This is a genomic window from Oscillospiraceae bacterium (genome assembly GCA_015068525.1).
Lineage (GTDB): Bacteria > Bacillota > Clostridia > UMGS1840 > HGM11507 > SIG450.
Window position 1 is genome coordinate 1 of sequence record SVKJ01000011.1, and the last position, 52,588, is coordinate 52,588.

48 protein-coding genes are annotated in these 52,588 nt (G+C 33.0%); 37 read left to right on the forward strand and 11 right to left on the reverse strand.

Annotation, left to right across the window (positions count from 1 at the left end):
• Together E7419_05090 and E7419_05095 are read right to left on the reverse strand one after the other, a co-directional pair.
• A partial coding sequence (locus E7419_05090; protein MBE7014562.1) for a hypothetical protein occupies positions 1-818 on the reverse strand: 818 nt, incomplete at its 3' end.
• A gap of 15 nt (positions 819-833) precedes the next feature.
• Entirely contained in the window at positions 834-2,471 is a 1,638-nt protein-coding gene (locus E7419_05095; protein ID MBE7014563.1) for an extracellular solute-binding protein, read from the reverse strand.
• Between the two features lie 548 nt (positions 2,472-3,019).
• On the opposite strand from E7419_05095, the gene E7419_05100 reads away from it, so the two are divergent.
• From E7419_05100 to E7419_05115, 4 genes are read left to right on the forward strand one after another with little or no spacing between them, the layout of a single operon-like run.
• A complete protein-coding gene (locus tag E7419_05100; GenBank protein ID MBE7014564.1) occupies positions 3,020-3,988 on the forward strand; it encodes a sugar ABC transporter permease in 969 nt (322 codons plus the stop codon).
• A 55-nt stretch (positions 3,989-4,043) separates the two neighbouring features.
• On the forward strand, positions 4,044-4,925 hold the full coding sequence (locus E7419_05105; GenBank protein ID MBE7014565.1) for a carbohydrate ABC transporter permease: 882 nt from the start codon (positions 4,044-4,046) through the stop codon (positions 4,923-4,925).
• A 14-nt stretch (positions 4,926-4,939) separates the two neighbouring features.
• A complete protein-coding gene (locus tag E7419_05110; GenBank protein ID MBE7014566.1) occupies positions 4,940-7,654 on the forward strand; it encodes a hypothetical protein in 2,715 nt (904 codons plus the stop codon).
• Positions 7,655-7,663: 9 nt separating this feature from the next.
• The gene (locus E7419_05115) at positions 7,664-8,416 is read left to right on the forward strand and encodes a DUF624 domain-containing protein (protein MBE7014567.1); all 753 of its coding nucleotides are present in this window, start codon (positions 7,664-7,666) and stop codon (positions 8,414-8,416) included.
• 186 nt (positions 8,417-8,602) lie between these two features.
• Here the strand turns inward: E7419_05115 and E7419_05120 are convergent, their stop codons facing one another.
• The 3 genes from E7419_05120 to E7419_05130 are packed head-to-tail and all read right to left on the reverse strand — an operon-like array spanning position 8,603 to position 9,378.
• Positions 8,603-8,851: a hypothetical protein gene (locus E7419_05120; GenBank protein ID MBE7014568.1), complete on the reverse strand. Its 249-nt coding sequence runs from the start codon at positions 8,849-8,851 to the stop codon at positions 8,603-8,605.
• Positions 8,835-9,170 (reverse strand): hypothetical protein, encoded by a 336-nt coding sequence (locus E7419_05125; GenBank protein MBE7014569.1) that lies wholly within the window; start codon positions 9,168-9,170, stop codon positions 8,835-8,837. Before E7419_05125 ends, E7419_05120 begins: the two co-directional genes overlap by 17 nt.
• A 4-nt stretch (positions 9,171-9,174) precedes the next feature.
• Entirely contained in the window at positions 9,175-9,378 is a 204-nt protein-coding gene (locus E7419_05130; protein ID MBE7014570.1) for a hypothetical protein, read from the reverse strand.
• Positions 9,379-9,523: 145 nt separating this feature from the next.
• On the opposite strand from E7419_05130, the gene E7419_05135 reads away from it, so the two are divergent.
• The 10 genes from E7419_05135 to E7419_05180 all read left to right on the forward strand — a co-directional run bounded on the left by E7419_05135 (position 9,524) and on the right by E7419_05180 (position 19,264).
• Positions 9,524-10,609 (forward strand): Ldh family oxidoreductase, encoded by a 1,086-nt coding sequence (locus E7419_05135; protein MBE7014571.1) that lies wholly within the window; start codon positions 9,524-9,526, stop codon positions 10,607-10,609.
• Position 10,610: 1 nt separating this feature from the next.
• A complete protein-coding gene (locus tag E7419_05140) occupies positions 10,611-11,339 on the forward strand; it encodes a type III pantothenate kinase (protein ID MBE7014572.1) in 729 nt (242 codons plus the stop codon).
• A 16-nt stretch (positions 11,340-11,355) separates the two neighbouring features.
• Positions 11,356-12,528, forward strand: a complete 1,173-nt coding sequence (locus tag E7419_05145) for an NAD-dependent malic enzyme (protein ID MBE7014573.1) — start codon at positions 11,356-11,358, stop codon at positions 12,526-12,528.
• Between the two features lie 27 nt (positions 12,529-12,555).
• Positions 12,556-13,212 (forward strand): hypothetical protein, encoded by a 657-nt coding sequence (locus E7419_05150; protein MBE7014574.1) that lies wholly within the window; start codon positions 12,556-12,558, stop codon positions 13,210-13,212.
• 150 nt (positions 13,213-13,362) lie between these two features.
• Positions 13,363-14,469: a DegT/DnrJ/EryC1/StrS family aminotransferase gene (locus E7419_05155; GenBank protein MBE7014575.1), complete on the forward strand. Its 1,107-nt coding sequence runs from the start codon at positions 13,363-13,365 to the stop codon at positions 14,467-14,469.
• Positions 14,470-15,018, forward strand: a complete 549-nt coding sequence (locus tag E7419_05160; GenBank protein ID MBE7014576.1) for a hypothetical protein — start codon at positions 14,470-14,472, stop codon at positions 15,016-15,018.
• A 2-nt stretch (positions 15,019-15,020) separates the two neighbouring features.
• The gene (locus E7419_05165) at positions 15,021-16,652 is read left to right on the forward strand and encodes a DUF4080 domain-containing protein (protein ID MBE7014577.1); all 1,632 of its coding nucleotides are present in this window, start codon (positions 15,021-15,023) and stop codon (positions 16,650-16,652) included.
• Positions 16,653-16,657: 5 nt separating this feature from the next.
• Positions 16,658-17,401: a hypothetical protein gene (locus E7419_05170; protein MBE7014578.1), complete on the forward strand. Its 744-nt coding sequence runs from the start codon at positions 16,658-16,660 to the stop codon at positions 17,399-17,401.
• Positions 17,398-18,186 carry a hypothetical protein gene (locus tag E7419_05175; GenBank protein ID MBE7014579.1) on the forward strand — a complete coding sequence of 263 codons (789 nt, stop codon included), beginning with the start codon at positions 17,398-17,400 and terminating at the stop codon, positions 18,184-18,186. Before E7419_05170 ends, E7419_05175 begins: the two co-directional genes overlap by 4 nt.
• A gap of 100 nt (positions 18,187-18,286) precedes the next feature.
• Complete coding sequence (locus E7419_05180; protein MBE7014580.1) at positions 18,287-19,264, forward strand: Fic family protein; 978 nt, start codon at positions 18,287-18,289, stop codon at positions 19,262-19,264.
• A 73-nt stretch (positions 19,265-19,337) separates the two neighbouring features.
• Here the strand turns inward: E7419_05180 and E7419_05185 are convergent, their stop codons facing one another.
• Genes E7419_05185 through E7419_05205 form a run of 5 tightly spaced genes read right to left on the reverse strand, consistent with a single transcriptional unit; the run spans position 19,338 to position 23,647 of the window.
• Entirely contained in the window at positions 19,338-20,402 is a 1,065-nt protein-coding gene (locus E7419_05185; protein ID MBE7014581.1) for an NAD(P)-dependent alcohol dehydrogenase, read from the reverse strand.
• A gap of 60 nt (positions 20,403-20,462) precedes the next feature.
• Positions 20,463-21,734 (reverse strand): patatin-like phospholipase family protein, encoded by a 1,272-nt coding sequence (locus tag E7419_05190; GenBank protein ID MBE7014582.1) that lies wholly within the window; start codon positions 21,732-21,734, stop codon positions 20,463-20,465.
• Positions 21,727-22,167 (reverse strand): hypothetical protein, encoded by a 441-nt coding sequence (locus E7419_05195; protein MBE7014583.1) that lies wholly within the window; start codon positions 22,165-22,167, stop codon positions 21,727-21,729. The genes E7419_05190 and E7419_05195 overlap by 8 nt, the downstream gene beginning before the upstream one ends.
• A 14-nt stretch (positions 22,168-22,181) precedes the next feature.
• Positions 22,182-22,700: a hypothetical protein gene (locus E7419_05200; protein MBE7014584.1), complete on the reverse strand. Its 519-nt coding sequence runs from the start codon at positions 22,698-22,700 to the stop codon at positions 22,182-22,184.
• A 23-nt stretch (positions 22,701-22,723) separates the two neighbouring features.
• On the reverse strand, positions 22,724-23,647 hold the full coding sequence (locus E7419_05205) for an AEC family transporter (protein MBE7014585.1): 924 nt from the start codon (positions 23,645-23,647) through the stop codon (positions 22,724-22,726).
• Between the two features lie 120 nt (positions 23,648-23,767).
• Here E7419_05205 and trmB point away from each other — a divergent pair, with 120 nt between their 5' ends.
• Genes trmB through hydG form a run of 6 tightly spaced genes read left to right on the forward strand, consistent with a single transcriptional unit; the run spans position 23,768 to position 29,064 of the window.
• Positions 23,768-24,400: a tRNA (guanosine(46)-N7)-methyltransferase TrmB gene (gene trmB, locus E7419_05210; GenBank protein ID MBE7014586.1), complete on the forward strand. Its 633-nt coding sequence runs from the start codon at positions 23,768-23,770 to the stop codon at positions 24,398-24,400.
• A gap of 47 nt (positions 24,401-24,447) precedes the next feature.
• On the forward strand, positions 24,448-25,362 hold the full coding sequence (gene metA, locus E7419_05215) for a homoserine O-succinyltransferase (protein MBE7014587.1): 915 nt from the start codon (positions 24,448-24,450) through the stop codon (positions 25,360-25,362).
• A gap of 12 nt (positions 25,363-25,374) precedes the next feature.
• Positions 25,375-26,196 carry a transketolase gene (locus E7419_05220; GenBank protein ID MBE7014588.1) on the forward strand — a complete coding sequence of 274 codons (822 nt, stop codon included), beginning with the start codon at positions 25,375-25,377 and terminating at the stop codon, positions 26,194-26,196.
• Entirely contained in the window at positions 26,196-27,134 is a 939-nt protein-coding gene (locus tag E7419_05225; protein ID MBE7014589.1) for a transketolase family protein, read from the forward strand. The genes E7419_05220 and E7419_05225 overlap by 1 nt, the downstream gene beginning before the upstream one ends.
• 1 nt (position 27,135) lies before the next feature.
• Positions 27,136-27,633 carry a GNAT family N-acetyltransferase gene (locus E7419_05230; GenBank protein ID MBE7014590.1) on the forward strand — a complete coding sequence of 166 codons (498 nt, stop codon included), beginning with the start codon at positions 27,136-27,138 and terminating at the stop codon, positions 27,631-27,633.
• Positions 27,634-27,642: 9 nt separating this feature from the next.
• Positions 27,643-29,064 carry a [FeFe] hydrogenase H-cluster radical SAM maturase HydG gene (hydG, locus tag E7419_05235; GenBank protein ID MBE7014591.1) on the forward strand — a complete coding sequence of 474 codons (1,422 nt, stop codon included), beginning with the start codon at positions 27,643-27,645 and terminating at the stop codon, positions 29,062-29,064.
• Positions 29,065-29,184: 120 nt separating this feature from the next.
• Here the strand turns inward: hydG and E7419_05240 are convergent, their stop codons facing one another.
• Positions 29,185-29,907, reverse strand: a complete 723-nt coding sequence (locus E7419_05240) for an SDR family oxidoreductase (protein MBE7014592.1) — start codon at positions 29,905-29,907, stop codon at positions 29,185-29,187.
• Positions 29,908-30,052: 145 nt separating this feature from the next.
• On the opposite strand from E7419_05240, the gene E7419_05245 reads away from it, so the two are divergent.
• From E7419_05245 to E7419_05325, 17 genes are all read left to right on the forward strand, one after another.
• Positions 30,053-30,781, forward strand: coding sequence for an isoprenyl transferase (locus tag E7419_05245; protein MBE7014593.1), 729 nt, complete (start codon positions 30,053-30,055; stop codon positions 30,779-30,781).
• Positions 30,782-30,784: 3 nt separating this feature from the next.
• Positions 30,785-31,579 carry a phosphatidate cytidylyltransferase gene (locus E7419_05250; protein ID MBE7014594.1) on the forward strand — a complete coding sequence of 265 codons (795 nt, stop codon included), beginning with the start codon at positions 30,785-30,787 and terminating at the stop codon, positions 31,577-31,579.
• A gap of 27 nt (positions 31,580-31,606) precedes the next feature.
• Positions 31,607-32,758: a 1-deoxy-D-xylulose-5-phosphate reductoisomerase gene (locus tag E7419_05255; GenBank protein ID MBE7014595.1), complete on the forward strand. Its 1,152-nt coding sequence runs from the start codon at positions 31,607-31,609 to the stop codon at positions 32,756-32,758.
• Complete coding sequence (gene rseP / locus E7419_05260; protein MBE7014596.1) at positions 32,737-33,813, forward strand: RIP metalloprotease RseP; 1,077 nt, start codon at positions 32,737-32,739, stop codon at positions 33,811-33,813. The genes E7419_05255 and rseP overlap by 22 nt, the downstream gene beginning before the upstream one ends.
• 324 nt (positions 33,814-34,137) lie before the next feature.
• On the forward strand, positions 34,138-35,169 hold the full coding sequence (gene ispG, locus E7419_05265) for a flavodoxin-dependent (E)-4-hydroxy-3-methylbut-2-enyl-diphosphate synthase (protein ID MBE7014597.1): 1,032 nt from the start codon (positions 34,138-34,140) through the stop codon (positions 35,167-35,169).
• Positions 35,170-35,188: 19 nt separating this feature from the next.
• Positions 35,189-39,445, forward strand: coding sequence for a PolC-type DNA polymerase III (locus tag E7419_05270; GenBank protein ID MBE7014598.1), 4,257 nt, complete (start codon positions 35,189-35,191; stop codon positions 39,443-39,445).
• Between the two features lie 36 nt (positions 39,446-39,481).
• Entirely contained in the window at positions 39,482-40,042 is a 561-nt protein-coding gene (locus tag E7419_05275; protein ID MBE7014599.1) for a methyltransferase domain-containing protein, read from the forward strand.
• 20 nt (positions 40,043-40,062) lie between these two features.
• Positions 40,063-40,548 (forward strand): cytidine deaminase, encoded by a 486-nt coding sequence (locus E7419_05280; GenBank protein ID MBE7014600.1) that lies wholly within the window; start codon positions 40,063-40,065, stop codon positions 40,546-40,548.
• Positions 40,549-40,593: 45 nt separating this feature from the next.
• On the forward strand, positions 40,594-41,544 hold the full coding sequence (locus tag E7419_05285) for an HPr kinase/phosphorylase (GenBank protein MBE7014601.1): 951 nt from the start codon (positions 40,594-40,596) through the stop codon (positions 41,542-41,544).
• Positions 41,537-42,256, forward strand: coding sequence for a phosphatase (locus tag E7419_05290; protein MBE7014602.1), 720 nt, complete (start codon positions 41,537-41,539; stop codon positions 42,254-42,256). Before E7419_05285 ends, E7419_05290 begins: the two co-directional genes overlap by 8 nt.
• A 16-nt stretch (positions 42,257-42,272) precedes the next feature.
• Positions 42,273-43,169, forward strand: a complete 897-nt coding sequence (gene murB / locus E7419_05295; protein MBE7014603.1) for a UDP-N-acetylmuramate dehydrogenase — start codon at positions 42,273-42,275, stop codon at positions 43,167-43,169.
• 10 nt (positions 43,170-43,179) lie between these two features.
• A complete protein-coding gene (gene whiA, locus E7419_05300) occupies positions 43,180-44,085 on the forward strand; it encodes a DNA-binding protein WhiA (protein MBE7014604.1) in 906 nt (301 codons plus the stop codon).
• A 2-nt stretch (positions 44,086-44,087) separates the two neighbouring features.
• Entirely contained in the window at positions 44,088-47,465 is a 3,378-nt protein-coding gene (locus E7419_05305; GenBank protein ID MBE7014605.1) for a DNA polymerase III subunit alpha, read from the forward strand.
• Positions 47,466-47,680: 215 nt separating this feature from the next.
• On the forward strand, positions 47,681-48,034 hold the full coding sequence (locus E7419_05310) for a four helix bundle protein (protein ID MBE7014606.1): 354 nt from the start codon (positions 47,681-47,683) through the stop codon (positions 48,032-48,034).
• A 71-nt stretch (positions 48,035-48,105) separates the two neighbouring features.
• Positions 48,106-49,113, forward strand: a complete 1,008-nt coding sequence (locus E7419_05315) for a DUF2971 domain-containing protein (protein ID MBE7014607.1) — start codon at positions 48,106-48,108, stop codon at positions 49,111-49,113.
• A gap of 149 nt (positions 49,114-49,262) precedes the next feature.
• On the forward strand, positions 49,263-52,025 hold the full coding sequence (locus E7419_05320; protein MBE7014608.1) for a class I SAM-dependent DNA methyltransferase: 2,763 nt from the start codon (positions 49,263-49,265) through the stop codon (positions 52,023-52,025).
• Between the two features lie 82 nt (positions 52,026-52,107).
• Positions 52,108-52,588: hypothetical protein (locus E7419_05325; protein ID MBE7014609.1), on the forward strand; the 481-nt coding region annotated here is incomplete at its 3' end.

A 52,588-nucleotide genomic window follows, 5' to 3' on the forward strand; every position in this document is an offset into this window, starting at 1 on the left:
TTTTGCCCGTTTAGTTTTTTGTTGAATATATTTTTTTCATTAAGAAGTTCACTGTAGGTTATATCTACTTTTCTCAAAATTCCCGAAAGAGTTATAAATTCATTGTTTTTATTTATTATAAATATTTCGGTACCGGGATATTCTTTTACGGTTTTGATTTCTCTTGCAAATCTTGTGCGTGGAATAGTTAAAATCAGATTGTCCCATCCCATATCCTGAAATTTACTTTCAAGAGGAAGAATACACATAATGGAATTGTTGGAAATACCATCAACCGATACCTCTTTATAAGGCTTATATATTCTTTCAGACTTTTCAATCATTGATAAAAATTGAGGGTATTCTATATCAGTATTTGCAAAGTGGGTTTTATATAATCTTTCGGTTGTATACAAGCCGTTTGTACCCATCGCAAGATTGCAGTCGCTTCTTAAAAGGTATATATCCTCCAAAAAATCGCTGTCTGAAACTTTATAACTGTTCAGTTTGGATATAATTTTTAAAAGTTCCACACGTTCATAGGAATTTATATTTTCGGTTGTAAAATTTGTTTTTAAAAGGGTTTCATTTTCGTTTATAAGAGATTTGACATTTTCTACTCTTATAAGCATCTGCTCTGCAGAGGTTTTAAGTTGTTCTGAAATAATAAGATTTTTCTCAGCAGTTTCGCTTTTTACAACATTTATAACATTTATATATGTGGCAATATTTATCAAAAGTGGTACAAGAAACACAATAATGTAAGATATCAATAGATATTTAAATACATTACTCTTTCTTATAACCGTATTTTTATTAAACAAACTGCTGATATTCATATTTTTACACCGTAATTATTCTGAGAATAATTTGCTTATATCTGTATCGTGCGGGATAATGTAATCGGGATACTGTTTGACAAATCTGTCCTGAGCCTGCTGATACACTTTAAGAACTTCTTTTATTTCCATTTTTTCAAGTTGAGCTATATATTTGTCAAAATCGTCAAGAGGATAAGTTCCCATAACAAATTTAACAAAATGTTCGTCAACATAAGTTTTTATCGAATTAAGTTTGGAGGTTGTTGCCTTGATTTCTTCGGTGTTAAGAACTCCGACAAAGTTGTGGCGTGCTTCTTCTGCTTCTTTTGAGAATTTTCCCCAGATATCAACTGCTTCTTTTTGTACAGGCATAGAGAAGAACTGCTCTCCGTATCTTGTATCAAGAACAAACGGACCGCTTCCGAAACTTCTTGCATAAGTTCTTCCCATTGTTGAGAAAGGTTTACCCTCAGGGTTATTGGTTAGAAGTTCGGTAAATGTAGGCACTCCGTTTTTCATTTCGTAACTTTCGCCTTCAACACCGAAATTATATATAAAATGTCCTTCTTTGCCATAAGCATAATCCAGCCATGCAACTGCAAGTTCAGGATTTTTACAGTCTTTTGATATTGCACAGTTTTTACTTCCTACAACGCTTGAAAGTGTTTCGATAGTTTGTTTATCGCCTTTTTGTAAAACAGGGTAGGCAACAGGCTGAAGAGCGAAATTAGCATCTTTTGTAAGTGTCAGATATCTTTGAAGACCGTTTCCTAAAACACCGATATATGCTCCGCCTTCGTTGTTTAAAATAGAAGAATCAACTATTTTACTGCTTAGTGTACTGAATTCTTTATCTAAAAGTCCTTCATTATACCAACTGTTTAACAAAGTAAGATAATCTTTGTATCTTGGGTCAAATGGTCCGTATTTAACTTCCCCGTTATCAACAAAAAAGTCATATTTGATACCATATGCACCAATCATAACATCTTTCTTTAAATCAGAAGTTGTTAAAATAAGAGGTCTTTTTGCATTTTTCTTTGTTTTAAATGCTCTTAAAGTATTTGTCCAGTCGTCAATAGTTTCGGGTACGCTTAGGTTAAGTTCGCTAAGCCAGTCTTTACGGAAAATAGGACCGTTACCCTGACGAAGAACTGCACCACCTCTTAAAAGAGGAAATACAAGATGAGTTCCGTCTTCTTCAAGCACGTAAGGCAGTAAAAACGGATATTCTTCATATATTTTTGAAAGGTTCGGAGCGTGAGATTTTAATAAATCGTTTAATCTTATAACAACTCCATCGTCATATGCTTTTGTAAGTCCGCCGGGATAATAACTCATTCCATCTATTATATCAGGATACGAACCCGAAGCAATCATTATATTAAACTGTTCAGATACGTTACTCTGAACAGGATGTATAAATTCAATTTCTACATTTGTTCTTTTTTGAAGTTCTTTATACATTCCCATTTCATTAAAATTATCAACTACACCTACCGAGCCGGAAAGCGGAACCCAATAAGTAAGTTTTGCTGTTTTGGAAAGAGGGAATTTTATTTCGCCCTCAAAAGCAGAAGAACTTCCTTCATTTTTGCATCCTGAAAATCCGGCAATTACAAGCGCCGAAACAAGAAGTAATAATAAACTTTTTGTAAATACTTTTTTCATAGTAAAAATCCTTTCCTGATTTTGTTTTTATACAATCTTACATTATAATGCTACCACAACGAATTTCTTGTGTAAATCTTCATTTTTTAGACTGAATTATCAAAATTTAAACCTTTTTTTATGATGAATTTTATATCTTACTACATCATCGTTGTAATTCAAGGTTTTAAATATTAATTCTAAAAAATGAAGATTTACACGTTTTTTTCTTGTTGATATAATTAGTTTAAGCAGATGCGTTAATATCCGAACTCGCCAAAACCTTTAAAATCCGGCTTTTTTGTCGTTGTCGCTTCCGATATACCTCGTATTATCGAAATCTTCCGTCTAAAAAAATCTCGAATTTAAAAGGTTTATGGTTCCTTGAATTTATTGTCTGGATTTTTTCAGACAATGCAAGGCAAAAACACAGCGAATATTAACATATTTGCGAGTATTTTAACGATGCAGTGGCGAAAAAATCCGACAAGAAACGAGTTTGGATACTAACGCATCTGCTTAAGATAAAAATGAAAGGGAGGCGGATTCCGTAATATCGGAACTGAGTTATGACACTTGCAAAATCAGAAAAAAATATTAAACAGCAAACCTTGTGCCCACGAAGTGAAAGCACTTGGCAGAAAATAAAAAATGACTATCAGAAGAATTATATTGTAATATGGATGATGACGGTTGTTGTTGCCTACTATGTAATATTCCATTATGCACCAATGTATGGAATAATTATGGCATTTAAAGATTTCAGTGTTGCAAAGGGTATCAGCGGAAGCGACTGGGTAGGGCTTGAGCATTTTAAAAATTTCTTTAATGATATTTATGCATGGAGAATTATAAGAAACACTCTTCTTCTTAGTTTATATCATCTTGTTTTCGGTTTTCCTTTCCCAATTATCCTTGCACTTTTATTAAACGAAGTAAGAAGTAAGTTTTTTAAAAAGACAGTTCAGTCGATTACATATCTTCCGCATTTTATTTCAGTAGTTGTTATTTGCGGTATGGTTGTAGAATTTACATCACATTCCGGACTTATCAATGATATTATTGCAATGTTTGGCGGAGAAAGAACAAGTTTTTTACTTGATCAGAAATATTTCAGAACGATATATACTATTACAGGTATATGGCAGAATTTAGGTTGGGATTCAATTATATATCTTGCGGCACTAACGGCAGTCGATCCCGAACTTTACGAAGCGGCAAGTATTGACGGAGCAGGGAGATTTAAACAGTTTTTACATGTAACTCTTCCTTCAATTTTACCAACGATTATAGTTTTACTTATTCTTAATATGGGTAAGTTTATGTCCCAGGGTTCAGAAAAAGTAATTCTATTATATAATGAAAACACTTATGAAACAGCCGATGTTATATCCTCATTTGTTTACAGAAGAGGTCTTATAAATGCAGACTACAGTTTCAGTACGGCAGTTGGATTGTTTAACTCTCTTGTTAATCTTTTACTTGTGGTTTCAACAAATACATTAAGTAAAAAATTCAGTGAGTCAAGTTTGTGGTAATCAGGGGTTCGACTTCCGAGTGCCAACGCATCTGCTTAAAAGGAGGATAATGAAAATGACAATTAAAAGAGGAATAGGCTCTAAAATTTTTGATACGTTTAATGTGATTATACTTTCGGTACTATCACTTGTGGCTTTATATCCGTTTTTGTATGTTTTGTTTGTTTCTTTCAGTAATGCACAAGAACTTACTGCATATTCAGGAATTGTGTATAAACCGGTAGGGTTCTCTCTTGCCGCGTATAAAGCTGTTTTTGAAAACAGGGATATATATGTAGGATATATGAATACTTTGTTTTATGTCGGAGTGGGTACAATAGTAAATATTATTATGACATGTATTGCTGCTTACGGAATTTCAAGAAAGAATTTTTACTGGAAAAAGGCTCTTACAACGATGATTGTTATAACAATGTTTTTTGGAGGCGGTTTGATACCACATTTTCTTGTTATAAAAAATCTTGGACTTTTAAACAGCAGGTGGGTTCTTATTTTACCTACTGCCATAAGCACATACAATCTTATGATTTTAAAAACGACTTTTCAGAATATGCCCGACAGCATTGAAGAGGCGGCAAAGATAGACGGAGCAAATGATTTTGTTATATTGTTTAAAATTTTGTTCCCTCTTGCACTTCCTACAATTGCAGTTGTAACATTGTACTATGCAGTCGGACACTGGAACTCATGGTTTAATGCTATGATTTACATAACAGACAGGGATAAATTCCCTCTTCAGCTTTTCTTAAGAGAAATTCTTATATCTAATAATACCGACCAGATGATGCAGGATACAGTAACTGCTGATAAGGAGCAAATTTCTGAAACTATTCAGTATGCTACAATTATAGTTTCTACAATTCCGATTTTGTTCCTATATCCTTTCTTGCAAAAATACTTCGTAAAAGGTATAATGGTAGGTGCGGTAAAAGGTTAAAACAGGAGGTTAGTATGAATAAAAATATATTATGCATAGTTACTTCAATATTTATTTTAATACAAAGTTTTACTTTTGTCGATGCTTCGGCATATCAGAATATTGCTGCTCATGCAGAGTTAACTCCGCTTACACTGCGTTCATCAAATGACCATCTTCTCGTAAATGATGGGATTAAGTTTGTTTCAAAACATTCTGAGGCGTGGCAGATAAGAAAAAACACGTGGATGAAATTTGATTTTAAAGAAGCCGTTTCTTTTAATAAACTTGATGTTTATGAGGTCAATACGAGCAAAGTACAAAGATTAAAAGGCTATAAAATAGAAGCGTCAAAAAATGGGGTTGACTGGGAAACCCTTTCGTATAAGGACGATACAAACAATACCTGCCCTGAAATTATTGACGAAAAGCATTTTAAAGGCTCTTATGAATTTGAAAAAGTAACAGCACGATACTTAAGGTTTACTGTTATTGCTGCTGTTGACCCAAGCGGAAATGCAAATAAAAATATTGGATATGTAGAGGAAATAGAAGTTTTTGATACAATGCCCGATATAAAGGGAAGAGTCATTGAAGGGGAAGATATACCTGATGAGATAATAAATATTAAAAGCGAAATTAAATTTGTTGACTATTCAGAAATAATGGAAAATGAATCCAACTGGATAAAAGAGCAACAAATTATTTGCCCGGAAAGTCCGATTGACGGTGCAATAGTAAGAAATAAAAATCATCCTCAGAAGGATACAAAAACTGACAAAACATATTACACCATAGAACCGTATTTTACAACTCTTGGTTTAATAGGACTTTTAGATATACCATCAGAAGAAAATATAACAGTTGTAAAAAGATGGGTGGACTGGTATTTAAGACATATCAACAGAGAACCTGATAAATATGGTCTTACGGGAACAATTTACACAAGAAACGTAAATGCAAATGATTATACTGATTACTGGTCAACAGGTGATTACTCTGCATCTGATTCCAGAGGTACAACATTTATAATGCTTGTTAAAAAACTTTATGATGTTTCGGGTGATGCCAAGTTTATTATTGACAGAAAAGCTGATCTGGAACTTGCTTTTGATTCTGCCGCTGTTGCTACGATGAAAGAGGACGGACTGACTGAAGCCAAAAATCAGGATGGTCACAGAACAAAATACCTTCAGGATAATGTTCAGGTGCTTTCGGCGCTCAAAGATATGGTTTATCTTGAAGAAAATGTTTTTAAAGATAATTTGAAAACGGAATTTTACAAAGAATATCTTAATATGAGTCAGACAGGCTTAGAGAGTATGTATATGCCTGACAGTGAAGAATACATTTATTACATAACGCCAAACAAGGTAAGGCTTACGGAGTGGAACACATTTTACGGTGATGCAGTAAGTCAGGTATTTCCTATAATGTATGATATTATTGATTTTGATTCTCTCCGTGCAATTAAACTTTATAATAAGTTTAATGCAGAACAGCCTAACAGGGTTGCAAGAGTGAAAGAAACTGATTTTCCATGGATGGCAACGGGTATAATTTCTGCAAAAATGGGGGATAGATTAAGGGTTAATGAACAGTTGGCAACTATGGAAGATAAATATATGAATAACGGAAGATTGTGGACATGGTATATTTACGAATCGGGAAATACTATCCGTGCCGCGAAAGAAATGAGAGACAGACTTAATCTTGCACTTACAAAAAATGCATTTGCAGACGGGATTGAAAATAAAGCCCTGACGGATGGTGGAATTCATACTGTCACACAAGGAGTTTCTGAAATAGTTGTAGATTTAGGTAAACCTGTAAATGTAAACAGAGCAATTTTAAAATCAGACCAAACCTATAAAATTTCTTATTCAAATGATAATTTAAGTTATACTGACATAGTTTCATCTTCAGGCGATGTGGTTGATTTTGGCGCTGTAAAGGGCAGATATTTTAAATTTTCACTTTTCTCTCCATCTTCTGTCAAGGAGGCGGAATTATATTATGAACCTGTTAACATAAGTGACGGTAAGCAGGTTTATGCTTCCAGCGGGAATCCTTTCCTTGCAAATGATAATTCAACTGTTACAAAATGGATAAGCAGTATGGAAACTAATTCGTATTATAAAATAGATTTAGGTGACAGGCAGGAATTTGATACTGTTGAAATTTTATGGGATTATAATAATTGCGCGAAAAATTATGGAATTTACGTTTCTGATGACGATAAAACATATTTAAAAGTCGCATCTTCATCAACAATCGGCAGTAATACTGTAACGGAATTTATTCCTAAGAAAGCAAGATATATAAAAATTGTAAATGAAGATAATATAAGAGAATCAACAGGCATATTTGAAGTAAGAGTCTATAATAATGGTTCTTCGGAAGAATATAAGATATATGTAGACAATAGCAAACTTTCATTTGATGTCGCACCTGTTCTTGTAAACGATAGACTTTTAGTTCCTTTCAGAGTAATTTGCGAAGCACTCGGAATGCAGGTTGACTGGCAGGATGACACTCAGACTGTCACTGCATCAAAAGATGGCAAAAAGATTGTTATGGTAATTGGCAACAGTGACATAGAAGTCGATGGTAAAATTATAAAAAGCGATGCTGCTCCTATGCTTTATAATTCAAGAACACTGATACCTCTTAGATTTTTGGCAGAAAATATAGGCGCATCAGTTTACTGGGACGCAGATACAAACACGGTTAGTATTACAACCAGATAGGTAGTAAAAATGTTTAACAGTTATTTAAAACCCGGAAAGGGTGTACCAAAAAACGAAAAGCCACGAAATGCAAGGCAGCAATTTTTCTTTGTTGCAGGAACAAACTTAAAAAAGTTGTTTTTTATTAATATAATTAATCTTCTTGCTTTTGTACCTCTTGCCATATTTCTTTTGTGCATAAAAAATGAACTTAATATCAGTGAAGGATATGGATATATTTATGATATATTATCATTTATAATAATTGTTATTCTCGGAATTCCGCCTTTTTCTGTCGGGATAAATAATGTTATGTCATTATTTGCAAAGAATGAAGCGGTATTTACATCGGATATTTTTGATGCTATGAAGGATAATTTTAAACAGAGTATGATAATTTTTCTTGTAAACATTATTGTAGTCTATGTCTTCACAGTTAATTATAAATTTTATGTTGTGGTACAGGCAGGAAATACGGCTCTAAAAATATTATTGTATATAACGTTTTTCGTGTTTCTTATAATGAATATGTATGTATATCAGCTTATGCTTAACTATAAAATTTCAGTTTTTAAGATTTATGAAAAAGCACTTATGTTTACAATTATTTTATTACCGCAAAATATCCTTTTGATTATTCTGATTGCCTTATCAGGTGCTTTGATATTTTCTTTAAATACCATTTTGGGATATTTTCTGGCAGGTGTTGTGGCTTTTTCTTTTATATCGCTTTTACTAAATGTTTACGTTCACTATACGATAAAAAAATATTCGGTTTCATAAAAAAAGAAGGTGTTCAAATTTTGAACACCCTTTTTAGGAGATAGGAAAAATTCGTTCATATCAAAAAGTATAAATTCTAAAGATTTTTTTAAAAATCTTTACCTTCATTTTGCCTTTTGCATTTACGGGAGGGCACTTAAGGCCCTCCCCCTACAATCGGTCTGGAGTTTTTTAACATCTCCAAATTTAATCCTTAATAAATAAAAGTGCAACAAGTACAATCATAAGCATATTATCTTTGCAGTCTTCGAAATAAAGTATAAGTAGCAGTCCCAATATCAATATATCCTCGTTGTCAAGACTGCCGAAAAGACTGTTATTACTATTTTTTATTTCTTTATGTATCTCTTTTTTGTCACATCCTGAAACTTCTTTCGGAATTAGTTTTTCTTCTCTTTTAGGCTTTATTTCTTCACTTTTATATGTCTGATACATTTTTAACATCCTTTAAATTAAAATCTCTGGCTATATTCATTAATCTTATAATTCTTATTGCCATATCAACATTTCCCGCTCTTTTTTCTTTTAAATACGGTCTAATGGAATAAAGCAGGTCAATTCTGTTGTCGTGTCTGTTGAAACTTTGCATCATTTTACTCATATAAGAAAACATTTCTTCGGAGAAGTTATCTTCCTTTCTCTCTTTGTTGCTGTTGCCGGAAGAGAACATATTGGCAATTCCTTCTAATTTATTCTGTGCATCAGAACTACCCAGCAAACTGTTTAAAGAGGACATAATATCATTGCTATCCATTTTTTCACTCCCCTTTAAAATTCTTTATAAATGCTCTTAAATCAGGGTCTTCCACTTTATCGGGATTTATAGTGTTAAAAATACTTTTAATTGAATTTTTATCCATCTGTGATACTTTCTTTAAAAGTTCTTCCTTTTGCTTCTCAGAAAGCATTGAATTTATTTTCTCTTTTGCTTTCCTTACAATGTCATCATTTAAATTATTCATAAAAAGTCCCCCTTATTTTAGTACATAATATGATAGATTTTTATGTAAAATAACTATTTTTCAAAAAAAACAAAAAGATGTGTTGAAAGTTTAAATTAAAAATGGTATAATATAAAAAAATATGTTTTAAGAAGGGTGAATTTATATGGCATACGTAAATCTTGATGCTAAAATTGTAAGAAAATACTGCGAAGATATATTCGTTAAAAGAGGATTTAGCGAAAAAGAAAGTCAGGATATAGTTGACGTTCTTCTTACTGCTGACCTTTACGGAATAGAATCTCACGGTATTCAAAGACTTATCCGTTATCACAAAGCAATAGAAGAAGGTTCTATTGTTACCGACTGCAAACCTGAATTAATTCACGAAACTCCTATTTCTGCAGTTTTTGATGCACCTAAATCAATGGGTCAGGTTGTTGGTAAAATGGGAATGGAACTTGCTATTAAAAAAGCAAAGGAACACGGTATAGGCGCTGTTGTTGTAAGAGGTTCTAACCACTATGGAATAGCAGGGTATTATACAAAAATGGCTGCAGATAACGATTTACTTGGTATCTGTATGACAAATACTGAAGCGATTGCAATTCCTACTTATGGTAAAAAAGCAATGCTTGGAACAAGTCCGATTGCTGTTTGTATGCCTGCCGATCCTGTTAACTTCTGGTATGATGTTGCTACAACAGTTGTAACAAGAGGTAAACTTGAAGTTTACAATAAAAAAGAAGCACCTCTTCCTCAAGGATGGGCTGCTGACGAAAACGGAGCGGACTGTGACGAAGCATCAAGAGTTTTAAAGAATATAATCGGTAAACTTGGCGGAGGTATTTTCCCTCTTGGCGGATGTACTGAAGAAAGTGGTTCTCACAAAGGTTACGGTTTAGGTATTATTGTTGAAATGTTTACATCTATATTTGCAGGAGGTACAACATCTCCTCACGTTAAAAACAGCGGTAATGCTGATACATCATTCTGTTTCTGGGCAATTGATTACGGTATGTTCGGAGACAAGAAAGAAATTAAAGACCGTATGAGCCTTCTTTTAAAAGAATTAAGAGAAAGTCCAAAAGCAGACGGTCATGACAGAATTTATACTCACGGCGAAAAAGAAATTGAATCTATGCAGGAAAAATTAAAAACAGGTATTCCTGCAAATGAAAAGACTATAGCTGAATTAAAAGAAATAGGTAAAGTTGTAGGACTTAACTACGAAGATTATTTTAAAGCGTAAAATGAACATTTTATTTGATATTGGAAATACATATGTAAAAACAGGATACATAAAGGAAGATAAAATATTTTTTAAGTCTGTAAATAAAGGTAATGCCGTAAAAGAGGTTAAAACTTTTATTAAAAATATAAAGGAAGAAGACTTAAAAGCATATATTGTTTCTGTTAACGAGGATATGTTAAGGAAGATAAAGGAAGTTTTATCTTCCCTTGGCATTTCTTGTAAGGTGTTTTCAAAGAGCGATATAGACTTTGAAACAAGATACGAAGAAGATACTTTAGGGCATGACAGGATTGTTACCGATTACGGAGCATATAAACTGTACGGTGGTAAAATCATTGTTATAGATTTGGGGACTGCTGCCACCTTCGATTTGATTGACGAAAACGGAATTCATTTAGGAGGTGCGATTATGCCGGGTAAAGAAACGTATCAGTTTTCGCTTCTTAAAAAGGCAAAAATTCTTCCGAAATCCGAAATGGTAAAAGGGTTAAATCCTGTTGGTACCACCACTGTTAAAAATCTTAACGCAGGACTTTATTATGGGTTTATCGGTTCAGTAATTCATATGATAAAAACATATAAAACCATGGATAAATATAAAGACTATAAGGTTATTTTAACGGGTGGAGATACTGAACTGTTTACAGGTTATGATTGTATTGACATATTTGATAGGGAATTAACATTAAAGGCATTAAATATAATATACAGCACTTTGCGTGCATAAAAAGGAGTAAAGTAAAATGGATATCAAAGAAAAAGCATTAAAAGCCCACGAAGAATGGGGCGGAAAAATTGAAGTTATTTCAAGAGCAAAAGTAGAAAACAAGGATGATTTATCAATTGCGTACACACCTGGTGTTGCTGAACCTTGTCTTAAGATATCAGAAGATGTGTCTTTATCGTATAAATACACACGCCGTTCAAACATGGTAGCAGTTATCACAGACGGTACTGCGGTTTTAGGTCTTGGAGATATCGGTCCTGAAGCAGGTATGCCTGTTATGGAAGGAAAATGTGTACTTTTTAAAACATTTGCTGATGTTGACGCTTTTCCTCTTTGTGTAAGAACAAAAGATGTTGACGAAATCGTATTTATCGTAGAAAAATTAGCAGGTTCATTCGGTGGTGTTAACTTAGAAGATATTTCTGCACCTCGTTGTTTTGAAATCGAAAAGAAATTAAAGGAAAAATGCGATATTCCGATTTTCCATGATGACCAGCATGGTACAGCAGTTGTTACACTTGCTGCTATGATGAATGCACTTAAATATGTTAAAAAAGATATTTCTGAAATAGAAGTTGTTGTTAACGGATCAGGTGCTGCAGGTATCGCTATCACAAAACTTCTTATGAGCATGGGACTTAAAAAAGTTATCCTTTGTGATACAAAAGGTGCTATCTATAAAGGAAGAGATAATCTTAATCCTATTAAAGAAGAAATGGCAGAAATTTCTAACTTAGAACTTAAAAAAGGTTCACTTAAAGATGTTATTGTTGGCGCAGACGTGTTTATCGGGGTTTCTGCACCAGGTATCTTAACTGCTGATATGGTTAAATCAATGGCTAAAGATCCGATTGTATTTGCTATGGCAAATCCTACACCTGAAATTATGCCTGATATTGCAAAAGAAGCAGGAGTTAAAATTATGGGTACAGGAAGAAGTGACTTCCCTAACCAGATAAATAACGTTCTTGCATTTCCTGGCATATTCCGAGGTGCATTTGATGCGAAAGCAACAGATATTAATGACGAAATGAAAATTGCTGCTGCAAAAGCAATAGCAGGAATTATTAAAGATGAAGAAATCACACCTGAATATGTTATTCCTGCTGCGTTCGACGAAAGAGTTGCTCCTGCAGTTGCAAAAGCAGTTGCCGAAGCAGCAAAAAGAACAGGCGTTTGCAGAGATTAATAAATTCTCAAAATTAGGAGTGTTTATATGCAAAAAGTATTTGCTAACAGCGAAGTTCCAAAAGGTACTTATATTTGTTTGTGTTGTGGTTCGGAGCAGATTATTGAGGAAAAAGGGATTCTGCCTCCATGCCCTGAATGTGACTTTTTAGAATATAAGGCTACAATCATTATGGAACTTACACAGGAAGAATTAAAAAAGAAGTTTTATGAATGTATTAAACTTCTTGCAATAAGTTGCTATTTGTTTGAAAAAAAGAGAGTTAATGAGTTTTTAAATGTAATGGCAATAAATCTTCGTATGCTGTTATGTGACGGGGAAAATTCACTGCTTCCTAAAATAATTGAAAATCCGCTTTTCCATAAAGGCAGATTTTCCTATGAAGACAATGTGATTCATCCCGACTCGCTTTTCTCTTTAGAAGAAAAGATAAGTCTTAATGATTTTCTTTCACAGGTTGCAGTAAGAAGAGAGGGAAGCCGTCCTGTAACGATAAGTAAGATTATAAGAGCACAGGCGAATAAATGCGGAGGTGCTCATATTGATACGGAAATCGGCGAGGATTTTTTCCTTGCATCTTCAGTAAGCAAATACTACTTTATAGTTATAGCAAAGTATATAATAAAATTAGCAGGCTGTGACTATGACGCTATTATAAACGAATTTATAAATTTAATTAAATGATTAAAAGGGGCTATAGCAAAATGAATAAATAACGGTTCGTCGGGGACGCCGAACCCTACAATTGAGTAAACAATATATGTAGGGGGCTGGCTCCCGAACGTCCCGAAAAAATCATTTTGTTACAACCCTTTTTTCAGAGGAAGTATTAAAATGAAAGTAAGTATAGCCAAACCTTTATTTTTCGGAGATGAAACCGATTATATAAATGACGCATTTTTAAAAAATCAGATAGCCTGTAAGGGAGATAATATAGATTTGATGGCAAAGATGCTGTCAGATTATGTAGGAGTACCTTACTGCCTTTTAGTATCTAATGGTACAGCAGGGCTTCATCTTGCCCTAAAAGCACTTGATATAGGTGAGGGGGATATTGTTTTTTGCCCTACACTTACTTACTGTGGAACAATTTACCCTGTGATATATGAAAGGGCAGTTCCCGTTTTTATTGACTGTAAAGAAGACGGAACAATGGACGAAGAGTGCTTAGAGGACGCTTTTATAAAATATAAGGATAATCTTCCAAAATGCGTTATGGCAGTTGATACTTACGGTGCACCTTACGATTATGACAAGATTAGAAAAATAACTGATAAGTACAATGTTCCTTTAATATCCGATTCAGCAGAATCTTTAGGCGGAATGTACAAGGATAAAAAATGCGGATCTTACGGGGATATTGCAGTTATCTCTTTTAGTTATTCTAAAATTGTTACAACCTCTTTAGGCGGAGCAGTTTTAACTTCAAATAAAGAATATTTAGAAAAAATGGCATATCTTGCAAATCAGGCGAAAGCAAAATCTTCGGCATATATTCATAAAGAGGTAGGCTATAATTATCTTATGAGTAATGTAAATGCAGGGATTGGTGTTGCCCAATTAAAACATCTTGATGAACTTATAAAGATAAAAAGAGATATGTTTTTAAGATATAAAGACGGTTTTTCAAAAGTTGACGGCATTAAAGTTATAGGCGACAAAGTTGGTTCGTCTTACTGGCAAAACGGAATAGTTACAGATGGATTAGATGTGGAAAACCTTGTAAATAAACTTATTGATTCAGGGATTGAAGTAAGAAGAGGCTTTAACCCTATGCATACACAGGAAGCATTCAGTTCATTTTCATATATAACAAGAAATAATGTTTCCGAAGAACTTTTTTTAAAAACAATTCTTCTTCCATCAGGAAACGGAACTACAAACGAAGAAATTGATTATGTTATTGATACTGTTATAAAACTATTAAGGGAGGCAAATTAAATGGATACATCAGTTGATACAAGACGCGGTGTGATAGTTACCGCAATTAAAAACCATCTTTTAAGTGCAGTATTATGGTTTTTGCTTAACGGGCTTGTATTTGCCTGGCTTGTTACAGGATGGAAATACGGGTCAATCTTTTTAGGGCTTATCGCAGTTATATTTTATATGTCAGGCATTTATTCTTATGCTTATGAACAACCGAAACTCGATATGATTATTAAAAAAAGATACGATTATCTTATGCCGTTAAAAATTGGCGGAGCGTCAGGCCTTATAATATTTATTTTATCGGGTTCTCATTTTCTTCTTCGCTTAATAAATGAAGAAATATCAATGTATTACGGAATGTTTGTAAGATTTTTAAACTTTCCTTTTGTATATTTCTTTCACGGATATGACGGGCTTTCATATAATTTTGGGGCTGTTATAATAATGAGCCTTATTCCAATACTCGTGGCATACTTTGCATATTTTATGTCTTCTAAAGGGTATTCGCTCACTCAGGTGCATGACAGAATAGTTTATGAAAAAAAGGATAACAAATAATTATGAAAAAATGGTTGCTTGTTGCACTTAATGCCAAATATTCTCATACCTCATTATCGGTAAGGAGTATATGCTCTTATGTTTTAAAAAACGGGTATAACAATATATCCTTTTTTGAGGGTACAATAAATGACGAATATTTCTGCCTATTAAATTCTATATTAGAGAAAAACCCTGATGTAATAGGGTTTTCTTGTTATATATGGAATATAGAACTTGTTAAAAAACTTGTTTCGGATATCAAAGAGATTTCTCCTCATATTACCGTGTTCCTGGGAGGTCCTGAAGTTAGTTATAACAAATCGCTTTTTAAAGAAATTCCTCAGATTGATTTTGTTATAAGAGGGGAAGGGGAAATACCCATATTAAAACTTTTAAAAGGCGAAGACAATATCTTGGGTGTTTGTAAAAGTGACAATGAATATCATTTTGCCGAAATGGAAGATATGGATAATATACCTTTTTGTTATGAAGGGGAACTTGAAAATTTAACTAACAGGGCAGTATATTATGAAACCTCAAGAGGTTGTCCTTTTAAATGTGCATTTTGTATATCTTCTTTAACAAAAGGGGTAAGAACTCTGCCTCTTAAAAGAGTATTTTCTGAAATTGACTTATTTTCTAATTTGAAAATAAAAAGAGTAAAACTTGTTGACAGAACATTTAATTTTGATAAAAAAAGAGCAAAAGAAATTATAACATATATTCTTTCTAAAAAAAGAGAAACCTGCTTCCATTTTGAGATAGGTGCAGACTTACTCGATAAAGAATTAATGGATATAATAAACAAAGCAGATTATAATACCATTCAGTTTGAAGCGGGTATCCAGTCAACCAATTATGAAAGTTTGAAACTTTGCGACCGTACAACCGATATGGTAAAACTTAAAGATAATTTATTATATCTTAAAGACAGTAAAGTAAGAATTCACTTAGATTTAATTGCCGGGCTTCCGAAAGAAGATTTTGAAAGTTTCAAAAAAAGTTTTGATGAGGTATATTCTCTTTCTCCGAAAGTGTTGCAGGTTGGATTTTTAAAACTTCTTCACGGCTCAAAATTAAGAGAAGAAAAGGAAAAGTATAATTATAAATTTAAAAATACTGCACCTTATGAAATTTTATCAAATGATTTTATTTCCTTTTTTGAACTTATTAAAATAAAAAAAGTCGATAAATCGGTAGATGCCTATTTTAACAGTGGTATTTTTAAAAATTCCCTTGAATTTATTTTAAATAAAAATGATATTTCGCCATTTTTATTCTATTTAAAGTTAGGAGAAAAAATGGGAGATGGTAAACTTTCTTTAAAAGATAAATTTGAAATTTTAAAAATTCTTTATGACGAATTATTTGGTAAGAGCGAAGAGTTTTTAGAGTATTTAAAACTTGATTATGTTATAAAAGAAAGAGGCGCTTTGCCCTCATTTTTAAATAATTTTAAAACTAAAGAAAATATAACAAAAATAAACGAATTTTTAAAGGACGAAAATAATAATTTAAAAATCGGCCTGTCTGAAAGTGACAGATATAAAGATTTTATAAAATATATTGATTTTGAAATTTTTAATTTTGGAAACAAAAAGTCACTATATCTTTTTAACAGAAGAACTAATGATATAATTAAAATGGGGTGAGTAAAGTGGAGTATAAATTTGTAGATTGTATGTGTTCGTTTGGAAGAAAGCAGGTTCCTGTTGCAAAAATAGATTATTCAAAAGACGGCGTAAAAAAGATGCTTGAGAGCATTAATGTAAAAAAAGCATTTGTAAGTCACTACGGGGCACTTGCTTCGGGAGATTTTGCGTATAACAGAATCATAAAAGAAGAAATAGCGGATGATAATTTCTTTATTCCGTCATATACTTTTATGATAAATTATGCAGAGGAAAACCCTTGCGAAAAATTTGAAAAAATAATGATTGAAGATAATGTTAAAATGGTTAATATGAATCCGTCAGCGCACAAATTTTCTATGGATATATATTCCGTAAGTGACTATTTTGATGTTATGGATAAATTAAAAACGGTAATAACAATACCTAATACATCTGTTACAACAAATCAACTTTCAGAAATTCTTAAAGTGTATAAAAATATAAATATTATTATAACCAATCTTGGATTTTCTTTAAATGTTGACCATGATAAACTTATGAAAGATTATAAGAATATTGCTATTGATACAAGTTTTACTCCGATAGACGGTATTGAAACAGTTGTTAAAAAATTTGGTTCCGAAAGAATTGTATTCTCTTCGTATGCACCGGAAACTGCACCGGAAGGATATGCAGGAAGAATTATTCTTTCTTCATTAAATCGTTGCGATAAAGATAATATAGCATATAAAAATATTTTGGGAATGACAGGGGAGGAACTTATATGAATTTTAAGGAAATGATGTTAAACGGTCAACTTCCCGAAAATCTTAAAGTGATTGATGCTCACGGACATCTTGGGATTTTTCCAGGTACAGTAGGGGTTGATGGAGGATATAAAAAACTTATTGAAGTTATGGACAAAAGAGGTATTTTAAAAACTGCTGTTTCTTCAACCTATGCTATAACGGGTGATTATGTTTTAGGAAATAACGATATGTTAAAAGCAGTAAGCGAATCGGAGGGCAGAATTTTAGGATATGTAACCATAAACCCAAATTATGATAAAGACACTGTTTCTGAAATTGAAAGATGTAAAAAGGATGGAGTAATAGGTATTAAAATTCATCCAGCACACGCAAAAGTGGGGATTAACGATGAACGCTTTAAACCCTGCCTTGAATATATGAACAAAAAAGGTTCGATAGTTCTTATTCATGCTTTTTCTTTAGGAGAAGTAATAGAAATTGAAAAAACTATTATAAATTATCCAAATGCCAAAATCATCATTGCTCATTCAGGTACTCAAAGTGGATATGAATTAACTGCCGAACTTATAAAAAATCACAAAAATGCATATTGTGATATTTGTATGTCATCTCCAAGAACAAATCTTTTAGAACATCTTGTAAAATACGGAGATGATAATAAAATTCTTTTCGGCTCGGATACACCGCTTACCGATCCTGCAGTTTCTTTGGGAAGAATTATGCTTTCGGATATTCCCGATTCATCAAAAGAAAAAATCTTAGGGCTTAATTTTATAAACCTTATAGAAAAGTATAGTTTGTAAAAATTTTATACTTGCGTTTTTAAAAAACCGATGATACAATGAAAATGATTGATGTATGATTGATGTATGATTGATGCAAACGAAGTAAAGAGGGGATTTAATGACAAGTAAAAAACCACCATTTGATATAAATGAAAAAATAATGTCATTAGTTATAGAAATTGCAGAACTTACAGGAAGAATAGATGAAAAACATCAAATTTCAACAAATCCTAAACTAAGAAGAGAAAATAGAATAAAAACAATTTATTCATCTTTAAAGATAGAACAAAATACTCTTGACATTAAGCAGGTTACAGATGTTATTTGCGGGAAACGGGTTTTAGCTCCCCAAAAAGATATTTTAGAAGTAAGAAATGCGTATAAAGCGTACGAATGTATAGAGAGTTTAGATCCGTATTCAATAGATGATATCTTAAAAGTTCATAAAATTATGACCATAGGGCTTATTGACGATGCGGGAGAGTTTCGACAAAACCAGGTAGGTGTAGTGGACCAAAAAGGTAACATTCTGCATTTTGGTACATTGCCACGATATATTCCCAACCTTATGGAGGAACTTCTAAACTGGATAAAAACAAGCGATGTTCATATGCTTATAAAAAGTTGTGTTTTTCATTATGAGTTTGAACTTATACATCCTTTTTCGGATGGGAATGGCAGAATGGGAAGATTATGGCACACTTTACTGTTATCTCAATGGAATGAGGTGTTTGCATGGCTACCTGTAGAATCACTTATTCATGACAATCAGGAAGAGTATTATAATGTAATAAACAGGTCAAATGCAAATGGTAATTCTACAGTTTTTATTGAGTTTATGCTATCGGTTATAAAACAAGCATTATCAGAAGCAATAAGTGTCAGAACTTATGATATTCCAAAGAGCAGGATGGATTTAAGAACTGAAAAGATACTTAAATACCTTGATAAAAATGAGTATATTAAAAATAGCGATATTCAGAAACTTTTTAAAGTATCTTCGGCAACAGCTACAAGGATATTAACTAAGTTGTTTAATGACAGAGTACTGAAAAAAATCTTTATTGACGGACATTGGGGATATATTAAAAAATAAAAGAAATCTGTTGTCACAATATGAAAAGGGATGTTTTCTTTAACATCCCTTTTTGATATATTGTCCATATAATTTAATATTCTTTAACAACCACTACAGGTTTTATTAAATCCTTTGGCTTATCTTTCATTAAAAGAAGTGCCTCTTCTATTTTGTCAAATCCGTGGAAAACATGGGTAACAAGTTTTTTTGTATCAAGTTTACCGTTTGCAATAAGGCGTGCCATTTTTTCCATTTTCATTCTTCCTCCTGGTGTAAGACCGCCTGTTATTGTTTTATGGCCCATACCAACACCCCACTCAACACGAGGTATATTAACAGTTTCGCCTTCTCCCAAATAGTTAACATTTGAAACTATTCCGCCAGGCTTAACAACTGTTACTGCTTGTGCGAAAGTATCATTATCTCCTCCTGCTATGATAACTCTGTCAACACCTTCGTTGTTTGTAATTTTCATAACATTTTCAACTAAATCTCCGTCTTTGTAACTTAAAATATCGGTTGCGCCGTATTCTCTTGCAACTTTCTGGCAGATTTCTCTTGAGCCAACAGCAATTATTCTTCCTGCTCCACGCAAATTTGCACCTGCTACTGCCATAAGTCCTACAGGGCCTATACCGATAACTAAAACCGTATCTCCAAAATTTATTTTTGCAAGTTCGGCTCCGTGAAAACCTGTAACCACCATATCGGGTAGCATAACTGCACTTATAGGGTCAACATTATCCGGAAGATGGCAAAGGTTGGCATCTGCCTCGTTTACATTAAAATATTCTGCAAAAACTCCATCTTTATAATTTGAGAATTTCCAGCCTGACAGCATACCTTGTGAGTGCATAGGATATCCTTCCTGACTTGTTACTGTTCCCCAGTCAGGAGTAATTGCAGGAACTATTACTTTATCTCCCGCTTTAAAATCTTTGACAAGTTCGCCTACCTTATGAACTTCTCCCACACATTCGTGACCGAGCACCATATTATGTCTTTCGCCGATTGCACCTTTAAAAGCAGTGTGTATGTCCGAAGTACAAGGGGCAATACAAATAGGCTTTACAATAGCGTCTAAAGGGCCCATTTTTGGCTCTTCTTTTTCTATCCAGCCTATTTTTCCTATTTCTATCATTGCAAAAGCTTTCATAAAAACATCCTTTCATAATAATCTTAGTTTATTATGAAAGGATTAATAAAAAAATATACGTTAAAGAAATTTTAAATATACTGCACATAAAAATTCTTTGGGTGCGCAAATTCCTAAAAAAGTTAAAAGTTTTGGATTTTTTTCTAAAAGAAAATCAATATTTTCTGATAAGAATTTTATAAATTTTACTTTATCAAAACTGTCTGTTGCCTGTTTTAATTTTTTTAAAATATCCATTATATTTCCCGAAAGATTAAAGTTTACAAGAAGTTCTTTTAAACTTGAAAGATCGGAAATATCATATTCTTTTAATTCTTTATTTATAAGAAAATGTGCTTTTTTTAATTTGTAAGTTTGAAAGTACGGCAGTTTTAAACTTTCCATCAAACATTCTAAATTAAAAGTTGCCATATCCTTTGTGCAGGGCTTGCCTTCTCTTTTTGTTTCGGTATAGTAAAGAAGATTTATTCCTTTTATAAATACTTTTTTCAAGTGTTTGTTGTTTGCAAACATTTTTTTGGATAATTCTTCTATTTTCGGTGCAATTTTTTTTGAATGTTTTAAAATGTCGCCTTTTTCAAAAGTAAATTTAAATCCGTCAAGTTTACCAAAGGTTTTTAAGGTATCATTATATCCTAATTTCATATTTTTTTTAGCCTGATCTTTATTGAAATCAAGAATTTTTCCCAAATCGTAATAACTTGAAATTTTAGTTATTTTAACATCTTTTGCTTTAGGCTTTTTTATCATTCCTACTGCTTTTAAATCAATCGCAATAATTTTGTCTGCACCTTTTTCGATTGCCATATTTATAGGAAGATTATCAGAAAAGCCCCCGTCAATATACATATTTTCCCCGATTTTATGAGGCTTCATTGCAGGGAAAAAAGCAGAACTTCCGAGTATATAGTCAACAATTTTCCCAATTTCCATATCCTCTTTAAAAATATAAAGAGGCGTCATTTCAGGATATTTAACTGTAACCAAACCATAATCTACAGGCGATTTTCTTAATTTATCTTCATCAATATATTTTATAAGTAAATTTTTTAAGTTGGTATAGTCGTAACCGCTGTTTTCAAAAGCACCTTTTACATTTATACCTGTTTCATTTTCTTTTAAATCTAAAATTTTATCGGTGGATAAAGTTTTCCATAACTTCATAGCAAGGTCGAAATCGCCTTGCGCCACAATAGCACCATTGATGCTGCCAACTGAACAACCGGTTATAATATCATATTTTATTTTAAGTTTGTTAAGTGCTTTTACGGCACCTATCTGGTATGCCCCTTTTGCACCTCCGCCACCGAATACAAGGGCAGTTTTACTCATATATTCTTACCTCTAATTCTTTGCGCAAATTCTCTGTATAATGAATTTTAACCTTTTTTTCTTCGCCCTTTATTTTATAGGTAAGTACCATATAGTCTTTTGAGAAAGGACTCACTGTAAGATTTTTCGCTTTAATATTTTCCTTTTTTAAAGATATTATGTCTTTAAAGGGAATATTTAAAATTTCTGTTTTCTTATAGTCTTTGCCTTTTTCTATTTTAAAAGTTTCTTCGCCTAATATATATTTATATTCCGAAAGAGAGTATTTTATTAAATAAAAACAACAGAATATCGCATATATAAACGGAAGAATTGCAGGAATAATCGGCAGTTTAATATAAGGAGTTATAAAGCATATAACAAATAATAAAAACACCAGTATGAAAGTTGTTTTAAGCCTTTTTTCGACAGGCTCTTTAATCGTGATTTCCAAGTTGTAAACACATCCTAAAAAATATAGTAAGGAATAAGGAATAAAATTCCTATAACAATTCCCGAAATAATAACTAAAAAGTTTTTAAAATATTGTATATTAATAGTTCTTAAGTAAAGGCTTTTCATTCTTTTAGTGCCACTGTGTGCATTAAGAAGAATATCAAAAAAACTCATAAGAATAAGTATCAACTGCAAAAGTATAATATAAATATTTGAAAAAGAAAATCCAAAATTGCAAATATACTTTAAAAGTATTCCCAAAAAGAACACAAGAAATAATGAAGATACGAAATAGAGATATCTTAATTTTGAAAACTCATAATTTCGTATATTTTTGTACTTATACGGAATAATCGCTAACATAAGAAGCATAGTTACCCCTATAATCATATAAATGGTAAAAAGAACTTTGCTATAAAAAAGCGAATAGATAAGGGGGACTAAAACCAAAAAGATATTTAAAATGCCAAAATACGCGCCGGTAATTGCTGATTTGTAAAGACCTTTAGACTGCGAAGAAAAATTTCTCACATTTCCCGCCTCCGTTCATTAAATTATAATATACTGTAAACAATCGGTAAAGTAATTACCGAAAGAATACTTGAAATAAGAACATAATTTGCGCATTCTTCGGGGTATGAATTAAAGTTTTCCCCGAATATAACAAGATTTACTGCAATAGGGTTTGCAAGTATAATAGCAGGTACATATACCATATATCCCGAAAATCCCAATGCCCAAAGTACATATACTACACCAACAGGAATAATTAAAAGTCTGAAAAGACTTACTATATAAATTTTTATGTTTTTAATATCAATTTTCCCTGATTTAGCAATTACAAGGCCTGTAAGGAGTACACCCAAAGGTGTAGTCGTAGAACCAAGTTGTGTAACAGTTGTTTTAATAAAATAAGGAATTTCTATCGGTATAAAAAGCATTATAAATCCGATAATAAGCGCTAAAAAAGGAGTGCTTTTTAAATCCTTAAGTGTCAGAGAACATTCCATATCGTCCTCCGATGCGCTTTTCATAAGGATGGTGCCCACAATTAAAACTGAAGCAAACATGGTAAAGTTATATAAAGACGCATAGAAAACAGATTGTTTACCATAAAGCATCTCAAGTATCGGATAGGCAGTAAAAGTAAAGTTGGAAAATAAAAGCGAAAAAATAATAATATTTCTTTTTTTCTTCTTTTTTTCTATAACTTTCCCTAAAATCAGTGCCGTAAGAAAGCATATAACAAGTATAACGAGTGCCATTAAAGGAAGTTTTGCTGATTTTAAAAGTTCATTTAGACTTATTTTTTGCATCATTGAGTCCAAAATGGAGCAGGGAAGTGAAACATTGTAAAGGAGAACTGAAACCCCTTTTACGAATGATGCATCAACCATCTTTTTATAATATAAAAAATAACCTATTATCATAGGGATAAAAAGTCCCATCAAAAGTTGCAATGTGTCTAAAAAATTCAAAATTATTCATCCTTTTTATTGTAATTCTGAAATTATTATAACTCTTGTGACAAATTAAGTCAATATTGACTTGAAACTCAAACCTAAATAATGTATAATAAATAAAAGGGTGACGAAAAAATGAGAATGAGAAGAAAAAAACACAGGGAAGAAAGATTTGAAAACTGTTCTTTCCTTGCGATTGAAAATTTTGATAATATAAAAAACTTTAAAGATATATTTGGTAATGATAATCCTGTGCATTTAGAGATAGGATGCGGTAAGGGAAGATTTATTACCGGCTTATCAAAACTAAATCCTGAAGTAAACTATATTGCTATAGAAAAAAGTATGGACGTTATCATTATGGCAATGGAAAAGATAAAAAACGAGGGTATTGAAAATGTCCGTTTTTTTGCAGGCGATGTAGATGTTTTAAGAGATAAGGATTTTAAAGGTGAGGTTGAAAGAATATATATAAACTTCTGCGACCCCTGGAAAAAGAGTAATCAGGCAAAAAGAAGGCTCACTCATAAAAATTATCTTTCATTATATGAAAAACTTCTTAAAAAAGGCGGAGAGGTTTTCTTTAAAACCGATAACAGAAAACTGTTTGAATTTTCGCTAAACTCATTTGCTGATTATAATCTTAAAATGCGAAATATTACTCTTGATTTACATAATTCTTCTTATGAAGGAAACATAATGACCGAATATGAAGAAAATTTTTCTTCTAAAGGTTTTCCGATTTACAGATGCGAATTGATTTTTTAATCTTTCTATTGTATAATAATATAAAAGTATATTGAGGATGGGATAATATGCCTATTAAAATTCCGGACAATCTGCCGGCTAAAAAACAATTAGAGGCTGAAAATATATTTGTTATGACAAGCAAAAGAGCACTTAAGCAGGATATACGTCCTCTTAAGATTTTGCTTCTTAATCTTATGCCAACAAAAATTGTTACAGAAACTCAACTGTTAAGGCTTTTAGGGAATACGCCTTTGCAGGTTGAAGTATCTTTTATGACAACTAAATCTTATGAATCAAAAAATACTCCTCAGGAGCATCTTGTTAATTTTTACGGAACTTTTGATGATTTTAAAAATGAAAAGTTTGACGGAATGATTATAACAGGTGCACCTGTTGAACAAATGGATTTTTCCGAAGTTGATTATTGGGAAGAACTATGCGAAATAATGGAATGGAGTAAAACGAATGTACATTCCACTTTGCATATATGCTGGGGCGCTCAGGCAGGTCTTTTTTATCATTACGGAATAGATAAATATCCGCTTGACAGTAAGATGTTCGGAATATTTGAACATAAGATTTTAAGAAAATATAATAAACTTTTAAGAGGATTTGACGAACTGTTTTTAGCACCTCATTCAAGGCATACTTATGTGAAAAAAGAGGATATAAAAAAGGTTTTAGAACTTAAAATTTTAGCAGAATCAGACGAGGCAGGAGTTCTTCTTTGCTCAAATAAGGGCGGAAGACAGATATTTATAACAGGACATCTTGAATATGATTCTGATACTTTAAAAAAAGAGTATGACAGAGATGTGGAAAAGGGACTTGAAATTGCAATCCCCAAAAATTATTTTCCGAATGATGATGTTACCAAAAAACCAATTTTAAAATGGCGTTCAAATGCAAGTTTGTTTTTTTCTAACTGGCTTAACTACTATGTATACCAGACAACGCCTTATGATATAAATACACTTTAGGGGGATAAATAAATGGACGTAAATTTACTTAAGAAAACAGCAAATGAAGTGCGTAAGGGAATAATTGAATCTACCTTTAATGCAAAATGCGGGCATCCGGGCGGTTCTTTATCCTGTGCAGATATTATTACATATTTATATTTTGAGAAAATGAATATAAAAGCGAACGAACCTAAGTGGGAAGGCAGGGATCGTTTCGTTTTGTCAAAAGGCCACTGTGCACCGGCTCTTTATTCAGCTCTTGCACATAAAGGATTTTTTCCTGTATGCGACCTTAAAACTTTAAGAAAAACAGGTTCTTATCTTCAGGGGCACCCTGATATGAATAAGGTTCCGGGTGTAGATATGTCATCAGGTTCATTAGGGCAGGGTATATCTGCAGCAGCAGGTATGGCAATGAGCGCTAAAATGTCGAAAAAAGATTATAAAGTATATACACTTTTGGGTGACGGAGAAATTCACGAAGGTCAGGTCTGGGAAGCACTTTTATTTATTGCAGGGAAAAAACTTAATAATATCTGCGTAATAGTTGATAATAACGATTTGCAGATAGACGGAAGGCTTTCGGAGGTTAATTCTCCATATCCTTTAAAAGAAAAGTTTGAAGCATTCGGTTTTAATACTATAGAAATTGACGGTCATGATTTTTATGAGATTGAAAAAGCGTTTGACGTATTTACAAAAGAAAACGACAAACCAACAGCGATTATCGCTAAAACTTTAAAAGGAAAAGGTGTTTCCTTTATGGAAGACCAGTGTTCATGGCATGGTAAAGCACCTAACGAAGACGAATATAAAATTGCTATGGAAGAGCTTGGGAGGTTTGAAGGTTAATGAGTGACGTTAAAAAAATTGCCACAAGAGACAGTTACGGCGAAACTTTGAAAGAACTTGGCGCAAAGTATGATAATCTTGTTGTTATGGATGCCGATTTAGCAGAAGCAACAAAAACTATAAAATTTAAAAAGGAATTTCCTGAAAGATTTATTGACTGCGGTATTGCAGAAAGTAATATGATAGGTGTTGCAGCAGGTCTTGCTTCAACGGGTAAAGTAGTATTTGCATCAAGTTTTGCGATGTTTGCAGCAGGAAGAGCCTTTGAACAGATAAGAAACTCGGTAGGATATACCCGTCTTAATGTTAAAATTGCAGCAACTCACGGAGGAATTTCAGTAGGTGAAGATGGTGCGAGCCACCAATGTAATGAAGACTTTGCTTTGATGAGAAGTGTTCCAGGAATGGTTGTTATCTGTCCGTCTGATGATGTGGAAGCAAGAGAAGCGGTTAAAGCTGCATATCACTATGAAGGACCATGCTATTTGCGATTTGGAAGACTTGCAGTTCCTGTTATAAATGACAATGCAAATTACAAATTTGAAATAGGTAAAGGCGTTACCTTAAAAGAAGGTAATGATGTTGCGATTATTGCTACAGGACTTATGGTAGCAGAAGCGCTTGAGGCAGCGAAAGAACTTGAAAAAGAGGGAATTTCTGCAAGAGTTATAAATATTCACACTTTAAAACCGATAGACAAAGAATTGATAATAAAAGCAGCAAAAGAAACTAAATTTATTGTTACATGCGAAGAACACAGTATTATCGGAGGCCTTTCTGATGCAGTATCTTCGGTAGTATGCGAAGAATGTCCGACAAAAGTTTTAAGAGTAGGCGTTAATGATGTGTTCGGTCAGTCAGGTCCTGCTTTGGAAGTTTTAAAACTTTACGGACTTTCTAAAGAAAACATTGTTAAAGTAGTAAAAGAAGGCATGTAAAATGGCACTTGAAATCAAAAAAGCAGAAAACAGTACCGATTATGCCTTGATTGAAAAAATGGCGAAAACAATCTGGAATGAATATTACATAAGCATTTTATCAAAAGAGCAGATTGATTATATGACGGATAAATTCCAATCTGAAAGTGCAATATCAAATCAGGTATTAAACGAAGAATATGAGTATTATATTCTTACTGGTAACGGTCCGATAGGATATTTTGCCATAAAAAAAGAAGAACAGAGATTGTTCTTAAGTAAACTCTATATTTTAAAAGAAGAAAGAGGCAAGGGGTATTTTCACAAAGTGTTTGACTTTCTTTTGGAATACTCTTTTAAGAATAATTTAAAAAGTATATATCTTACTGTGAATAAAGAAAATAAATCTTCTATCGGTGTTTATAATCATTTTGGATTTAAAATTATAAGCAAACAGAAAGCCGATATCGGAAACGGTTTTTTTATGGATGATTATATTATGGAAAAAGAATTTAAATGAGGTAAGGCAATGTATAATGTAAAATCAAAAAAAGCAGAAGAATTTATTGACCATAAGGAAGTTTTGTCGACCTTAAAATATGCCGATGAAAACAAAGATAACTTAGAGTTAATAGAAGAAATATTAAAAAAAGCAGAGGAAAAAAAGGGGCTTTCTCATAAAGAAGCAAGTGTGCTTTTAGCATGTGAAATTGGTGAAGTTAACGAAAGAATAAATAAACTTGCAAATAAAATAAAAGAGGAAATATACGGAAACAGAATTGTTATGTTTGCTCCTCTGTACCTTTCAAATTATTGCGTTAACGGTTGTGTGTATTGTCCGTATCATCATGGCAACAGTTTGATTGCAAGAAGAAAACTGACACAGGCTGAAATTGAAAAAGAGGTTATTGCTCTTCAGGATATGGGGCATAAACGTCTTGCAATAGAGATGGGAGAGGACCCTGTCAATAATCCGATTGAATATATCTTAGAATCGATTGAAACGATATATAAAATCAAGCATAAAAACGGTGCAATAAGAAGAGTAAATGTTAACATTGCCGCAACAACCGTTGAAAATTATAAGAAACTTAAAGATGCGGGAATCGGAACATATATTCTGTTTCAGGAAACTTATCACAAAGAAAGTTATGAAAAACTTCATCCAACAGGTCCTAAACATAATTACGCATATCATACCGAAGCGATGGACAGAGCAATGGAGGGGGGAATTGATGACGTAGGGCTTGGAGTTCTTTTTGGTCTTGAATTATATCGTTATGAACTTGCAGCACTCCTTATGCACGCTGAACACCTTGAGGCAGTATTCGGAGTCGGCCCTCATACCATAAGCGTTCCAAGAATTAAAAAAGCAACAGGTGTAGATACCGACCAGTTTGATAATGGAATTTCAGACGAAACTTTTGCTAAAATATGTGCGATAATAAGACTTGCAGTTCCTTATACAGGAATGATTGTTTCCACAAGGGAAAGCAAAGCGGTAAGGGAAAAAGTATTAAAACTTGGTGTATCTCAACTTAGCGGTGCATCTAAAACAAGTGTCGGAGGCTACAGTGACGAAAACGTTCACGAAGACGAAGATTCTTCTCAGTTTGATATAAGCGATAACAGAACTTTAGACGAAGTTGTCAACTGGCTTATAAAGGCAGGATATATTCCGTCTTTCTGTACCGCTTGTTACAGAGAGGGAAGAACCGGCGACAGGTTTATGAGTCTTGCTAAAACAGGGCAGATTCAGAATTGTTGCCATCCTAATGCTCTTATGACTTTGAAAGAGTATCTTTTAGATTATGCATCAGCTGATACCCGAAAAGTCGGAGATGAAATGATTATTAAAGAACTTGAAAAAATTCCTAACGAAAAAGCAAGAAAAATTGCCAAAGAAAATATTGAAAAAATAGCAAACGGCGAAAGAGATTTCAGATTTTAGGAACAAATAAACTGTCGCAGACAATATAACTGCGAAGCAATATAACTTGCCAAAGGAAAATACCACTCGCCATAAGGCGAATAGAACTGCCGAGTGTTCAAAAAGAACACTCGGCATATATTATATTACTATTCCGCCGTCAACACTTAATACTTGCCCTGTAATAAAGTCTGAATTTTCAGAAAAAAGAAAATAACATACTTTAGCAATATCAAAAGGCGTTCCTATTTTTAAAAGCGGTGTTTCTTCTCTTAATACTTCAAGGTCGTCTTCTTTTAAATTATTTAACATATCCGTTTTAATAACACCGGGAGCAATGCAGTTAACATTTATATTCGATGGACCAACTTCTTTTGCAAGTGCTTTTGTAAGTCCGATAACAGCAGATTTTGAAGCCGAATACAAAACTTCACAGGCACCCCCTGTAATTCCCCACATTGACGAAATGTTTATAATTTTCCCGCTTTTTTTATTTATCATATATGGTAAAACTTCTTTTGTAAATAAAAATAAACCTTTAACATTCACATCAAAAATTTCATTATAATCTTCAAGTCCCATATCTTGCAAAAGCCCTGTTTTTGATATTCCTGCATTATTTATAAGGCAGTCAATATGCCCGTATTTTTTAATAATTTCACTAACTGTTTTTTTGATTTCTTCCTCATTTGTCACATCGGTTTTTATAGGATCAAATAAAGGGTATTTTTCTTTAATTTCATTTGCTTCATTTAAACTTTTATTAAAAGTTCCGATAACTATATGCCCTTTTTCTAAAAAATACTCACTTATTCCTTTTCCTATCCCTCTTGATGCACCGATTATAACAATTACTTTTTTCATACTATCACCATAAGAATAATAACATATTGTAAACTTTTTGTCAAAATATTATGGATTGTTTTTTAATTTTAAAAAGTATCTATTGAATTAATAGTACATATTATGCTATAATATCATTAGATAATTATGTTTAGGAGTTATATAAATGAGTACATATAAATTAGATAAAGATAACCTTCCTTCCCATATAGCAATAATTATGGACGGGAACGGAAGATGGGCAAAAAAAAGAGGTCTGCCAAGAACTGCAGGGCATTACAAAGGGGCGGACAATGTAAAAAATATTGCCCATTACTGTTATGATACAGGGATTAAAACTTTGACTTTATATGCTTTTTCAACTGAAAACTGGAAACGACCTAAGAACGAGGTTGAAGCATTATTTAAACTTTTCAAAGAAAAATTAAAGGATTATCGGGCGCTAATGGGAAATCGTGACTGTGTTGTGCGTTTTATAGGGGATAAGACGCCTTTAAGCGATGACTTAAAAGAAAGTATGAGAGAGATAGAAGAATATTCATCTCAGTTTGCTCATACAGGGTTTACTTTTAATTTTGCCATAAATTACGGAAGCCGTGATGAAATAATTAAATCAGTAAAAGAAATTGCGGCTCTTGCAAAGGACGGAAAGATTGAAGTTTCTGACATAGATGAAAAAATGATAAGCGACCATTTATACACAAAAGGTCTTAAAGACCCTGACTTACTTATAAGACCGAGCGGCGAACAAAGGCTTTCTAATTTTCTTTTATGGCAGTGTGCTTATACTGAATTTTATTATTCAGATATTCTATGGCCTGATTTTACACCTGAAATGTTAGAAAAAGCAATAATAGAATATCAGCAAAGAAACAGGAGATTTGGAGGAATTTAAAAAATGGCGACACGATTGATTTCGGCTGGGGTCGGGCTTATTATAATGGCAATTGTTATGTTTGCCGATAAAATGATACTTAGTTTTGCAATATCTGTAATATCTGCTATTTCTGTGTATGAGGGCTTGAAAGCATACGGACACCTGAAAAGCAAATTATTTATTATTCTGGGGATTTTGGCATCTTCAGTCTTTGCATGGGCAAGTTATTTTAAATGTGAAATAGCACTTATGGTTGCCTTTTTGATTATTACTTGTTATGTTGCATATCTTTTAAAAAATCACAGTAAGTTTTCCACAAAAGACTTATTTACCGTTTTGTTTTTAACACTTGTTATTCCTTTTTCATTTTCTACTTTATCGTACATAAGGAATATGGAAAATGGCGCATGTTATGTGTGGCTTCCTTTTATATCTGCCTGGCTTACCGATTCTTTTGCATATTTCGGGGGGTATTTTTTCGGGAAAAACAAATTATGCCCTGACATAAGTCCTAAAAAGACGGTTGAAGGTGCTGTTTTTGGTGTTGTTGGTGCAGTGGTTGGATATGTTGTCTATTCGTATATGTTAAAGGGAATATGGAATATAGATGTCAGTACTTTGTGGTTTGTTATAATATCAGTTTTTACATCAGTAATTTCACAGATGGGCGATTTGTTTGCATCTTTAATGAAAAGGGAAAACGGCATAAAGGATTTTGGAAATTTAATGCCGGGTCATGGAGGAGCGCTTGACAGATTTGACTCTATTTTACTTACTTCTCCTTTCATATTTATTTTTCTTAAACTGATGATTTAAAATAAGTTTGTATTAAGGAGTTTTAACTTGAAAACAAAAGTTATAAATATATTAGGTTCAACAGGTTCAATAGGCACGCAGACTCTTGAGGTTTGCAGGGAAAGAAATATTAAAGTAAACGGTATTTCTGCTAATAACAATATTGATCTTTTAGAAAAGCAGGCAAGAGAATTTAATGTTAAATACTGTCATATAAATAATAAGGAACTTTTTTCCGACCTTAAGTTAAGGCTTTCTGATACCGATATTAAAGTTACGGGCGGAAATGATGAATTATCTTCTTTTGCTGTAAGCGGGAACGCTGATACGCTTCTTACCTCGGTTGTAGGCAGTATCGGTCTTGCACCTACAGTTGCAGCAATAGAAAACAAAATGAAAATTGCTCTTGCCAATAAGGAAACTCTTGTTGCCGCAGGAAAACTTGTTACTGACTGTGCTAAAAAACATGGTGCAAAAATTATCCCTGTTGACAGTGAACATGGGGCAATATTTCAGTCTTTAATGGGGAATGATATTAAAAAAGTAAAAAGACTTATTCTTACTGCATCGGGAGGTCCGTTCTTTAATAAAACGAAAGAAGAATTAAAAAATGTTACCAAAAACGATGCACTTAAACATCCGAACTGGGATATGGGCGCTAAAATTACAATAGATTCTGCCACTTTAATGAATAAAGGCTTTGAAGTAATTGAGGCGAGATGGCTTTTTGATATAAAAAACATTGATGTTGTCATTCACAGGGAAAGCGTTGTTCATTCAATGGTGGAATATTGCGATAATTCAATAATAGCACAAATGGGTGTTCCAAGTATGAAACTTCCTATTCAGTTTGCACTTACCTATCCCGAAAGAGAAGAATGTGAAGTTTTATCTTTAGACTTTTTAAAATATCCAAATCTTACTTTTTATAAACCTGATATGGATACATTCGGATGTCTTAAATTAGCACTTTATGCAATGAAAGAGGGAGGTACTATGCCTCTTTGCTTAAACAGTGCAAATGAGGTTGCCGTTTCCTACTTTTTGAAAGGTAAAATCGGATTTTTGGATATTGAAAGAACTGTAGAAAAAATGCTTGAAACACACAAAAGATGTGATGATTTGTCACTTTATGATACTATTAAACTTGACGAAGAATTAAAATTAAAAACTATTAAATATCTGGAGGATTTAAATTGACTGCACTACTAACTGTTATTTATGCAATACTTCTTTTTTCAGTAATAATTTTTGTCCACGAAGCAGGGCATTTTATATTTGCCAAACTGTTTGATGTTTATGTTATCGAATTTGCAATCGGTATGGGACCATGCCTATTTAAAAAAAAGATAGGCGAAACTTTGTATTCCATACGCTTAATTCCTATGGGTGGTTATTGTAAATTAGAGGGGGAAGACGGGGAAAGCGATAACCCACGTGCTTTTTCAAATAAATCAAAAATTAAAAGGCTTATAATTTTATCTGCAGGGGCAATTATGAATTTGATTTTAGGATTTTTGGTTGTTTTAAGCCTTAATTTAGGATATTCTTCAGCCCCTTATGCAACCTTGGATATCGCAAATGTAATGGAGGGAACTCCTGCTTATACTGCAGGCTTAAAAGAAGGAGATAGAATTATTTCCTTAAACGGACATAAAGTAAATATCCGTTCCGAGTTTAGTGTATATAACGATAAAGAAACTATGGATATTGTAGTTAAAAGAGGAAACGAAAAGATAAATTTTAAAGTTACACCTAAAAGTTATCTTTTAGATGATAACGGAAATATCATAAAAGAAAGCAGTGAAGAAGGCTCATATAAACTTATCGGTATTGAATTTGCGACTAAAGAAAGAACATTTTTTAATACATTAAAATATTCTTTTTACGAGTCGGTATTTATAGGAAAATCAATTTTCTTGTCTTTAAAGGAACTCATAACAGGAAAAGCATCAGTAAATAATCTTTCAGGACCTGTAGGAATAGTTAATGAAATAAATACTGCCGCTAAAACAGGATTTTCTTATCTTTTATATCTGATGGCGCTTATAACCATAAATTTAGGGATTTTCAATTTGCTTCCAATCCCTGCGCTTGACGGAGGCAGAATTTTATTTATAATAGTTGAGTTTATAATAAGAAAGCCGGTTCCTCCTAAGTATGAAGGAATGATTCACGCGATAGGCTTTTTACTGCTTATACTCCTTATGATTTATGTAACAGGAAATGATATTATAAGAATTTTTATAAAATAGGTATAAAGGGAATGTTAAAAAACTCCAGACCGATTGTAGGGGAGGGCCTCCGTGCCCTCCCGTAAATGCAAAACGCAAAATGCAAAATGCAAAATGAAAGTAAAGATTTTTCTAAAAAATCTTTGAAATTAATACTTTTTGCTATGAACGAATTTAGCCACTCGACGTATCTTAATACGCCTTCGGGTAACCCAAAATCAAGGATTTTGGCTAAATTCATCCATTCTGAAGCTTTTTACCTATTCCCTATGTAAAAGTTTAGAGATACGGAAACAAAATACTTGACACTTTGCCTAAATACAGTGAAAGGAATGCTTCTTTAAAATGAAAGTTAAAATCGGAAATGTCTTTATAGGCGATAATGAGAAAGTTCTTATTCAGTCTATGACAAATACAGATACAAGGGACATTAAGAAAACTGTAAAACAAATAGATGAACTTACTGAGGCAGGATGCGATATTGTGCGCTGTACTGTTCCTGATATGGAGTCTGCTTACGCAATAAAAGAAATAAAAAAGCAAATAAAAATTCCTCTGGTTGCTGATATTCATTTTGACTATCGCCTTGCAATAGAATCGGTAAAAGCAGGAGTTGATAAGGTTAGAATTAATCCGGGAAATATCGGTGGATTTGACAAAGTCTGCGAGGTAGTAAAAGCATTAAAGGAAAGAAATATTCCTTTAAGAATAGGTGTTAATGCAGGGTCGCTCGACAAAAAAATCTTAGAAAAGTACGGGAAAATCTGCCCTGAAGCATTGGTCGAATCTGCAAAAGAGCATATTGATTTAGTAAACAGATGTGATTATGATAATATTGTTGTATCATTAAAATGTTCAAACACCCGTCTTACTGTTGACAGTTATCGGCTTTTTAATAAAAAGTTTGATTATCCTCTTCATTTGGGAATAACTGAAGCGGGGACAACTTATAATGGTATAATAAAATCTGCAGTCGGAATAGGTTCGCTTTTACTTGATGGTATAGGGGATACTGTAAGAGTTTCTTTAACTGCTGACCCTGTAGAAGAAATCAAAGCGGCAAAATCGATTTTAAGTGCTGTCGGGCTTTCTGAAAACTCGGTAAATGTGGTGTCCTGTCCTACCTGCGGAAGAACAAAGATTGATTTAATAAAAATTGCAAACATTGTTACTGATGCAGTAGAAAATATTAAAAAGCCTATAACAGTTGCAGTTATGGGATGTGTAGTAAACGGACCCGGAGAAGCTAAGGAAGCAGATATAGGAATAGCAGGCGGAGATGGGTGCGCAGTGCTTTTTAAAAAGGGCGAAATAGTAAGAAAAATTAAAGAAGAAGAAATTGCTGAGGTTTTACTTAGTGAAATTAACAAAATGTAATTTGGAAGGATAAAAAGATATGAAGTTAAGCGAGATATTTAATAAATCTCAAAAACTTATACAAAGCAAAGAAATCTTTGATGACAGCAAGGTTATAAACATACTCTTAAATAAAGAGTTAAGAAAAGCAGAAATATACTTAAAGTGTAACAAGATAGTATCCAAAGAACTTATATTTAATGTTGCTATGGATATAAAAGAGTCTTATCAGTTAAATGTAGTAAAAATATTTACCCGTTATGATAAAGAACTGTTTGATGAAAGTTACTATAAAGAGATTTTATATTACATAGAAAAAAAATATATGCACCTTTATTATTTTGTTAAGGATTCTAAACTTGAAATAGACGGAGATACCCTTAATATAATTTTAAAGGGTAACGGGGTTGATATACTCATTTACAATGAACTTGACAAAGCGATAGCCTCGTTGATTTCAGATGAGTTTTCTGTGTCATTTAAGGTGAAATTTATATCAAATATAAAACCAATGTCAGTTGAAGATAAAAATAAATTTCATATAGAAAAGCAAAAGGAAATAATTGACAGGATTGAAAGAATGCCTGTTGTTCCCGAAAAACCAAAAAAAGAGGAACCTAAAAAAACATATACATCTTTTAATAAGATTTCCTATAAAAAAATGGATATTTCATCTTTAAGTGCCGAAAGCGGTAAGGTTGAAATTGAGGGCGAAATATTTAAAATTGAAAGAAAAGATTTTAATAATTCAACAAAAGGGAAAGTTACATTTTTCGTAACCGACTATAAGAATTCCTGTATATGTCAAATTATGGATAAACTTGAAGTTTTAGATGATTTTCAGGCTGAGTTTAAAAAAGGCGATTATCTTAAAATTTCAGGGGAAATGATGTATGATAAATACTTAAGAGAAATTGTTCTTGATGCTAAATTTAAAAATTTAGAAAAAAAGAAAAAAGAAGTTAAAGTTGACAATTCGCCCGAAAAAAGAGTAGAACTTCATCTTCATACCAATATGAGTGCTATTGACGGGATAAATACAGTTGAAGAATATGCCGATTATCTTACAAATTTAGGACATAGAGCTTTGGTTGTAACTGACCACGGGGTTGTACAAGCGTTCCCCGATGCTTATTCCATTTGTAAAAAGAAAGGTTTAAAACTTGTTTACGGTGTTGAAGGCTATCTTGTTAACGATATGGAGGAAATTGTAAAGGGTGGCAAGAGCCAGAACTTAGACGGAGAATTTGTTGTTTTCGATATTGAAACAACAGGCTTTTCTGCTACGCAAAATAAAATAACTGAAATTGGTGCCTGTAAAGTAAGAAACGGAGAAATTGTTGACAGGTTTTCTTCCTTTGTAAACCCACAGGTTGAAATTCCTGCGAAAATTGTTGAACTGACAGGGATTACAAACGATATGGTTAAAGATGCACCTTTAATTGACGATGTCTTAAAAGATTTTCTTGCCTTTTGTTCTGATGTTCCTTTAGTTGCTCATAATGCGGACTTTGATGTATCTTTTATAAAACAAAATGCCCAAAATCTTAATATAGAATATATGCCTACATCGGTAGATACTCTTGCTCTTTCAAGAGTCCTTCTTCCTGAACTTAAAAAACATAAACTGAATATTGTGTGCGACCATTTAAAAGTAAATTTAAATGGCCATCATCGTGCAGTAAATGATGCAGAGGCAACTTCAGAAGTATTTATTAAGTTTATTAAAATGTTAAAGGAAAGAAATATAGAAGATATTTCCGATATAAACACAGGTATTGTAAATTCAGAAAGCGAACCATCATACAAGAAAACGGCTTACCATATAATAATCTTAGTAAAGGATAAAGTGGGGCTAAAAAATCTTTATAAACTTGTAAGTAAGTCACATATAGACTATTATTACAGAACTCCGAGAATTCCAAGAAGCGAACTTATAAAGCACAGGGAAGGGCTTATTATTGGCTCTGCCTGCGAAGCGGGGGAACTTTACCGTGCAGTTTTAGCAGGTAAACCTTTTGGCGAACTTATTAATATTGCAAAATTTTATGATTATCTTGAAATTCAGCCTCTTGGAAATAATCAGTATTTAGTTGAGAACAATACAGTAGCCGACAGGGAAGGTCTTATAGAACTTAATAAAAAAATAATTGATTTGGGAAAAGAACTTAATAAAAAAGTTGTAGCAACGGGTGATGTTCATTTTCTTACTCCTCAGGGTGCGCTTTACCGTTCTATTTTAATGTCGGGAAAGAAATTTAAAGATGCAGATAATCAACCTCCTTTATACTATAGGACAACAGAAGAAATGATGGAAGAATTTTTCTATCTTGACGAGAAAACAAAGTATGAGGTTGTTGTTAAAAATCCTAATGATATAGTTGATTTAATCGAAGAAACTTTTGAGCCTGTGCCGAGTGTCAAACATCCGCCTGTCATTGAGGGCGCAGCGGATGATATAAAAAATATGTCCTATAAGAAGGCCTATGAAATATACGGCGATCCTCTTCCTGAAATTGTAGAAAAAAGAATGGAAAAGGAACTTAATTCCATTATCAATAACGGCTTTTCAGTTATGTATCTCATTGCGGAAAAACTTGTTAAAAAGTCGTTAAGTGATGGTTATCTTGTTGGCTCGAGAGGGTCTGTTGGTTCTTCTTTTGTTGCGTTTTTATCAGGGATAACAGAGGTTAATTCCTTATGCCCTCACTATATATGCGAAGAATGTAAACATTCGGAATTCATTGAAGACGGAAGTTTCTCATCAGGATGCGATATGCCTGACAAACTATGCCCGAAATGTGGTAAAGTAATGAAGAAAGACGGCCACGATATTCCTTTTGAAACTTTCTTAGGGTTTGACGGGGATAAAGAGCCTGATATTGACTTAAACTTCTCAGGAGAATATCAGGGTACTGCTCATAAATATATCGAAGAATTATTTGGAGAAGGTCACGTTTTCAGAGCAGGCACAATTGGTACAATTGCGGATAAAACCGCTTTTGGTTATGTAAAAAATTATTACGAAGAACGCGGAAGAATAATGAATAATGCCGAACTTGAAAGGCTGGTTGTTGCCTGCACAGGTGCCAAAGCCACTACAGGTCAGCATCCGGGTGGTATTATGATTGTTCCCAAAGAGGATGATGTTTACGATTTTACACCTATACAGCATCCTGCCAATGATAAAGAAAGTGGCATTATTACTACTCACTTTGATTATCATAAACTTCACGATACACTATTAAAACTTGATATATTAGGACATGATGACCCTACTATGCTTAAAATGTTAAAAGATTTAACAGGACTTGATCCCCAGACTATTCCGCTTGGAGATAAGGATACTATGAGTCTTTTCACATCTCCGAAAGCATTGGGGGTTACTGAAGAACAAATAGGCTCTAAAACAGGGACTTACGGTGTGCCTGAATTTGGAACAAGTTTTGCACGTCAGATGCTTGAGGATATTCAGCCTAAAACTTTTGCCAGCCTTGTTAAAATTTCAGGACTTGCACACGGAACAGATGTATGGCTTAATAATGCTCAGGATATCGTTAAAAACAAAATTGCACCATTTGAAGAAACAATCTGTACCCGTGATGATATTATGACATATCTTATGCTAAAAGGGCTTCCTCCAAAAAGATCCTTTACAATTATGGAACAAGTTCGTAAGGGAAAAGGTCTTAAGGAAGAGGACGAAACCGAAATGAGAGAACATGGGGTTCCGGAGTGGTATATCGAATCCTGTAAAAAAATTAAGTATATGTTCCCTAAAGCGCACGCTGTTGCGTATGTTACTATGGGATTTAGGGTTGCGTACTATAAAGTTCACTACCCTATAGAATATTATACTGCATACTATTCGGTAAGAGCAGATGATTTTGATGCAGATATTATGACAAGAGGCAAGGAAAAAATAGAGTCTGTCCTTTCAGATTACTACAAAATTCCTAAATCATCTGCGAAAGAAAAGAATATTATAATAATTTTGGAAATATGCAAAGAAATGTATGAAAGAGGAATAGAGTTCTTACCTGTTGATTTATACAAATCAGATGACAAGAATTTCAAAGTGGAAGATGGCAAAATCCGTCCTCCGTTCACATCTATAAAAGGTCTTGGACTTTCTGCTGCACAGAATATTAAGGCGGCGCGTGACGAACAGGAATTCTTTACAAAAGAAGATTTTATGATAAGATCAAAAGTAGGGCAGTCGGTTGTTGATATGCTTGACAAACATAATTGTTTTAAGGATATTCCCGATTCTTCTCAGATTACATTCGGAATATAAATCCTTATAAGAACACCAAATTAAGGAAGGGTGATAATTTTGCTTGGTAATTCATTAAGTTTATGTAAAGATTATCTTAAAAAAGTTGTAAAAAGCGGAGATACTGTTATTGATGCAACTTGCGGAAACGGATATGACACTTTGTTCTTAAGAGAACTTGTGGGAGACGAAGGTAAAGTTTTCGGTTTTGATATTCAAAAAGTTGCACTGGATAACACTTATAATTTACTTAAATCTCACAATATGGAAAAAGGAGTATACTTAAATCTTGACTCTCACTCCGAACTTTCAAAGTATGTAAATGAAGAGGTTAAAGCAGTTGTTTTTAATCTTGGCTATCTTCCGAAAGGCAACCACGAGATTATGACTACTCCTGAAACAACAATTGTGGCAATAGAAAAATCTTTAGAACTTTTGTCTGATGACGGGATAATTGCAGTAATAATCTATCACGGAGGAGATTCAGGCTTTCACGAAAGAGATGAACTTATAAAATATTTTGAAAGGCTTAACAATAAAAAGTTTTCAGTTCTTATGCATAATTTTATAAATCAAATCAACTACCCGCCAATTCTTGTGGTGGTAGAGAAAAGATAAATTAAAGAGGGGTTTTAATTATGGAAAGAAAAGCTAAAATCAACTACTATCTGGACATTGCACAGGCTGTGCTTGAAAGAGGAACATGCCTTAGAAGAAATTACGGAGCAATTATCGTAAATAACGATGAAATCATATCGACAGGTTATACAGGTGCGCCAAGAGGCAGAAAAAACTGTATAGATTTAAATAGTTGCGCACGTATGCAACTTAATATTCCAAGCGGTGAAAGATATGAACTTTGCCGTTCAGTTCACGCTGAAGCAAATGCGATAATAAGTGCCGCAAGAAAAGATATGATAGGTGCAACACTTTATCTTGTTGGTAAAGAAATGTCAACAGGGGAACTTGTAAAAAATGCTACAAGTTGCTCAATGTGTAAAAGACTTATAATAAATTCAGGTATTGAAAGAGTTGTTGCAAGAAGCGGTAAAGATGAATATACAATTACTAATGTAAGAGACTGGATATATAACGACGATTCAATTGTCGGCGGCAGTCTTTGATTTTAGCCATTAATGATTCCGATATTACCAAAGGGGGGACTAATGATGGAAAACAAATCACTTTTTTTCGTAAGTTTGGAACAATTAAAAAATGAATTTAATCTTGAGGTTATTTACGAGGGAAGCGATTTTTCAAAAAGAAAGATTACCAGTACTGAACTTAACAGACCGGGACTTCCTATTGCAGGTTTTTTTGATTACTTCCAGAATGAAAGAATTCAGATTTTGGGAAGAGTTGAATATACTTATCTTTCCAACCTCACAAACGAAGAAAGATTTAACGCTATAAAGAAAATTGCTGAGTATAATGTACCTGCTATTATTATAACAAGAGGGCAGGAAGTTTTTCCCGAAATAGTTGAGGGCGCTAAAACAAATAATATTCCAGTTCTTCGAACAAACGAATCATCTTCTAAATTTATGGCGGCACTTATCAGTTATTTGAGTGTTGAATTGGCACCTCGTATCACAAGACATGGTGTTCTTGTTGAGGTATACGGAGAAGGTATGCTTATTTTAGGAGAAAGCGGCGTAGGAAAAAGCGAAACTGCAATCGAACTTGTAAAAAGAGGTCATAGACTTGTTGCAGACGATGCAGTTGAAATTAAGAGAGTATCAGATAAAACTTTAGTAGGAAATTCTCCTGATATAATTAAGCATTTTATTGAACTAAGAGGTATAGGAATTGTAGATGTAAGAAGAATATTTGGTATGGGTGCTATTAAAGAAACAGAAAAAATAGACCTTGTAGTTAATCTTGAAGTATGGCAAGAAAACAAACAGTATGACCGATTAGGACTTGTTACAGAATATACGGATATTCTGGGGCTTCAGATTCCATGCCTTAATATTCCTGTCCGTCCTGGAAGAAATCTTGCTGTTGTATTAGAAGTTGCGGCAATGAATAACAGGCAGAAAAAATTAGGATATAATCCTGCAGAAGAACTTAACAACCGTCTTATGAAAAAAATGGAGGAAGACGCAAACAATGTATAGCATAGAAGTTGACACACATATCCATAGCGTAATATGCGAGCACGCGTATTCAACAATTGAAGAAAACGCGATAGAGGCAGAGAAAAAAGGCCTTAAAGGTATTGCAATAACCGATCACGGACCGAAACTGTCTCCTTTTGACAATCATCTTCACTTTTATAATCTTGATATTATACCAAAAGTTTTTCATAATGTAAGAATATATAAAGGTGCAGAACTTAATATACTTGATGATAAAGGCAGTGTAGATTTAAAGGAAAGTTATCTTAAACGTCTTGACTGGGTAATGGCAGGTTTCCATAGTTTATGGGACTATCCGCTTTCGGAAGAGTTTATAAATAATGGTTATCTTAACATTTTAGAAAATCCGTATATTGACTGTCTTTCCCATATAGGTCAGCCAAAATTTAAGTGTGACTACGAACTTATAGTTAAAAAAGCAAAGGAATTTGGAAAAGTTATCGAAATAAATAACAACTCGTTTCATATACGTCCCGGCAGCGAAGAAAACTGCCTTGAGGTTGCACAACTTTGTAAAGAAAACGAAGTATATATAACTGTTTCTTCTGATGCCCATATTGCAACTATGATAGGCGATTATAATAAGGCATTTGATCTAATTTCCAAAGTAAATTTCCCAAAAGAACTTATTATAAACAGAAGTGTGGAAACTTTTGATAAATATCTTAAGATGAGAAAACAAAGAGTTTAATGAAAGGAGACTTTCTTTGAATATTTTATCTAAGTTAGAAAATATTACAGACAGGAAGAATATTCTTATAAATGAACCCTTAAAAAACCATACTACCTTTAAAATCGGAGGAAATGCCGATTATCTTGTTATGCCTAAAACAAGAGAAGAAATTGTAAATCTTATAAAATTCTTAAAAGATAACAGCATAAATTATTTTGTTATAGGCAACGGGTCAAATATCCTTGTAAATGACGATGGTTTCAGGGGTGTTATTATAAAATTAGGTTCACAGTTTTCAAGTGCAACTGTTTTGGGAAATAAAATTGTTTTAGATGCAGGTATTACGCTTAAAAAAATCTCAAACATTTTAACCAAAGAAGGCTTAAAAGGTTTCGAAGAACTTTCAGGAATACCAGGAAGTCTTGGCGGAGCAATTTATATGAATGCAGGGGCATACGGAAGAGAAATAAAAGATGTACTTTATGATGTTACTTTTATAAACAGTTTATGCGAAATTGAAACTTTAGAACTAAAAGATATAGAAATGAAGTACAGGGAAACTCTTTTTTCAAAAGAGAATCTTGTTGTTTTGGGTGCAACATTAATTTTGGAAAAAGGCGATAAAGAAGAAATTAAAAAAAGAGTAAGAGAAGTAACAAAAATGCGTGTTGATAAGCAACCCCTTAATTATCCGAGCGCAGGAAGTACTTTCAAAAGGCCCGAAGGGCATTTTGCAGGAAAACTTATCGAAGATGCAAACTTAAAAGGTTACACAGTCGGCGGTGCTAAAATTTCTAAAAAGCATGCAGGCTTTGTTATAAATTACAACAATGCTACTTTTAATGATGTTATAACTTTAACAGAGAACGTTAAAAAAGAAGTAAAGGAAAAATTCGGAGTAGAACTTGAACTTGAAGTGAAAGTTTTATAGAGGTAATACTATGTCATTTTGTAAAAAAGTAAAAAACGAAATATGCTCTGCTAAGTTGGAGAGAAATTGTTGCGTCAAAGCATTTTTAAATTCTGCTTTTGCGTTTTTTAATACGGTTTCTTCCGACAGAATAAAAATGAATATAGAAAGTAAAGAGGTAGCATCTTATTTAAATGAACTTATGGCTTCTTATTTTAAAGAGTATGACGACATTCAGTTTAAACCTTTAAAAAATCATAAAGGTTATACACTTGATATAAAAGATAAGGATACGATTTTATATATTGCTAAAAAACTTTCTTTATATAACAAAAGAACAAATCAGATAAGCGGAAATCTTAATGATGATTTTTCTATAAACCCATGCTGTCAGAGAATGGCGACTATAGGTGCCTTTTTAGTGTCAGGCTCAGTAACCAATCCGCAAAGAGCTTATCATTTTGAGATTTCCAACAGAAAAAAAGATAATCTTCACAAAATAAATGAAATTTTAGTAAGTATGGACTTCTTCCCTAAAATAATAAAAAGAGGCTCGGAATACGTGCTTTACATAAAAGAAAAAGAAATGATAGCAGATATGCTTAACTTCTTAAACTGTAAGGAAACTTTTTTTGAATATCACGATGCGATTATATTAAAGGATAAGAAAAATCAGTTGAACAGGCAGTTAAACTGCGAAAGTGCCAATATGGATAAAACGGTAAATGCAGCAGTTCATCAGATAATGGCAATAAGAAATTTAAAGGAATCGGGAAAATTTGATTTACTTTCTGATAGTCTAAAAGAAATAGCGAATTTAAGGCTTGAAAATCCTGACGCTTCTCTTACCGAACTTGCACAGTTATCTAAAACTCCTATAACTCGTTCGGGGATAAACCATCGTCTTAAAAAAATAATAGAATTTGAAGGAAAATAACAATGGGGAATTTTTGTCATTTGCACGTGCATACAAAGTACAGTTTGTTAGACGGGCTTTGTGATATTGACAATTTAATAAAAAAAGCAAAAACTCTGGGACAGGACGCTATTGCAATTACCGACCACGGTAATATGTTCGGTGCCATAGAGTTTTATAAGTGTGCAAAAAAAAATGATATAAAACCCATTATAGGCTGTGAAGTTTATGTCGCTTCAAAAAGCCGTTTTGAGAAAGACCCTAATGAAAAATATAACCATCTTATCCTCCTTTGTAAAAACAATGAGGGATATCATAATTTAATGAAACTTGTTTCTTTAGGCTCGCTTGAGGGATATTATTATAAGCCGAGAGTCGATTATGAACTTTTAATGAAATATTCGGAAGGGTTAGTATGTCTTACTGCCTGTCTTTATGGTGCTTTTTCTCAGGCACTTATAGATAATAATATTAATGAGGCAGAGGATGTTATTACTACATTAAAAAAAATATATAAGGACGATTTGTATGTGGAACTTCAGGACCATAATCTGAAAGAACAAAGAATGATTATAAATAAACAAATCGAACTTGCAAGAAAGCATAATGTTAAGCTTGTCGCAACTAACGATGTTCATTATATAGAAAAACAAGATGCATTCTATCAGGAAGTTTTGATGTGTATTCAAATGCAGAAAACTTTAGCCGACGAGGACAGAATGAAGTTTGGCTCGGACGAACTTTATTTAAAGAGCGAAGAGGAAATGCTCGACCTTTTTTCCTATGTAAAAGAAGCGGTCTATAACACAGGAGAAATTAAAGATAAAGATAATTTAGATATTGAATTTGGCAAATACCATCTTCCAAAATACCATCTTCCCGAAGGCGAAACGGCAGAGAATTATCTTTATAATCTGTGCCTTTCAGGGCTTAAGAAAAGATATGAAAATTACGAAGACAATTTAGAAAGATTAAATTATGAACTTGATACGATAAATAAAATGGGTTTTACCGATTATTTTCTTATAGTATGGGATTTTATAAACTATGCTAAAAGTAATAATATTCCCGTAGGTCCCGGAAGAGGGTCTGCTGCGGGAAGTATCGTTTCATATTGTCTTGGAATTACCAATCTTGACCCTATTAAATACGGGCTTATTTTCGAAAGATTTTTAAACAGCGAAAGGGTAACCATGCCCGATATAGATATTGACTTCTGCTACGAAAGACGAGGAGAAGTTATTGATTATGTAACAAGAAAATATGGGGAAGATAAAGTTTCCCAGATAATAACTTTCGGAACTTTAGGGGCAAAACAGGCAGTAAGGGACGTTTGCCGTGCTTTGGATTTTCCCTATATAGAAGGGGACAGGATTGCAAAACTTATTCCGTTCGGCCCTAATGTAACCCTTAAAGGAGCAATTGATGAAGTTCCCGAACTTAAAAAATTATATGAAAATGAAGAAAATGTAAAAAAAATAATAGATATATCCTTAAAAATCGAGGGACTTCCTCGCCATTCGTCTATCCATGCAGCAGGAGTTGTAATAACTAATAAACCGATTATGGAATATGTCCCTTTGCATAAAGGAGATAACGCTGTTGCAACTCAGTATACTATGACAACATTAGAAGAACTTGGTCTTTTAAAAATGGATTTTTTAGGTATAAGGAATTTAACCGTAATAAATGATACCTTAAAAATCATTAAAGAAAAAACAGGTGTCGATATAGATATTGATAAGATAGATTATAATGACAGTAAAGTTTATACCCTATTCCAAAGAGGCGATACAGACGGAGTTTTCCAGTTTGAAAGTTATGGTATGCGAAAATTCTTAAAAGAATTCAAACCCCAAAAACTTGAAGATTTAATTCTTGCCGTATCCATTTACCGTCCGGGTCCTATGCAGGAAATTCCTAATCTTATAAAAAACAAAGAAAATGAAAATGAAATAACCTATGACCACGAAATGCTAAGGGATATTCTTTCTGTTACTTACGGATGTATAGTATATCAGGAGCAGGTTATGGAAATTTTTAAGAAACTTGCAGGATATACTTTGGGTAAAGCGGATATTGTTCGCCGTGCTATGTCTAAAAAGAAAATAGATGTATTAAATAAGGAAGAGGAAGTTTTTATCACAGGATGTGAGAAAAACAATATTCCAAAAAATATCTCCCTTAAAATATTTGATAAAATAAAAGAATTTGCAAAATATGCCTTTAATAAATCCCATGCCGCATGCTATGCTTATGTGGCTTATCAGACTGCATACTTAAGATATTATTATAAAACAGAGTTTATGGCAGCACTTATGACAAGTTTTACCGAAAACCAGAATAAAATCATAGAGTATATTAAAACTTGTGATAATGTCGGAATAAAAGTTATTTCACCATCTGTGAATTTAAGCGATATTAAATTCACAGCGATGGACGGGAATATTATTTTCGGTCTTAATGCCATAAAAAATGTAGGCTATAATACTGCAAAAGAAATAGTGGCAGAAAGAAATCAAAAAGGAAAGTTCTCAGACTTTGATGATTTTGTTATGCGTATGGTTGACAGGGACTCGAACAAAAGAGCAATAGAAAGTCTTATTAAAGCAGGTGCTTTTGACGAGTTTTCGGACAGGCTCCCTCTTCTTAAAACTTATGAGGAAACAATTGATTTTTATCTTAATAATAAAAAGAGTAATGTTCCTGGTCAGTTAAATCTTTTTGAAAGTTATGAAACCGAAAAGAGAAAACCTGTAAAAAAGACGGGAGATAATAATTCGCCTTTGTGTCTTAAGATGGAAAAAGAAGTGCTTGGTGTTTACCTTTCCACACATCCGCTTAAAAACAAGGAAGACATTATTAAAAAAGTAGTTACAGATTACAGTTATATACTAAATGATACTGAAAACATAAACTTAAAAGATGGAAAAAATGTAACTATGGTCGGAATAATAGAAAATAAAAATGTGCGTGCAACAAGAAAAGGCGACCAGATGGCAACTTTCAGATTAGAGGATATGTACGGCTCTGCGGAAATGATTGTTTTCCCTAAAGCATTTTCAAAGTACAGTACATTTATATCAAATGACTCAGTTGTCTTAGTAAAAGGAACTCTTATAATAAATGAAGATGAAAGAAAAGTAAATGTAACGGAAATTTCTCTTTTTAATGAAGAAGCAATTACCGAAAAACTTTATATACGAATAAAGGATAACTCTCTTATTGATAAAATGAAAGTGATTTTAAAAGAGTACAGCGGAAGTACGCCTGTATATGTTTACTTTGAAAAAGAAAAGAAAAACACTCTGGCAGAAAAATCTATGTGGGTAACTTTAAGTAAAACACTAAAGAAAGAACTTACTGAACTTTTAGGGGAAGAAAATGTTGTAATAAAATAGCATTGCTGTAGCAATACAGCTAAATTCGCTATCGCGAACTAAATTGAGTAAACTCAGCTAAATTATTTCGTAGCTAAATTGACCTATGGTCAGCTGGTAGCGAATTTAATTTAGCTGTTTTGAAAAAACAATTTAGCTATGGCGTGAAACAAAATAATTTAGCTTTGAACTATAGTTCAAAATTTAGCTGAAATAAACTGAATGGATGTGATAATATGGCAGAAAGTATAATGCTTGTTAAAGCAAAAGATTTTGCTGTTGAGATTATAAATATGTGCAAAATGATTAAGGAAACAAAACGGGAGAGTGTTTTAACAAATCAACTTATACGTTCCGGAACATCAATCGGTGCAAATATTCATGAATCGAAATATGCACATGGTACTGCTGATTTTATTTCTAAAATGCAAATTGCCTTGAAGGAATGTTATGAATCAGAATATTGGTTAGAACTTCTTAATAGAACGGGATATTTATGCGATGAACAGTATAAATCAATAGCTAATAATTGTGGGCAAATTCGCAGAATGTTAATATCTTCAATTAATACTGTTAAGACAAAACAATGAGTTTTGATGCGAATGATAATAGTGCCAAATGTTGACAAGGTCAATATATAACATAAGAAAGAAGTGAAAATATGGTTGAATCAAAAGTCTGTAATTTCCAAGATTTATATAGAAAGTACTGCTCTGAAGAAACACCAACAAGGTTTTTCGAATTATTCCACTACACAAGTGCAGATGGCTTATTAGGCATAGTAAAAAATGAGCAAGACGAACGTGGAAAACTTCACTTTTGGTTTACAAGAAGCGATTGTTTGAATGATACATCTGAAGGAATCCATATTTTGTCTTTGTTTCGTGAAATGTGTTCTAATTTGCTCAAAGAAAATGTTATAACTCAATCTTTTTATGATGCTATAAAAAGCGCAGAAATTTCTGACCATCACTTTGTAAATTTTCCAATTCCTTCTCGCGAAGATTTCACACATGAAAGTGTATTGGATTGTGTTCCGTGTCATGCCTATATATGCAGTTTTTCATTAAAAGAGGATTCTCTTGATATGTGGAGATATTACTCTAAAGGCAACGGAGGTTACGGACTAAAATGCTATTCATTACTTTTTGATGAGTATAAAGATTATGAGTATTCTGACTATCAAGAAGATGCAATGTTTAGTTTAATTCGATCTTATAGAGTAATCTATAGTGATGAAGAAAAAAAGCAAATTCTAAAGAATATAATTACGGATACCTTTAATGCGTTTGAATATTCTAATGAGGCAATAGACGACAAATATAAAGAAGCAAAAGGTTTCATTCAACATACTTTGAAAGTTTTTCAATTTCAATTTAAACATGAATGCTATTCAACGGAACAAGAGTTTAGATTTGTTTTTTATTTACCCTATGAAAGGCCTAAGTTGTTAGAAAACAAAATGCCAAGTGTAAAATTCAGGGCACAAAATGGAATGCTGATTCCTTATATTGATTTAGTTGTAGAAAAAGGAAATTCTTATTTAAGTGAAGTATTGATTAGTCCTTTTGTTGAAAATAAAAATATAGTGGCAACTACAAGAGATTATTTAACGAGTTGTGGTTTTCGTTGTATAGTAAATAAATCAGAACTGCCGGTAAGAAGATAAGTCGCAAAATGTTCTTATAATGGTGATGGAACATTGCATGGTTTGTTATAAAAATGATTCTAATTTGTTATGTTTTTCTATAACTTAACACAATGCTAAATCGAGAGTTTGTAAATAATAGATACAAATGACAAATCGGAGGAAAACTTATGAGAGATAAAGAACAAAGAACAGCAATAAAAAAGTTTGTTGAATATTGGTCAGACAAAGGATATGAAAAGGGCGAAAGCCAGCCATTCTGGATTGAATTACTGGGTAATGTCTTTGGTGTGGAAAACCCCGCCCATTACATAAAATTTGAAGAACAGGTACATTTGGACCATACTAGTTTTATAGATGGATTTATACCTTCAACACATGTTTTGATAGAGCAAAAGGGTGCAGGGAAAGATTTGAGAAAAGCCATTAAACAATCAGACGGCAGTTCCCTTACGCCTTTTCAGCAAGCACAACGTTATTCTGCGGTATTACCTTATTCAAAGCGTCCTCGTTGGATAATAACTTGTAACTTTGAAGAATTCTTGATATATGATATGGAAAAACCTACAGGAGAGCCTGAAAGCATCTTGCTTAAAAACTTAGAGAAAGAGTATTATCGCCTGCAATTTCTTGTGGATGCAGAGGATGAAAATATTAAAAAAGAAATGGAAATCTCTATACAGGCGGGAGATATTGTAGGAATGCTTTATGACGAACTTTTAAAACAGTATTTAAACCCCAATAATGAAGATTCGCTTAAGAGCCTTAATATGCTTTGTGTTCGTTTGGTATTTTGTCTCTATGCAGAAGATGCAGGTATCTTTGGAGGGCATAATAAGTTTCATAATTATTTGAAAAATGTATCAGCAAAGGATGCACGTAGAGCGTTGATTGATTTGTTTAAGGTGCTTGATACAAAACCGGAAGAACGTGACCCATACATGGACAAGGCACTTCTTGATTTCCCTTACGTAAATGGTGGTTTGTTTGCAGATGAAAATATAGAAATACCACAACTCAATGAGAAAATATTGAATTTAATTCTTGAAAAAGCAAGCGAAGATTTTGATTGGAGTGGTATCAGTCCCACTATCTTCGGAGCGGTGTTTGAAAGCACATTAAATCCAGAAACAAGACGTAGCGGTGGTATGCATTATACATCTATTGAAAATATACATAAGGTAATTGCCCCATTGTTTTTGGACGAACTGCGTGAAGAGTTTGATAGTATTTGCAGTATAAAGGTCGGCAAAGTTCGTGAAAATAAAATAGAAGCATTCAGAGAAAAACTGGCAAGTCTTACATTTTTAGACCCTGCTTGCGGAAGCGGTAATTTCCTTACAGAAACCTATATGTCTTTAAGACGTTTGGAAAATGAGGCTCTGCTCGAACTTACAGGGGGTCAGATGCTTCTTGATTTAGGTAATGTTATAAAGGTATCTATCGGTCAGTTCTACGGTATAGAAATTAACGACTTTGCAGTTACGGTTGCAAAGACAGCCCTATGGATAGCAGAAAGTCAGATGCTTAAAGAGACAGAGAGCATTATAAACATGGACTTGGACTTTTTACCCCTTAAATCTTATGCAAATATTGTAGAGGGTAATGCTTTACGTATTGATTGGGAATCGGTTGTTCCGAAAAATAAACTTAACTATATTATGGGTAATCCGCCGTTTGTGGGCGCTCGACTTATGAGTAAAGAACAAAAGGAGGATTTACTAACAGTATTTGGTGCTAAATGGAAAAATGCAGGTAATCTTGATTATGTTTCTTGTTGGTATAAAAAATCTGTAGATTTAATGGAAGAAACATCGATTAGAACTGCTCTTGTGTCAACGAATTCTGTGGTACAGGGAGATAGTGTTGCTATTCTTTGGAAACAATTGTTTGAAAAAGGGGTGCATATAGACTTTGCACACCAAACTTTTCATTGGGAAAGCGAAGCGAATAATAAGGCTCAAGTGTATTGTGTTATAATTGGTTTTAGTATTGCTGTATTGAACCGAAAAAAAATTATATATTCTTCTGAAAGACCAATGATTGCAGCAAATATCAATGCTTATTTAATAGATGCACCGAATACATTTATTGAAAGTAAATCGCTTCCTTTGTGTAATGTTCCTAAAATGGATTTTGGTAGTATGCCTAATGATGGTGGTTTTTTAAGCAACTATTCAAGAGATGAGAAAGATATGATTTTAAATAATTATCCTGAGGCAGAACCAATGTTTAAGAAAATCGTTGGTGCACAAGAATTCATAAATAATACAGAGCGATATTGCTTGTGGCTAAAAGGGATTTCTCCAAAAGATATAAAACAAATACCACCAATAATACATGCTGTTGAAAATGTTAGACAAGTTCGTAGTAACAGTAATCGAGAAGCAACAAGAAAACTTGCCGAAACACCAACTTTGTTTGGGGAAATAAGACAACCGGAAACAGACTATTTACTCATTCCAAGCGCTACTACCCAAAAAAGAAAATATATTCCTATTGGGTTTATGAATAAGGACGTTATTTCAACGAATTTAAATCTAATAATATCAAATGCTAATTTATACCATTTTGGTGTTTTAACATCTAATGTTCACATGTGTTGGATGAGGGCGGTATGTGGTAGATTGGGAGATAATTATAGGTATTCTATAAAAATCGTTTATAATAATTTCCCTTGGCCGACACCTACAGCAGAGCAACAGGCAAAGATAGAAAAGACGGCGCAAGCTATACTTGACGCACGCGCATTATATCCCGATTGCTCTCTTGCAGACTTATATGACGAATTGACTATGCCTCCCGAACTGCGTAAGGCACATCAGGAAAATGACCGAGCAGTAATGCAGGCTTACGGATTTGATGTAAAGTCCACAACGGAAAGTTCTTGTGTAGCAGAACTTATGAAAATGTATCAGGAATTGACAAAATAATGATTTTTAAGATTTTGACTTAATGTGAGCCTAGTAAGGATGTCGAAAAATATTGAAATATAAAAGGTGGTATTGAATAACAGTGGATAAGAAACAAGAAGTTTTAACTTTATTTGATCAGAAAGGTATATATGGAAAAATAAAAGATGTTTCGTTTGAAAATTTTCAAAAATGGATGGGTAGCGAAGCACCTTCAAGTTTGGATTTGTATTGTCCAAAATGCAAAGTGAATAAAACATTTGTGAAAGGTCAAAATGAGGTAAGTGGTCTTTTTGGAAGATTTTGGAATAATGAGCAGTGGAATTATGGCTTGAAAAGTATTGTTTTTTCGTGTCCTACTTGTAGGGAAAAAATTCTTTATACTTTTCTCTATAATAATGATTGTGTAATTAAAATTGCCCAATATCCATCATTGTATGATGTGAGTCGTGATGAATTGAAAAAATATCAAAAAAATGATTTGATTGATAAAGAAAGTTTTGAGGAAATATATAAAGCTGAGATTTGTGCAAGTGAAAATTATTTTGTTGCGTCCTATACATATATGCGTCGAGTTTATGAAA

Bases quoted from the DNA above. Each gene is read 5' to 3' on its own strand.
- E7419_05105 (MBE7014565.1), top strand. From the start codon at position 4,044: ATGACAATTAAAAGAGGAATAGGCTCTAAAATTTTTGATACGTTTAAT.
- E7419_05155 (MBE7014575.1), top strand. From the start codon at position 13,363: ATGAAAGTAAGTATAGCCAAACCTTTATTTTTCGGAGATGAAACCGAT.
- E7419_05095 (MBE7014563.1), bottom strand. From the start codon at position 2,471: ATGAAAAAAGTATTTACAAAAAGTTTATTATTACTTCTTGTTTCGGCG.
- E7419_05305 (MBE7014605.1), top strand. From the start codon at position 44,088: ATGGGGAATTTTTGTCATTTGCACGTGCATACAAAGTACAGTTTGTTA.
- E7419_05285 (MBE7014601.1), top strand. From the start codon at position 40,594: ATGGAAAACAAATCACTTTTTTTCGTAAGTTTGGAACAATTAAAAAAT.
- E7419_05240 (MBE7014592.1), bottom strand. From the start codon at position 29,907: ATGAAAAAAGTAATTGTTATAATCGGTGCATCAAGAGGGATAGGAAAA.
- E7419_05320 (MBE7014608.1), top strand. From the start codon at position 49,263: ATGAGAGATAAAGAACAAAGAACAGCAATAAAAAAGTTTGTTGAATAT.
- E7419_05245 (MBE7014593.1), top strand. From the start codon at position 30,053: ATGAGTACATATAAATTAGATAAAGATAACCTTCCTTCCCATATAGCA.
- E7419_05110 (MBE7014566.1), top strand. From the start codon at position 4,940: ATGAATAAAAATATATTATGCATAGTTACTTCAATATTTATTTTAATA.
- E7419_05160 (MBE7014576.1), top strand. From the start codon at position 14,470: ATGGATACATCAGTTGATACAAGACGCGGTGTGATAGTTACCGCAATT.
- ispG (MBE7014597.1), top strand. From the start codon at position 34,138: ATGAAAGTTAAAATCGGAAATGTCTTTATAGGCGATAATGAGAAAGTT.
- trmB (MBE7014586.1), top strand. From the start codon at position 23,768: ATGAGAATGAGAAGAAAAAAACACAGGGAAGAAAGATTTGAAAACTGT.
- E7419_05135 (MBE7014571.1), top strand. From the start codon at position 9,524: ATGGCATACGTAAATCTTGATGCTAAAATTGTAAGAAAATACTGCGAA.
- E7419_05230 (MBE7014590.1), top strand. From the start codon at position 27,136: ATGGCACTTGAAATCAAAAAAGCAGAAAACAGTACCGATTATGCCTTG.
- E7419_05220 (MBE7014588.1), top strand. From the start codon at position 25,375: ATGGACGTAAATTTACTTAAGAAAACAGCAAATGAAGTGCGTAAGGGA.
- E7419_05280 (MBE7014600.1), top strand. From the start codon at position 40,063: ATGGAAAGAAAAGCTAAAATCAACTACTATCTGGACATTGCACAGGCT.
- E7419_05310 (MBE7014606.1), top strand. From the start codon at position 47,681: ATGGCAGAAAGTATAATGCTTGTTAAAGCAAAAGATTTTGCTGTTGAG.
- E7419_05125 (MBE7014569.1), bottom strand. From the start codon at position 9,170: ATGGATAGCAATGATATTATGTCCTCTTTAAACAGTTTGCTGGGTAGT.
- E7419_05290 (MBE7014602.1), top strand. From the start codon at position 41,537: ATGTATAGCATAGAAGTTGACACACATATCCATAGCGTAATATGCGAG.
- E7419_05140 (MBE7014572.1), top strand. From the start codon at position 10,611: ATGAACATTTTATTTGATATTGGAAATACATATGTAAAAACAGGATAC.
- E7419_05115 (MBE7014567.1), top strand. From the start codon at position 7,664: ATGTTTAACAGTTATTTAAAACCCGGAAAGGGTGTACCAAAAAACGAA.
- E7419_05225 (MBE7014589.1), top strand. From the start codon at position 26,196: ATGAGTGACGTTAAAAAAATTGCCACAAGAGACAGTTACGGCGAAACT.
- E7419_05175 (MBE7014579.1), top strand. From the start codon at position 17,398: ATGAATTTTAAGGAAATGATGTTAAACGGTCAACTTCCCGAAAATCTT.
- whiA (MBE7014604.1), top strand. From the start codon at position 43,180: ATGTCATTTTGTAAAAAAGTAAAAAACGAAATATGCTCTGCTAAGTTG.
- E7419_05190 (MBE7014582.1), bottom strand. From the start codon at position 21,734: ATGAGTAAAACTGCCCTTGTATTCGGTGGCGGAGGTGCAAAAGGGGCA.
- metA (MBE7014587.1), top strand. From the start codon at position 24,448: ATGCCTATTAAAATTCCGGACAATCTGCCGGCTAAAAAACAATTAGAG.
- E7419_05165 (MBE7014577.1), top strand. From the start codon at position 15,021: ATGAAAAAATGGTTGCTTGTTGCACTTAATGCCAAATATTCTCATACC.
- E7419_05100 (MBE7014564.1), top strand. From the start codon at position 3,020: ATGACACTTGCAAAATCAGAAAAAAATATTAAACAGCAAACCTTGTGC.
- E7419_05130 (MBE7014570.1), bottom strand. From the start codon at position 9,378: ATGAATAATTTAAATGATGACATTGTAAGGAAAGCAAAAGAGAAAATA.
- E7419_05185 (MBE7014581.1), bottom strand. From the start codon at position 20,402: ATGAAAGCTTTTGCAATGATAGAAATAGGAAAAATAGGCTGGATAGAA.
- hydG (MBE7014591.1), top strand. From the start codon at position 27,643: ATGTATAATGTAAAATCAAAAAAAGCAGAAGAATTTATTGACCATAAG.
- E7419_05145 (MBE7014573.1), top strand. From the start codon at position 11,356: ATGGATATCAAAGAAAAAGCATTAAAAGCCCACGAAGAATGGGGCGGA.
- E7419_05315 (MBE7014607.1), top strand. From the start codon at position 48,106: ATGGTTGAATCAAAAGTCTGTAATTTCCAAGATTTATATAGAAAGTAC.
- E7419_05180 (MBE7014580.1), top strand. From the start codon at position 18,287: ATGACAAGTAAAAAACCACCATTTGATATAAATGAAAAAATAATGTCA.
- E7419_05150 (MBE7014574.1), top strand. From the start codon at position 12,556: ATGCAAAAAGTATTTGCTAACAGCGAAGTTCCAAAAGGTACTTATATT.
- E7419_05250 (MBE7014594.1), top strand. From the start codon at position 30,785: ATGGCGACACGATTGATTTCGGCTGGGGTCGGGCTTATTATAATGGCA.
- E7419_05120 (MBE7014568.1), bottom strand. From the start codon at position 8,851: ATGTATCAGACATATAAAAGTGAAGAAATAAAGCCTAAAAGAGAAGAA.
- E7419_05270 (MBE7014598.1), top strand. From the start codon at position 35,189: ATGAAGTTAAGCGAGATATTTAATAAATCTCAAAAACTTATACAAAGC.